Genomic DNA, 46,360 nt, shown 5'->3' with positions numbered 1-46,360 from the left:
CCTTGGCCACATCGATGCCGACACGAAGCGCGATTTGTGTCATCTTCTGATCCCTTCCTTGCTGGTGCGGGGTCGAACCCTGGCAACCGTTCGGGCTATGGAAGATGCGGTCGGAGCTCCTTGCTCACCTGCGGACTCAAACCAAGGGGCACGCGGGCTTCCGCCGCAGCGAGTGACCCGGTCGTGACCCGGGTCACTCGCCAACCCGATCCTGCATGATTCGAAAGACACAAGGGGCAGCGCCAACGCTTGGAGAGAGTGACGCTTGCCCAGCCGTCAAGCTTTGCGCATCATCGCGAACAACGCCGCCGGAAACTGGCAACGGAGAACACATGCGCGACGAGCGGCCAAAATCCATCCTTCGCGAATTCCTCGATGGCGAGGCGGCGGGCGGCATCATCCTGATGGTGGCGGCGGCGCTTGCGCTGATCGTTGCCAATTCGCCGCTGTCCGAGACCTATTTCGCTGCCCTGCATGCCTATCTCGGCCCGCTCAGCGTCTCGCACTGGATCAATGACGGCCTGATGGCGGTGTTCTTCCTGCTGGTCGGCCTCGAGATCAAACGCGAGATGCTCGACGGCCAGCTCTCGACCTGGCCGCGCCGCGCGCTGCCCGGCATTGCCGCGGCCGGCGGCATGCTGGTGCCGGCGCTGGTCTATGTGGCCATCAACCGCAACAATTCGGCCGCCCTGTCCGGCTGGGCGATCCCGACTGCCACCGACATCGCCTTTGCGCTTGGCGTGCTGTCGCTGCTCGGCAGCCGCGTGCCGGCATCGCTGAAGATATTCCTCACCGCGCTTGCCATCATCGACGATCTCGGCGCCGTCATCATCATCGCCATCTTCTACACCAACGGCCTGTCGCTCGCCTATCTCGGCGCTGCCTTCGCGGTGATCGCCGTGCTCGTCGTGCTCAACCGCATGCGTGTTCTCACCCTGGTGCCCTATATCGTTCTCGGCATCATCCTGTGGGTGTTGGTGCTGAAATCGGGGGTGCACGCTACGCTCGCCGGCGTGGCGCTGGCGCTGACCATCCCGCTGAGAGTCTCCCCGGGCAGCGGCCACGATCTCGACCATTCGCCGCTGCATCGGCTCGAACATGGTCTGCACAGACTGGTGCCCTTCTTCGTCATCCCGATCTTCGGCTTTGCCAATGCCGGTGTTTCGCTCGCGGGCTTAAGCGCTGCCGCCCTGGTCGAGCCGCTGACGCTGGGCGTCGCCGCCGGCCTCGTCGCCGGCAAGCTGGTCGGCGTATTCGGCTCCTCGGCCATTGCAATCCGGCTCGGCTTTGCCGACCTGCCGGTCAATGCCGGCTGGCTGCACATGATCGGCATTTCACTGCTCTGCGGCATCGGCTTCACCATGAGCCTGTTCATCGGCCTGCTCGCCTTCGCCAACGATGTGGCACTGCAGGACGCGGTCAAGGTCGGCATCCTCGCCGGCTCCTTCGTCGCCGCCCTTCTCGGCGCCGCCGTGCTGCTGATGGCGCCGGCCGCGGGCGCGGCTACTGACGAGGATTAGGCCAGACAAGCGGCAGGCCGAAGGCCGTAAACAAGTCCTGGCCGAGCGGACCGACATAGACCGTCAGCAAGGCGATCTTGTCGTCGGCAGGCTCGATGATATGCAGGGACTGGGCTCGCCACAAATGATCCCGGTGGCGGCGCGCGTAGACCGCGGACGCGGGCTGGCCATTGGCGCCGGTGGCGACCGCATGATAGCCGGCGAAATTGCCCCAGACGGTCTCGAAGAAACCACGGATCGCCTCGCGTCCCTGGTACCAGTCCCGCCAAGGCGGCATGTGATAGGTGGCATCCTCGCGCAGCAGTTCGACCAAGCCGTCGAGACTGGCGTCCTGCCAGGCCCGCATGTAGCGTTCGAGCAGTTGGCTCTCTTGTGCGTTGGGCTGCGATTTTTCCATGGGACGTCCCCGCGGATATTGCGCCGCCAGCGTTGCGCGGGCTCGCTGCAAGGCGCTGTTGATCGAAGCGGTCGAGCCGCCCAGCAATTGCGCCGTCTCGAGCGCTGACCACCCCAGCACGTCGCACAGCAAAAGGGCGGCACGCTGCCTGGGCGGCAAAAGCTGGATCGCGGCGACGAAGGCCAGTCGCACGGCCTCGCGCGCTTCATAGCGCGCTTCCGGACCGGGCTCGCCGTCAGCGACGTCTGGGAGCTCGGTGTCCGGGTAGGGCTCCAGCCAGGTGAGTTCGGCTGCCTGCCCGCCAGTGGCGCGTCCATCGGAGGGCGGCCGTTCGGGCTGCTGGAGAAGGCGATGCGCCGTCGACCTCGCCTTGAGCGCGTTGAGGCAGCTGTTGGTGGCGATCGTGTAGAGCCAGCCGCGCAGCGAGCCGCGCGCGTCGAATTGCGACCGCCCGCGCCAGGCCCGCAGCAAGGTGTCCTGGACAAGGTCGTCCGCCTCGTGCAGCGAGCCCATCATCCGGTAGCAATGCAGCTTGAGTTCACGGCGGTGGGCAGCCGTGAGGCGCTCGAAGGCCGGCCGATCGAGGATCGGCCGGCCCAGTGGCTCAACAGGGCCAGGAGCATCTGTCATAGGCAGCCCGCGGTGCTGAAATCGCCTTGCATCCTGAGCGCCTCAAGCCGCCGCCGCAAGTCCGCTGCCGCTGACCGTGAAGGAGCTGCCGTCCGATTCCCCGGTGGCGAGGGCGACCACCGCGCGGCCCACATCGGCGGGCGTCTGCAGGTCGGTCATGCTCGCGAGGATTTCTGCAGGCTGGATGCCCAGATAGGCGGCAAAGCCGTCGAGCCCGGCGTCGCCCACGCCGGTTCCTGGCATGATGCGAGCCGGTGCAAGCGCCATGAACCGCAGGCCGAGGCCAAGCCGATCCGATTCCTTCTGGCAATGACCGGCCAGGAACATCTGCATGCGTTTTGCGCCGGCATAGCCGCCGGCGAATGGTGGTCCGCCGCTCAAGGCCGCACCACTGGAGATCAGCACAATTCGGGTCCCCGGTTTGAGCGGATCGTTGAGCGCGGCCCTGCAGAACAGGAACGCTGCCTTGACGTCCGTTTCCCAGTTTGCGGAGAAGACCTCCCAGCTCTGTTCCGGCAAGGGTGCGGAAGGGGCAAGGGCGCCGGCGCAGATCACCAGCACGTCCGGCGCAAGCGCCTCGAAAACCGCTTCGGGTGCGGTCTCCACCGTCGCGTCGACCGCTAGAGTCTTCACGCCTGGCTTCTCCCAGGAGAGTTCTTTCAGGGCCGCTGCGCCACGGGCAACGGCAAGAACTGTCGCGCCCTCGCCGAGTGCTGCCTCCACGATTGAGCGGCCGACACCCCGGCTGCCTCCGACGACGACGACATTTTGACCTTGTAACGATCGCATGGATCACCTCGCTTTCCGGTCACTGGACCATCCAGCGCCTATTGATCAGGACAGCGCAGGCGACCGGAAATCATCGGTGCGGGATAAAAAATCTTCGCACTTATCGGCAGCGCCAGCGCAAACCTCGATCGGGCGAGATCGACGGGCGGCGCGCATCGGCGCGACGCACATTTGCAGCGGACCCTACTCGCTTTCGCCCTCCAGCGCCGGCACCGAGACGCCGGCGAGCTCAGCCGCCAGCAGCCGTGACGCACCGGCCCGCGCGATCCGCAGCATCAGTGCCTTGCGCGTTGCCGCGGCCATGCGGTGCTCCGGCGCATCGCGCATGATCTCGGCGCCGTAGCCGTCGGAGAGGATAAACCCGCATTCCTCGGGAAAAATCTCCGCGGGCACGCCGGGATGAGTGGCGAAGAAGAAGCGGTCGGAGTGCAGCCGGTAATCTGGCCATTTGCGATCAACCCTGAAATCCTCGATCGAGGATTTGATCTCGATGATCCAGATGTCGCCCTGGCGGGTCAGCGCCACGAGATCGGCGCGGCGGCCGGTGGCCAGCGACAATTCGGGCAGCACATGCATGCCCATTTGCATCAGCAGCCGCTGCACGCCACGTCGCACCAGCATGGCGCGTTCCGACTGGCGGCCGTCGATCAGAGGGTTGATGGGAAGCGGGGAAATGATCGGCATGGCCGGCACCATGCCAGAGTTTGTTCACGGTTTGAACCCCCTCTGTAGGGGCGATTGTATCTTTGACAAACCATACTGGTAAAAACCCTACGCGTGCATTGATCAGCCTAGGGGTGTACCCTTCGGGACTGCGCTGCCAGCCGCTTACTGGCATTCTCCCGAGGAGGCATTCCCATGACCGCGTACAAAGTCGGTTATCTCATTGGCAGCCTCGCCAAGGGCTCAATCAACCGGAAGTTGGCCAATGCGCTCGTGAGCTTGGCGCCAGCGGAACTTTCGATGACCGAAATCCCGTTCAAGGACTTGCCGCTCTACAGCTACGACTACGACGCGGATTTTCCTCCGCCGGCAAGGGCATTCAAGGAAGCGCTCGCCGGGATCGACGCCGTGTTGTTCGTCACGCCGGAGTACAACCGCTCAATCCCAGGCGGGCTCAAAAATGCGATCGACTGGGCGAGCCGACCCTACGGCCATAACTCGTTCACCCGAAAACCGTCGGCGGTCATCGGCACCTCGCCGGGGTCGATCGGCACCGCGCTGGCGCAGCAAAGCCTTCGCGGCGTTCTTGGCTTCTGCAACTCCCCTCAGATGAACTCGATCGAGGCTTACATCCAGTTCAAACCCGGCCTGATCACCGACGAAGGTGCGGTCACCGACTCCCGAACTGAGGAGTTCCTGCGCGACTACATGATGCAGTTCCACAACTTCATTACTCGGGTCTATACCGCCCTGTCCACGTGAGTTCACAGGACAATCGCGCTGCCAGCCGCCGATACCAAGCGTTAGTCGTCAACCACAGCTAGCTGTGGTGCTACCCAGCCGTAGGCGGCTGCACCGGCCCGGCTCCGGTTCGACCTTCCGTGATCGCACCATATTCGGCTGAGTTCAGTCTGGTATTGATCCGGGAGCGGCCCCATGTCGTGCCGATCAACTTCCGTTTTTCACCAGAAGACGGCAGGGGCTAAAGTCTTGCGCTTTACACGCAAAGGTCTGACGTTACCGCTTTGGTTCCGCGAATGTCCATTGGACGTTCCGCATTTTAGTCAATTATCATATATGGTTAGCGCGCGCTAAAAGGCTTCATGCGGCAGTTCGCCCACGACTCTGCTCTGGCGAAGGCTTGGGTTTGCCAGCCTACTCCACCTGCCCGCCTTAGGGTAATGGCCGGTGCGGGTACCTCGGGGGTGCGGAGGCCGCACCGGCCACCGCGGGTTGGGGTTGGGCCACCCCCCGCATGATTAAACTATAGGCATATTAGCAATTACGCAATTAAGCCAATCGGCGGTGCCAAGCCGCGTCGACGCGGTCTATGCCGACGCCGAAGCGCCTTTGTCGTTAAGCAACACCGCCCCCGCCATATCGTCCAAAATCGGGCAATCCGGCCTGTCGTCGCCGTGGCAGGCGTGGATCAGCTTTTGCAGGGTTGAGCGCATCGACTGCAGCTCGCGCACCTTCTCCTCGATGGCGCTGACATGGGCGGCGGCGATTTCGCGCACGTCGTGGCTGGCGCGGCTGCGATCCTGGTACAGCGCCATCAACTGGCGGCAATCATCGATTGAAAAGCCGAGATTGCGGGCGCGGCGCAAAAAGGCCAGCCGGTGGATGTCGTCGCCTGAATAATCGCGGTAGCCATTGCCGGCACGCACCGGCGCGATCAGGCCGATTTCCTCATAGTAGCGGATGGTCTTGGCCGGCAGGCCGGAACGCTGGGCGGCATCACCGACATTCATAGTGGTTCCTCGATTCTCAGGTGTCTGGCGGGACCACCCATTGAATTTCCTTCACAATCCTGTGAAGCCTGTTGCCAAAATGTCATAGTTGTGAGCTTACCGGAGCGTAGGCCCTTGCATATGGGCATCGCGCGCTTGGCAAGCAAAGCAAATGCCAGCAAGAATGATCCTGACAAAAGCGGCCGACTCGTGCCGCTACCTCAGGGTCGGGCATCGGACATTTTCATGCGCATGAAGTCACTTGCAATTGTCGCTGCTCTTGCGCTGTCGACCGCGATCTCGGGTTGCAGCACCATCGGCGCGCAACTGTTCACCAACAACTACGGCTCGGTTACCGACGCCGGCTATCAATTGCCGCGCATCCCGATCGAAAAGGTGCCGCTGAAGTACCACCGGCAGGAGGTCAACTACGACACCTCGGAAAAGCCGGGCACCATCATCGTCGATACGCAGAACAAGTTCCTCTTCTTCGTCGAAGGCGACGGCCGGGCGATACGCTATGGCATCGGCGTCGGCCGCGAAGGCTTTGAGTGGCACGGCACCGCCCATATCGCGCTGAAGCGCGAATGGCCGACCTGGACGCCGCCCAAGCAGATGATCCAGCGCCAGCCGGAACTGGCCAAGTTTGCCGACGGCATGGAGCCAGGCCTGAAGAACCCGCTCGGCGCGCGCGCCATGTACCTGTTCAACAAGGGCGGCGACATGGGCTACCGCCTGCATGGCAGCCCGGAATGGAACTCGATCGGCAAGGCAATGTCGTCAGGCTGCATCAGGCTGATGAACCAGGACATTATCGACCTCTATGATCGCGCCTCGGTCGGCGCCAAGGTCATTGTTATGTAAGGACCACGGTCCCTCACGGGATCATGGTGAAACGGGAAGACAAGTTTCGTACGCGGACCGTCTAGGCAACAACGGACGTCCCAAACAGAAAACCGGGCAATTTGGCCCGGTTTTTTGTTTTTTGCCCTTAGGGCGATTTGGCGTTGTTGGAAGCGGGGTCTTCAGGAGACCTGTTCGACGGCCTGCACTTCCGGGACGAAATGGCGAAGCAGGTTCTGGATGCCGTGCTTCAGCGTCGCCGTCGAGGACGGGCAGCCGGCGCAGGCGCCCTTCATATGCAGGAACACGGTGCCGTTCTCGAAGCCACGGAAGGTGATGTCGCCACCGTCCTGGGCGACCGCCGGGCGCACCCTGGTGTCGAGCAGTTCCTTGATGGTGATGACCAGTTCCTCGTCGGCCTTGTCGTAGAACTCGCCGGTCTGGCTCGTTTCGGCTGCAGGACCGGCCTTGACCATGACGGGGGCGCCCGACATGAAATGCTCCATGATGGCGCCGAGGATCGCCGGCTTCAGATGCTGCCAGTCGGGACCGTCCTTGGTCACGGTGATGAAATCATAGCCGAAGAAGACGCCGGTGACGCCGGGGATCTCGAACAGCCGGCCGGCCAGCGGCGAAGCGACAGCGGCACTGTCGGCATCGCGAAAATCGGCGGTGCCCTCGAGAAGCACTTCCTTGCCGGGCAGGAACTTCAGGGTTGCCGGGTTTGGCGTCGATTCGGTCTGGATGAACATGGCCGTCTCCGTGCCCATGCCGGGCAGATAGTTTGGAATAGTTCTAAATAGGCTCTATTGGCTGGACATTCAAGCGAAACGCGTCGCCCAAATGGCTGGCTGGCGGAATGTTTTTGCAGGCCTGCACCCCACGTTGAGATGTGTTGAGATTCAGGTCAGGCCGAGTCGAGAATGGCTGATACCGAGAACCGGAGCGGAGCGTACTTGAGTACGTGAGCACCGGAAGCGCAGGAAGCCGCCATTCACAGGCCGGCCTCACCTGGATACCAATACATCTCAGGCGAGGCTGTCGATCTCCTCGTCGGATAGATTCTGCGGCACCACCGTCACCGGGATCGGGAAAGCGGCACCTTTGCCGGCGACGGCGCCGACCAGCGGCCCCGGACCTTCCTTGCCGGCGCCGGCCGCCAGCACGAGGATGGCGATGTCCTGGTCGTCCTCGATCAGCTTGTGGATTTCTTCGGTCGGCTTGCCCTCGCGCACCACCAGTTCCGGCTCGATGCCGAGCTTCTGGCGTACCTTGTTGGCGTAGCTGTCGAGCGCGGTACGTGCCGTGGCGTTGGCCTCCTCGCGCATGATCTTTTCGACGCCCAGCCAGTGCTGGAAGTCGTCCGGCTCGATCACATAGAGCAGCACCAGCACGCCGTTGGTGCTCTGCGCCCGCTTCGAGGCGTAGGCGACGGCGCGCTCGCATTCCGGCGTGTCGTCGATGATCGCCAGGAACTTGCGGCGATGGCCGGCTTCGCGACTAAGGCGTTTGGAGACCATGTCCTACCTTGTTCGATGGTTTCGGTCCGCAATCTGCCATCCGCACCGGCTGGCCGCAAGCGGCCGGCCGATGTCGGGTGTTGGTGCAGGTCAAGTCGATGCAGATCAGCCCTGCAGCAGCCCGATAATGTCGCGCACGGTCTTCATCGTCGCCTCGGCCAGCAGGCCGGCGCGTTCGCCGCCATCCTTCAGCACCGCGTCGACATAGGCGCGGTCGTCGGAAATGCGGCGCATCTCGCCGGCGATCGGCGCCAGCTTCTCCACCGCCAAGTCGGCCAGCGCCGGCTTGAACACCGAAAACTGCTGGCCGCCGAACGCCTTCAGCACGTCGGCCTTCGATATTTCGGCCAAGCCGGCGTAGATGCCGACCAGGTTCTCCGCTTCGGGCCTTGTGGCAAGACCGTCCAGCTCGCTTGGCAACGCTTCCGGGTCGGTCTTGGCCTTGCGAATCTTCTTCGAGATGGTGTCGGCATCGTCGGTCAAATTGATGCGCGACAGGTCCGACGGGTCCGACTTCGACATTTTCTTCGAGCCGTCGCGCAACGACATGATGCGCGCCGCCGGTCCGCCGATGATCGGCTCGGTCAACGGGAAATAGCCGTTCACCGTCTCCTCGCCGATTTGCATCTCGACGCCGACGCCAAGGCCAGCGATGCGGTCCGAAAAGTCGTTGTTGAATTTCTGGGCGATGTCGCGCGTCAGCTCTAGATGCTGCTTCTGGTCGTCACCGACCGGCACATGGGTGGCGCGGTAGACGAGGATGTCCGCAGCCATCAGCGAGGGATAGGCAAGCAGGCCGAGCGAGGCATTCTCGCGGTCCTTGCCGGCCTTGTCCTTGAACTGCGTCATCTTGTTCATCCAGCCGATGCGCGCCACGCAGTTGAAGATCCAGGCAAGTTCGGCATGCTGCATCACCCGCGACTGGTTGAAGACGATGTGCTTCTTCGGGTCGATGCCAGAGGCGAGGAAGGCAGCGGTGATCGACCGCGTCTGGTCGGCGAGGTCTTCATGGACGAGTTGGGCGGTCAGCGAATGCAGGTCGACGACGCAATAGATGCAGTCGGAGGTGTCCTGCAGGGCGACGAATTTCTTGATGGCGCCGAGATAGTTGCCGAGATGCAGATTGCCGGTCGGCTGGACGCCTGAGAAGACGAGTGGCTTGAAGGCGGTCATTGTTGTTCCCTTGGCTTGTGGAGGGCCGTTTCGCGCGCGGCGAAAGTCTTTCGACGGCGCGCTTATGGACGAGAGCGGCGGCTGGATCAAGACCGCCGTCACCGTGAGGTTGCAGCAACTATTCGTCCGGATCGGATTTTGTAGCGGAGGGCGGTGCCTTCGCCGCGCCACGCGTCGCATTGCGCCGGATCATGCCGAAATCGGCGCCGCCGGTGGCGAAGGCGGTGATGAAATAGAGCGCCGCACCGCCGGCAACCAGCGACAGCAGCGTCGCCGCCTTGATCACCAGCGGCGAGCCTGGGCCGAGCCTGACGGCGAACCAGTGCTCGGCAAAATACAGTGCCGCCCCCATCACCACCGCCGACAGCACCAGCCGCGGAATACGTTTCAGCAGCGGCACGTCGCGGCCCCAATGGCCGCGCCGGATCAGCACGGCAAGCAGCATCATCGCATTGACCCAGCCGGCGACGGCCGACGCCACCGCAATGCCGGGCGCGCCCATCGACGGAAACAGCGTCAGTGCCGTGGTGACGTTCACCGCCACCGAGATGGCGGCGAAGATCATCGGCGTGCGCGTGTCCTCGCGGGCGAAATAGCCGGGGGTGAACGCCTTGATCAGCACGAAGGCCGGCAGGCCGAGGCCAAAGATCGCCAGGATTGCCGCGACCGTCGGCGTCGAGTGGTTGGCGGCAAACGCGCCGCGCTCATAGACCAGCCGCACGATCGGCTCCGACATGACCCAGAGTGCCGCTGCCGCCGGCAAGGTCAGGAACAGCGTGAACTCGACCGAGCGGTTTTGCAGATTGGCTGCCTCGATCAGATTGCCCGACTTCAACGCCCGCGACAGCTCCGGAAGCAGCACGATGGCCACCGCAACGCCGACGACGCCGAGCGGCAATTGGTAGACGCGGTCGGCATAGGCAAGCGAGGAGACTGCACTGTCCTGTGCCGAGGCGATCGCCGTGCCGATCAACTGGTTGATCTGGGTGATGCCGCCGGTGATCGCCGCCGGCAGCGCCAGGATCAGCAGCCGCTTGACATTGGGCGTCAGCTTCGGCCGGCGGAAACCGAGCACGATGCCGGCATTGCGCACCGCCGCCCAAACGATGGCGAGTTGCACGATGCCCGCCGCCAGCACGCCCCAGGACAGGCTGAAACCGACGTCATGCGCATCCATGCCGTGGTACCATGCATAGCCGAGCACGCTGATCAGGATGATGTTGAGGAAAGCCGGCGCGACGGCAGCCGCGAAATAGCGGCGTAGCGAATTCAGCATGCCGGCCATCATGGCCGCGAGCGACATGCAGATCAGGTAGGGAAACATGATCGTCGCAAGCAGGACAGTCGTCTCGAATTTTCCCGGCGTGTCGGCAAAGCCGGGCGCCACCAGGTAGCGCACGATCAGCGGCATCGCCAGTTCCATGGCGATGGTCAGCGCCAAAAGCGCGGTAAACAGTACCCCGAACACCTCTTCCGAGAAACGCTTGGCGCCCTCGGTGCCGTGGGTTTCGATCTCCTTGGCAAACAGCGGCACGAAGGCGGCGTTGAAGGCGCCTTCAGCGAACAGCCGGCGAAAGGTGTTGGGAAACTGGAAGGCGGCGTTGAAGGCGTCGGCGATCGGCCCGGTGCCGAGAGCGGCTGCCATCAGCATCTCGCGGCCAAAACCGAGCGCACGGCTCATCAGCGTGCCGGAAGCGACCGTCGCGAATTTTCTGACAAGGCTCATGCGTGTGAAGACTGCCTGTGGGATTGGGACAAAGTGATGGTGACGATCACTCGGCGGCCGCCTTGGCCTTGCCGCCGCGCTCGGGCGCGATGCCTTCAAGCGCCGCGATCAGCCGGTTGTGGATGGCCGTGATGCGCGCCGGGCTGTCGATCTTCTGGCCGGTCAGGTCGGTGACATAGAAGGTGTCGATGACCTTTTCGCCAAAAGTGGTGATGTGGGCCGAGGCGATGTCGAGCGACAGGTCGGACAGCGCGCCGGTGATCTCGGAGAGCAGGCCGGGCCGGTCCAGTCCCTCGACCTCGATCACCGAGAACCGGTTCGACAGCGCGTTGCGGATTTCGGCGCGCGGCGGGATTTTGAACACCTTGGCGCCGCGCCGCGGCTTGGTGCGCTTCTCGATCATTTCCGGCAGCCAGCTCTTGCCCGACAGCACATCCTCGATGAGCTTGCCGACGCGCTCGGCGCGGCGGCGCTCGTCCTCGTCGCGGTCGAACTCCCGCGAGATCAGGATGGTGTCCAGCGCCCGGCCGTCGGAGGTGGTGAAGATCTGCGCGTCGACGATGTTGCCGCCGGCTCCCGCACAGGCGCCGGCGATCACCGAGAGCAGACGCGGGTGATCCTGCGCCAGCACGGTGATCTCGGTCACCCCTTCGAACTGGTGGGTCTTGACCATGGTGGCGAGCTTCTTGCCGGCTTGATCCGCCTCGCGGATGAATTCGGCATGGCGTAGCTGGTCGGGGAGATCGACCGTCAGCAGGTAATTCTCGTAATGCTGGCCGACATAACGCTTGCGAGCCTTTTCCGGCCAATCGGCCAGCGCCTGGGCCAGCCGCTCGCGGGCAGCGGCGGTGCGCGTCGCGCGCGACACTTCCGAAAAGCCGCCGGTCAGAAGCAGTTCGGTTTCGTAGTAGAGTGTGCGCAGCAGCTGGCCCTTCCAGCCGTTCCAGACGCCCGGCCCGACGCCTCTGATGTCGCAGACGGTGAGGATGAGCAGCAGCTTCAGCCGTTCGACCGACTGCACGATGGCGGCAAAATCCTCGATCGTCTTGCGGTCGTTGAGATCGCGGGTCTGCGCCGTCATCGACATCACGAGGTGGTTCTCGACCAGCCAGGCGACGGTTTCGGTGTCGGCCGGCGACAGCCCCATATGCGGGCAGATGCGCCGCGCGATCCGGGCGCCGGCTTCGGAGTGGTCCTCCAGCCGGCCCTTGGCGATGTCGTGCAGCAGCACCGCGACATAGAGCGCCTCGCGACTCTTCTTCAGCCCCGGCATCAGCGTGTGGGAAAGCGGATGGACTTTTTCGCCGTCGCCGCGCTCGATCTCGGCCAGCACGCCGATGCAGCGGATCAGGTGCTCGTCCACCGTATAGTGGTGGTACATCGAGAACTGCATCATTGCGACGATCTTGCCGAAATCCGGGATCAGCCTACCCAGCAATCCGGCCTCGTTCATGCGCCGCAGGTTAAGTTCGGCGTTGCGGTCCGAGGTCAAGATGTCGAGGAACAGCCGGTTGGCTTCCTCGTCGCGCCGCAGCGACTTGTTGACCAGGCCGAGCGAACGGGTCAGCAGTTTCAGCGCGTCGGGATGGAATTCCAGCCCGTGCTTGTCGGCAAACCAGAACAGCCTGAGCAGATTGACCGGATCGCGCTCGAACACCGTGTCGTCGGCAATGTTGATGCGGTGATTGTCGACAATGAAATCGGAGGTGCCGGCCAGCTTGCGCTTGCGCCTGGAGAAAGTCAGGAAGATGCGGTTGAAGCCCGGCACATGCTTGGCCTGCTCCTCCTCGAGCGCGGCGCAGAAGATGCGGGTCAGGTCGCCGACATCCTTGGCGACGAGGAAGTAGTGCTTCATGAAGCGCTCGACCGCCGAAAGACCCGGATGGGTGGTGTAGCCCAGCCGTTCGGCGATCTCGCGCTGGATGTCGAAATGCAGCCGCTCCTCGGCCTTGCCGGTGAGGAAATGCATGTGGCAGCGCACCGCCCACAGGAAATCCTCGGCCTTCTGGAACTCGCGGTATTCGCCTTCGGTGAAGACGCCCTTTTCGACCAGTTCCTCGCCGGTGCGCACCCGGTAGAAGTATTTGCCGATCCAGAACAGCGTCTGCAGGTCGCGCAGGCCGCCCTTGCCGTCCTTGACGTTGGGTTCGACGAGATAGCGGCTTTCGCCGGCCTTGGCGTGGCGCTCGTCGCGTTCGGCAAGCTTGGCCTGGACATATTCAGGTCCGGTGGTGCGCACCACCTCGTGGTCGAAGCGCAGCAGAAGCTCGTCATAGAGCTTTTGCTCGCCCCACAGGAAGCGCGCTTCCAGGATCGAGGTGCGGATGGTGATGTCGGTGCGCGACAGCCTGACGCATTCGTCGATGTTGCGGGTGGCGTGGCCGACTTTCAGGCCGAGATCCCACAGCATGTAGAGCATGTACTCGACGGTCTGCTCGCCCCACGGCGTCTGCTTGTAGGGCAGCAGGAACAACAGGTCGATGTCGGATCCCGGCGCCAGCGTGCCGCGGCCATAGCCGCCGACGGCGACGACGGCCATGCGTTCGGCCGTCGAGGGGTTTTTCACCCGATAGACATGGGTCGCGGCAAAATCGTAGAGCGCGCGGATGATCTCGTCCATGACATGCGACAGCCGGGCGGCGCAGGCATTGCCGCTGCCGTCATCCCGCAGCATCGCCTCGGCCGTTCTGCGGCCCTCTGCGAGCCGGCCCTTGAGAAGCTGGAGCACGCCGCTGCGCACCACCTGCCCGGAACCGTCGCCTGCGCTAGCCACCGTCAGTGCGGTCATCTCGCGGCGCAAGGCTTCGCCGTCGATCAGTTCATCGAGCTTCAGAGAGATTTTTGCCATATGCGCGGGTCGGCCTTGCCTTTTCGGCGGCGTCTATAGCGCGTTTTCGCGGTGCTGGGTATGGGGCGGACGGACGCGAGTCGACAACCGTCCGACAACCGCCACACAGCGAGAAAAGCCGAATTAGGCCCTTGACCTTCCAGTTACTGGAAGCACTACCTCTCAAACAGCATCGAGACACAAAGGCATTTTTCAATGGCGCATTCCGACCATGATCATAGCGCGCACGCCGCCGCCGGCTGCTGCTCGGCAAAGCCGGCTTCGCCTGTCGCGGATACTGTGGCTCGCGATCCGGTCTGCGGCATGAGCGTCGACCCCGCCACGGCGAAGCATTTCTTGCGGCATGAGGGACAGGATTTCTATTTCTGCTCGGCCGGCTGCAAGGCGAAGTTCGAGGCGGAGCCGGCAAAATATCTTGGCGACCGGCCAGAACCGAAGGCGATGCCGAAAGGCACGCAATACACCTGCCCGATGCATCCCGAAATCATCCGCGACAAGCCCGGATCCTGCCCGATCTGCGGCATGGCGCTGGAGCCGATGGGGGTGCCGACCGGTGACGAGGGTCCGAACCCGGAACTTGTCGACTTCACCCGACGCTTCTGGGTCAGCGCCATCCTGTCGCTGCCTTTGCTGATCGTCGCCATGGCGCCGATGCTCGGCCTGAGCTTCGCAAGCTCTATCGATGAGCGATCGATGGTCTGGTTGGAACTGGCGCTGGCGAGCCCGGTGGTGCTGTGGGCAGCACTTCCCTTCTTCCATCGCGGCTGGGACTCGGTCGTCAACCGCAGCCCCAACATGTGGACGCTGATCTCGCTCGGCGTTGGCGCGGCCTATCTCTACAGCCTCGTCGCTACCCTGTTTCCGGACATCTTTCCGCACCAGTTCCGCGGCCATGACGGCACTGTCCCGGTCTATTTCGAGGCTGCCGCCGTCATCGTGGCGCTGGTGTTCCTCGGCCAGGTGCTGGAACTGCGGGCGCGCGAGCAAACCGGCTCTGCGATCCGCGCGCTGCTCGATCTCGCCCCGAAGACGGCGCGGCTGATTGGCGCGGACGGCGCCGAAAACGACGTGCCGCTCGACGCGGTCAAGGCGGGCGACCGGCTGCGCATCCGCCCCGGCGACGCCGTTCCGGTCGACGGCATTGTGCTGGAGGGCCGCTCTGCCATCGACGAATCGATGATCACAGGCGAGCCGCTGCCGGTGGAAAAGACGCAAGGCGACGCGCTGACCGGCGGCACGCTCAACAAACACGGTTCGCTGGTCATGCGCGCCGAGAAGGTCGGCGCCGAGACGACGCTGGCCCGCATTGTCGAACTCGTCGCCAAGGCGCAGCGTTCGCGCGCCCCCATCCAGGGGTTGGCCGATCGCGTCTCCTTCTATTTCGTTCCGGCCGTGGTGCTGGTCGCGATATCAGCTTTCACCGCCTGGGCGTTTCTTGGCCCCGAACCCAGCCTGATCTTCGCCATCGTCTCGGCGGTGTCGGTGCTGATCATCGCCTGTCCTTGCGCGCTGGGTCTGGCGACGCCGATGTCGATTATGACCGCCACCGGGCGCGGGGCGCATGCCGGCGTGCTGATAAAGGAAGCCGCCGCGCTCGAACGCTTTGCCGCCGTCGATACGCTGATTGTCGACAAGACCGGCACTTTGACCGAAGGCCGGCCGAAACTGACCGACGTGATCGCTGTCGGGGCAATCGCGGAAGATGAATTGCTGGCACTCGCTGCAGCCCTTGAAAAAGGCTCCGAGCATCCGCTGGCCGAGGCCATTGTCGGGGGCGCCGGCGAACGCGGCCTGAAGATCGCCGACGCCGGCTCTTTCGCGGCGGTCACCGGCAAGGGCGTCTCTGGCACGGTGTCGGGCAAGCTGGTCGCGCTCGGCAACGCGGCGATGATGACCGATCTCGGCATCGATATCGCTTCCGTCTCGGTCAAGGCCGAAGCGCTGCAGGCAGAAGGCAAGACGGCGATGTTCGTTGCCGTGGAGAAAAAGCTGGCAGGCATCGTTGCCGTCGCCGACCCGGTCAAGGCGACAACGGCCGAAGCGATCAAGGCACTGCATGACAGTGGCTTGAGGATCATCATGGCGACCGGCGACAATGAGCGCACGGCGAGGGCCATTGCGAGCAGGCTCGGCATCGATGCGGTGCGCGCCGGCCTGTTGCCGGAACAGAAAGCAGCCCTCGTCGAGGAGCTGCGTGCCAAAGGCGGCGGCGTTGCCATGGCCGGCGACGGCGTCAACGATGCGCCGGCCTTGGCCAGCGCCGATGTCGGCATCGCCATGGGCACCGGCGCCGATGTCGCGGTCGAAAGCGCCGGCATCACGCTGGTCAAGGGCGACCTCAACGGCATCGTGCGGGCCCGCCGGCTTGCCCAAGCGACGATCCGCAACATCCGCCAGAACCTGTTTTTCGCCTTCCTCTACAATGTGCTTGGCGTGCCGGTCGCTGCCGGCGTGCTCTATCCGCTGACCGGCACGCTGTTGTCGCCGATGCTGGCGGCGGCGGCGATGAGCCTGTCTTCCGTATCGGTCATCGCCAACGCATTGCGGCTCAGGACGTTGAAACTCTGAGCAAAGCCCCCAAATACGAAATCCCAATCAACAGGAGACCATGAATGACCTTGGCTAAAAAGATCGTGCTTTTGCTGATGGCGGCGGGAATGCTGCTGGCTGTTTTCCTCGAAAGCGTTCCGGCGCAATCCGAGGAGATGAAACATGACATGGCGGCCATGGGCGCCGAAGGTCCTTCCACCGATGGCTACAAGGCGGCGATGGACAAGATGCACACCGACATGATGATCGAATATTCCGGCAATGCCGATGTCGATTTCGTCCGCGGCATGATCCCGCATCATCAGGGAGCGATCGACATGGCCAAGGTCGAGCTTGCCAACGGCAAGGATCCCGAAATCCGCAAGCTGGCCGAAGGCGTCATCGCCGCGCAGGAAGCCGAGATCAAGCAGATGCAGGCCTGGCTCGCCGCTCACCCGGTGCAGTAAGGCATCTGTCCCGGTGATGGAGAATCCGGTGAAGATGCTTTCCGGATTTCTCCCGCTGGCTATGATGGTCTCGACTGGAGCATGCAATGTCCTCAACGATAAGAACCACCAAATTGCCCTCTGGCGAAGCCGTTCAGGTGCTTGGCCAGGGCACCTGGAAGATGGGCGAGGATGCCCGTCGCCGTGCCGATGAGGTCAACGCCCTGAAGCTCGGGCTGGACCTCGGCATGACGCTGATCGACACCGCCGAAATGTATGCCAGCGGCGGCGCCGAAGAGGTGGTGGCGGAAGCCATTGCCGGGCGTCGCGACGAACTCTTTCTCGTCTCCAAGGTGCTGCCGTCCAATGCCTCGCGCACCGGCGTGCCTGCGGCGTGCGAGAAAAGCCTCAGGCGGCTCTCCACCGACCGCATCGATCTCTATCTCTTGCATTGGCCAGGCAGCGTGCCGCTGGCGGAAACGGTCGAGGCATTCGAAGCGCTGAAAAAAGCTGGCAAGATCCGCCATTGGGGTGTCAGTAATTTCGACACAGACGAGATGGAGGAACTGACCGGATTGCCGGCCGGCGGCAACGTCCAGACCAATCAGGTGCTCTACAATCTGTCGCGGCGCGGCCCCGAATTCGATCTTGCGCCATGGAGCAGGCAGCGCGGCATTCCGCTGATGGCCTATTCGCCGGTCGAGCAGGGCGCCCTGGCGCGCAACGCGAAGCTTGAGGCGATCGCCGCCCGCCACAATGCCACGCCGGCGCAGATCGCGCTTGCCTGGGTGATGGCTCAGCCCGGCGTCATCGCCATTCCGAAGGCGAGCCGCCAGGAGCACGTCCGCCAGAATGTTGCGGCCCTCGACATCAAGCTGACGCCGCAGGACATTGCCGACCTCGACCGCGCCTTTCCGCCGCCGACGCGCAAGCGCGGGCTGGAGATGATCTAGAGGAAGCGGTTTCGGCAAAGGACAGAGAATAAGCATTGGAACGAATTTCAGCCGGGCCTCGTCACACCACCTATAAAATCGGAACGACGACGGTCACGTCGCTGCGCGATGGTTATGTCGACATGCCGATCAGACGGCTGCGCCAGCCCGGAGACCGGCCGTTCGGCGATGATTTGCCATCGCAGGTGCCGCTCGTCGACGGCGCGCTCCGGCTATCGGTCAACGCCTTTGCCATCGATGACGGCGACGACATAACGCTGATCGACACAGGGTCTTCGAACGCCTGGCACCCGACAATGGGGCATCTGCCCGCCGCGCTGGGCGAGGCGAAGATCGCGGTCGACCGGATACGCACTGTTGCCTTCACCCACACCCATCTCGACCATATACACGGGCTTGTCCTTGCCGATGGTGGCGACGGCTTCCCGCAACTCTCACGCCTGCTGGTCCCGCGAGCCGAGCTAGGCATGCTTCGCGAGGTGGCAAGGCTGCAGCGCTTCCACGATCGCGCCCAGCCTCTCGACCCTGGACAGCGCCTCAGTGCTGACATCGATACGATCGCCACGCCCGGCCATGAAGTCGGTCACACCTGCTTTCGCCTCGTAAGCGGGGGCGAAACGCTGTTGATCTGGGGCGATATCGTGCATGTGCCGTCGCTTCAGTTCGCGCACCCGGAGATCGCGTGGGAATTCGACGCCGACCAGGAGCAGGCGCGGGCAAGCCGGCTGCAGATACTGGCGCTTGCGGCCAACAACGACTGCTACGTAGCCGGCGCGCATCTCGATTCGCCGGGCGTCGGCAGGGTTTCCCGCACCAAAACAGCCTTCCGCTTCGAGCCCATGTAAAGAACCTTAGCCGAGCGCCGCCCGCGCCCGTTGCAGCGCGCGCGAAAACACCGCCGTGTCGTCGAAGGCGCGCGCCAGCGTGAGCGCGCCCTGGATGGCGCCAACCGTCTCTTCGGCGAGCTCGGCAGCGTTGGCTGGGCTGCGTCCGGCACGGGTCAGCGCTTCCGCGAGATGCGCCACCCAGCGGCCGAAATAGCTTTTGATCGCCTTGGCGAAGAGATCGCGCGACTCGTCCAGCGCGAAGGCGCCGATCAGGCACACACGGCGACCGGAGCGGAAATAGCTGTCGGTCGCCTCCAGCATGCGCTCGATGCCGTCATGCGGATCAGCTTTGTCCTGCAACGCCACGAAGACATTCTCCTCGAACCAGCCGTCTATATGGGCGATGACGGCCGCCGCCATCTCTTCCTTCCCTCCAGGAAAGAAGTGATAGAGGCTGCCTTTGCCCAGCCCCGTCGCTGTGCCGATCAGCGCCAGGCTAGCCCCTTCATAGCCGTGCTCGCGAAAGACCTCTCCGATGATGGAGAGCAAATCGGCACGATCGGGCGCAATCCTGCGCATAGTGCCTTACAGTCCGAGTTCGGACAGGCCCGGATGGTCGTCGGGCCGGCGGCCGAGCGGCCAGTGATATTTGCGCTCGGCCTCAGTGATAGGCAGGTCGTTGATGCTGGCAACGCGCCGGCGCATCAACCCGGCTGCGTCGAACTCCCAGTTCTCGTTGCCGTAGGAGCGAAACCAGTGGCCGCTGTCGTCACGCCACTCATAGGCGAAGCGCACGGCAATGCGGTTGTCGGTATAGGCCCAGACCTCCTTGATCAGGCGGTAGTCGAGCTCGCGTGCCCATTTGCGCGTCAGGAAAGTGACGATCTCGCCGCGGCCGGCGACGAATTCGGCGCGATTGCGCCACACGCTGTCCTCGGTATAGGCGAGCGAAACCCGCTCGGGGTCGCGGCTGTTCCAGGCGTCCTCGGCCATACGGGCTTTTTGCGCCGCCGTCTCGGCGGTAAACGGCGGCAGTGGCGGACGGCTCATGGTGTTCTCCCATCGACAGAAGTGATGGCGAGCACTGTACTGATCGGTACAATAACGTCAAGGGAGCTCAAATGACGCTACGGCTTTCCCGCCAGCCCCTTCAGCCGATAGAGCACTTCCAGCGCCTCGCGCGGCGTCATCTCGTCGGGGTTGATGTCGCCGAGCGCCGCACCCAGCGCATCGTTCTTGACCGGCTTAGGCGCTTCCCGCTTTGCCGCCACCGAAAACAGCGGCAAATCGTCGACCAACCGGTTCGCCTTGCCGGAGACTTCGCCTGCTTCCAACTGGTGCAGCACCTCTTTGGCGCGGCCCACCACCGCTTCCGGCAGGCCGGCCAGCCGTGCCACCTGCACGCCATAGGAGCGGTCGGCGGCACCCTTGCCGACCTCGTGCAGGAAGACCACGTCGCCTTCCCATTCCTTGACCCGCATGGTGACATTGTGCAGCCGCGCCAACTTGCCGGCCAGCGCCGTCATTTCGTGGAAATGGGTGGCGAAGATCGCCCGGCAGCGGTTCTTCTCGTGCAGATATTCGACCGCCGCCCAGGCGATCGACAGGCCGTCGAAGGTCGCGGTGCCGCGGCCGATCTCGTCGAGGATCACCAGCGCCCGTTCGCCGGCCTGGTTGAGGATCGCCGCCGTCTCGACCATCTCGACCATGAAGGTCGAGCGTCCCCGCGCCAGATCGTCCGAGGCGCCGACGCGCGAAAACAGCCGGTCGACGACGCCGATATGGGCCGATGTCGCCGGCACGAAGGAGCCGGTCTGGGCCAGGATGGCGATCAGCGCGTTCTGCCGCAGGAAGGTCGATTTACCGCCCATATTGGGGCCGGTCAGCAGCCAGATGGCGCCGTTTTTCGCGCCGCCTTCCGGCGACAGGTCGCAATCATTGGCGACGAACGGCCCGTCGCCCGAACGCCGCAGCGCCTGCTCGACCACCGGATGGCGGCCGCCCGAGATGTCGAAGGCAAGGCTGGCATCGACAATCGGCCGGCACCAGGCCTCGCTTTCCGAAAGCAGCGCAAGTGCCGCCGACACGTCGAGCACGGCCAACGCCTCGGCGCCGGCGCGGATGGCATCGGCCTGGCCGACCGCTTCCGCCGTCAGCGTGTCGAACGCGGCAAGCTCGACGTTCAGCGCCCGGTCGGCGGCATTGGCGATCTTCGATTCCAGCGCCGCCAGATCCGTGGTGGTGAAGCGCATGGCGTTGGCCATGGTCTGACGGTGGATGAAGCGCGCCTTGGCACCATCGCTGCCGGTCATGATCGCATGATGGTTGGCGGTGACCTCGATATAATAGCCCAGCACATTGTTGTGCCGGATTTTCAGCGAGCGGATGCCGGTCTCGTCGATCAGCGAGCGCTCCAGCCCGGCGATCACCCTGCGCGATTCATCGCGCAGCGCCCGCATCTCGTCGAGTTCGACATGGTAGCCGGCGCGAACGAAACCGCCATCGCGCTTCAGCAACGGCAATTCGTCGCCGAGCGCCTGTGTCAGATGCGCAGCCAGTGCAGGCGGCAGCGTCTTGATCGCCGCCAGCGCCGCAGCCAATTCGCCGGGCAGGGCGGTCGCTCCGAACAGTTCGCCAATGGCGCCAGCCGCCTCGAAGCCGGCGCGCAGCGCGCCGAGATCGCGCGGGCCGCCGCGGTTGAGCGCCAGCCTCGACAGCGCGCGCGGCATGTCGGCGACGCTCTTCAGGCTCGCCCGCACCGCCTGGCTCAGCCGCGTTTCCGTACGGAAGAACGACACCGAGTCCAGCCGCGCCGTAATCTGTGCGGGGTCGGTCAGCGGCGCCATCAGCCGGTCGGCCAACAGCCTTGCCCCGCCGCCCGTCACCGTGCGGTCGATCGCCTTGAACAGCGAGCCGTCGCGGCTGCCCGACAGCGTGCGTAGCAGCTCCAGATTGGCGCGCGTCGCCGGGTCGATGAACAGCGTCGAACCGGCTTCTTCCCGCTCCGGCCGCGACAATGGCGGCCGCTCGGCCTTCTGCGTCTTCTCGACATAGGCAATAGCGCCGGAGATCGCCGACAGTTCGGCGCGCGAAAACGTGCCAAAACTGTCCGGTGTCGCCACCTCGAAGAAGCGAGCGATGCGGCCGGCGGCGGACGCCGAATCGAACAGCGACGGCGGCTGCGGGTTGGCAACGCGGCCAAGCACGTCGAACACCGGCTTCAGCTCCGGATCATAGAACACCGGTTCGGCGACGATCAGCTCGCGCGGGTCGACGCGGAACACATCGGCCAGCAGCCGGTCGGCCGTGGTTTCGGCAACGCGGAAAACGCCGGTCGAGATCTCGATCCAGGCGAGTGCAAAGGTGTGATCGCTGCTGCCGCCCTTGACCCGGCCCAGCGCCATCAGGAAGCTCGATTCCGACGGCGCCAGCAATTTGTCCTCGGTGATGGTGCCGGGCGTCACCAGCCGCACCACGTCGCGGCGCACCACCGATTTGCCGCCGCGTTTTTTTGCCTCGGCCGGATCCTCGATCTGCTCGCAGACGGCAACGCGAAAACCCTGGCCGATCAGCTTCTGCAGATAGTCGTCTGCGGCATGCACCGGCACGCCGCACATCGGAATGTCGAGGCCCTGGTGCTTGCCGCGCTTGGTCAGGACGATGCCCAGCGCCCGGCTTGCCTTCTCGGCGTCGTCGAAGAACAGCTCGTAGAAATCGCCCATACGGTAGAACAGTAGCGAATCAGGGTTCGCCGCCTTGATCTCGATGAACTGCTCGATCATCGGCGTTGCGCCCGGTGCGGCGACCGGCGTCGGCGTCAGGGGCGCAGCGGTATCGTTGTCGGAAGGGATCATATCCATGGCCGCACGCTAGCAGATGTGGTCGGGCGGTTTAATGCCGGCGGCTGTGGAAAACAGGGGACGACGGCGGCTGCAAGCGCTCGCAACGGATCTCAGCTGCCAAAGCCCACTCAGGTTGCGCCGGGCGGCGGCCAAGCCCTATGATCTCCAGGGGCGAAATCACAGGGGATCGGGTTGGATCAGGACAAGCAGGAGACGTTCGATGAGATGGTTGGTCCCGTCGAGTCGACGACCAGGCGTCTGTTGCTTCTGGCGGCACGACGCGCCGATAGAACCAAGAACAAACTGAGAGTTGCGGCGCGCAAGCGACTTCCGTTCATCCTCCCGGCGCGTGGCCCGCTGTCCGATCTCGATGGCGGCATCGAGATTGCGGCTCATGTGTTCAATCGCGATCCGCTGGTGCTGTATATGCCGGTTGGCGGCTCTTGCCCACTCTATCCGCTGGCGGCGATTGGCCGGCGCCTGGCGTCACGCCAGGTCACGTTCCTGCTGATGCCGAGCTGGACGTTCGAAAGGCCTGATGTCGTCACCCGGATGGGCCGCGACCTCGACTGGTATGCTAGGCACTTTCCTCTGCACGAGGTCATCTTCCTGTGCAACACCGAGGAAGAGCGCCGTCTGATCACTGCGGTCGGCGGCAATGCCATTTTCTCCAATCACAACCTGATGATATCGGAAAATGTCTTTCGACCGCTGCCGGATGTGCCGGTCGAGTTCGACGCCATCTACAATGGCCGCATCTCACCGATAAAGCGTCATCATCTTGCCTTCGAAATCGAGCGGCTGGCGCACGTCACTTACTCGATCGGCGAACTGCCTCCCGCCGCCGCCCGGGCCTTCGTCCGGCGTCTGCAGGCACAGTCGCCGCTTCACCGCATCGTCAATCCGATCGTCGATGGCCTGCCCGGAAGACTGACATCCGCCGAGGTCAACCGCTCCTACAACCAGGCTGCGGTCGGGCTCTGCCTCTCGGCAAGCGAAGGCGCGATGTATTCCTCGATGGAGTATCTGATGGCCGGGCTGCCGATCGTCAGCACGCCGAGCCTCGGCGGCCGCGATGTCTATTTCGATCCGGATTATTGCATCATCGTCGAGCCGGAACCGGCGGCCATCCGCCGCGCCGTCGAGACCTTGCGCGACCGCGCCATTCCCCGCGAGGAAGTTCGCGAAAGGACACTCGAGAAGGTTCGCGCCCAGCGCATCGAGCTGATGGCCTATCTGTCGGCGCTGTTGAAACGCAAGGGCAGCAGCGCCCCGCCGATCGAGACATGGCCGTTTTCAGGCACGCAAGGCCTGATGCGATGGAGACAGGTGCGCGACCAGGCCCGGGAAATTGCCGAGCTCGCCAGCGGGTCGAACTGCGGCTGACCGGATAAATTCCCGGAGATGCACGAGATCGCTTGTCGGTTTACAGCGGCGCCGTGTAGCCTTAGGGAACTTCAAAAAACACGCGCCCGTCTCAAGGGTGCCGGATGGGCGAGGAAATCAAAAGCATCATGGCCAGGAAAACCGAAAACAACGGTCCCTCCGTCAGCGCGCAGGAAGCGCTGGAGTTCCACTCCATGGGCCGCCCCGGCAAGCTGGAGGTCGTCGCCACCAAGCCAATGGCAACGCAGCGCGATTTGAGCCTCGCCTATTCGCCGGGTGTCGCGGTTCCTGTTCTGGCCATCGCCGAGGACCCCAGCCGCGCCTTCGACTACACGACGCGCGGCAACATGGTCGCCGTCATTTCCAACGGCACCGCCATTCTCGGCCTCGGCAATCTCGGCGCGCTGGCCTCCAAGCCGGTGATGGAAGGCAAGGCAGTGCTGTTCAAGCGCTTTGCCGATGTCGATTCCATCGATCTCGAAGTCGACACCGAGGATGCCGACGAGTTTATCAATTGCGTGCGCTTTCTTGGGCCCTCCTTCGGCGGCATCAACCTCGAGGACATCAAGGCGCCGGAGTGCTTCATCATCGAGCAGCGGCTGCGCGAATTGATGGACATCCCGGTTTTCCACGACGACCAGCATGGCACCGCCATCATCTCGGCCGCCGGCCTGATCAACGCGCTGGAAATCACCGGCCGCGACATGAAAACCACCAAAATGGTCTGCAACGGCGCCGGCGCTGCCGGCATCGCCTGCATCGAACTGATGAAGGCGATGGGCTTTACCCCTGACAACATCATCCTGTGCGACACCAAGGGCGTCGTCTACCAGGGTCGCACCGAGGGCATGAACCAGTGGAAGTCGGCGCATGCGGTCAAGACCGAGACGCGCAGCCTCGCCGAGGCGCTAGATGGCGCCGATGTCTTCCTCGGCCTCTCCGCCAAGGGCGCGCTGACCACCGCCATGGTGCAGTCGATGGCCAAGAACCCGATCATCTTCGCCATGGCCAACCCCGATCCGGAAATCACGCCCGAGGAAGTGGCCGAGATCCGCACCGACGCCATCATGGCCACCGGCCGGTCCGACTATCCGAACCAGGTCAACAACGTGCTCGGCTTCCCCTACATCTTCCGCGGCGCGCTGGATGTCAGGGCCACCACCATCAACGACGACATGAAGATCGCCGCTGCCCGCGCGCTCGCCGAACTGGCGCGCAAGGACGTGCCTGACGATGTCGCCGCGGCGTATCAGGGCAACCGGCCGAAATTCGGCCCCAACTACATCATCCCCGTGCCGTTCGACCCGCGGCTGATCTCGGCCATCCCGATCGCGGTGGCAAAGGCTGCGATGGATAGCGGCGTCGCCCGCAAGCCGATCCTCGACCTCGACCGCTACCAGCAGGAACTGTCCGCCCGCCGCGACCCGATCGCCTCGACCTTGCAGCGCATCTACGACCGCGTACGCCGCCAGCCCAAGCGCATCGTCTTCGCCGAGGGCGAGGAAGAGCAGGTCATGCGCGCCGCCGTCTCCTATGTGAACCAGCGGCTCGGCACCGCCATCCTGCTCGGCCGCGACGATGTCATCAAGGAAAACGCCCGGAACGCCGGCATCGAGCTCGACAAGCAAGGCATCGAGATCATCAATGCCCGGCTGTCGCGCCGCAACGGCATCTACACCGACTATCTCTACGAACGCATGCAGCGCAAAGGCTTCCTGTTCCGCGACTGCCAGCGGCTGATCAACAACGACCGCAACCATTTTGCCGCCTGCATGGTGGCGCTGGGCGATGCCGACGGCATCGTCACCGGCGTTACCCGCAACTACTCCACCGCGCTCGACGACATCCGCCGCGTCATCGACGCCAGGCCGGGCCACTGCGTCATCGGTGTCTCGATCGTGCTGGCGCGCGGCCGCACCGTGCTCGTCGCCGACACCGCCGTGCACGATATGCCGAACGCCGAGCAGATCGCCGACATCGCCGAGGAGGCCGCCGGTTTTGCCCGCCGCATGGGCTATGAGCCGCGGCTCGCCATGCTCGCCTATTCCACCTTCGGCCACCCGCAGGGCGAGCGTTCCGAGCGCGTGCAGGAAGCGGTGCGCATCCTCGACAAGCGCCGCGTCGATTTCGAATATGACGGCGAAATGGCCGCCGACGTCGCGCTCAATGCCCGCGCCATGGCGCAATACCCGTTCATCCGCCTCACCGGCCCGGCCAATGTGCTGATCATGCCGGCCTTCCACTCGGCCTCGATCTCGACCAAGATGCTGCAGGAACTCGGCGGCTCCACCGTCATCGGCCCGCTGCTGGTCGGCCTCAACAAGCCGGTGCAGATCGTCTCGCTCAACGCCAAGGATTCCGACATCGTCAACATGGCGGCGATCGCGGCGTATAGCGCGGGGGCTTGACGCCCGCGCAGCGGACGAAAAGCCAACGGTGAGCCCGCGAACGCTTTTCGAGTAAGGCAAGGCCCGAAGCCATAGCGGAGGGCAGCTTGACGAACCGTCCGCATGGGAGCGTGCAGGCGCGGGAATCTCGCGATTCGAGCCGAAATGGCTCCAAATCGACCGATTCCATAAGAGATTGATAATATTCGGCTGCTATAAGGGACGTTCTTGCCCCTATGCCCCCAAGGCATTTGCGGCGCGCTCAGACCGCCAAAACGGGGGTGCGGCCATGAAGCATGACACGGTATCGGTGGTCGGCCAGGGGGTCTATCACGACGAGCGCCTGGATGCGCTGCTCAGCATCACCGGCCGCATGGACGGGTATCTCTACCGTTGCCGCAACGACTCGTCCTACACCATGCTCTATATCAGCGACGGCATTTTCACCGTCAGCGGCTATCGGCCGAGCGACTTCATCCACAACGCGGTGCGCGACTATGTCTCGGCCATCCATCCGGATGATCTCGCCGCCGTCTATGCCGCCGTCGACGCAGCACTTGCGGCGCGCTGCAACTGGAACGTCGACTACCGTATCGTGCCGGAGGTCGGCGAACCGCTGTGGGTCCGCGAGATCGGCGGCGGCGTCTGGGATGATGCCGGCGAGCTCGAATTCCTCGAGGGTTTCGTCGTCGACATCAGCGACCGCAAGGTTGTCGAGGACCTCAATGCCGAACTTCTGCTCGAACTCAAGGCCGCCAATGAAGAGCTCTCCGTGCAGAAGCGCGAGATCGAGCTGGCCAAGCAGCATAGCGACCACTCGGCCAACCACGATGCATTGACCGACCTGCCCAACCGCCGCGCCTTTCACAACGAGCTCAAATCGGTGATCGAGCGCTGCGACAACACCGGCCAGGCGGCCGGCCTGTTGTTCATCGACCTCGACAGGTTCAAGAAGGTCAACGATACGCTCGGCCACGAGGCCGGCGACGCGCTGCTGCAGGAGGTGTCCGGCCAGCTTCGCACGATCCTGCGCAGCGCCGATTTCGTGGCGCGGCTTGGCGGCGACGAGTTCGCCTTCCTGTTTTCGGGCGCGGCCGACCAGGCTCGGGAAAAGGCCATGCGTGTCGCCGAACGCATCCTGGAGAAGCTGCGCATCAAGGTGCCGACGCCCTCTGGCGCCATCCATGTCGGCTGCACCGTCGGCGTCGCCATCTATCCGTCGGAAGCGCCCGATCCGGAGGCGCTGATAACGCTCGCCGACCGGCTGATGTATATCGGCAAAAAGAGCGGCCGCAATCGGCTGGTCACCGCCGAGGCGTTGGAACTCGCGCCGACGTCCGACGACCTTCGCCGCACTGCCTGAGCGGAGCGCCGGACAGGCTGGTCCTGCGCGAACCCCGCAGGGAGGCCATCCTCCGCCTCAAATGAAAAAAGCCCGCAGCGATGCGCTGCGGGCTTTTCCTTGGAGATCGTAAGGTCGATCAGAACGAACGCTGGAAGCGGAGGATGCCGCCGACGCTGTTCTTCTTGTCCGCTTTGGTCCAGTTGGTGACGGTGTCGTCGCCGACGTGCAGGTAGTCGACTTCCGCCGTGACCTTGAAGCCCTTGACGATTTCATAGGCGATGTTCGCGGCGACGCCGAGGTTCTTGCCTTCGTCATACGAGATCTGGGTGTTGAACGAAGTCTTCTCGTTGATGGTGTAGGTGCCACCGCCCCAGATTGCCCAGTTGCCGCTCCACTGCTTGTAGAAACCGCGACCGTGGGCGTCGATAGCATTGCCCGCGTCGTCCAGGAGGTTGTCGTCGGTGCCGTAACCGCCAATGATGAACAGCGAAAGGTTGTCCATCGGCTTCACGTCCAAGCGAACCTTGCCGGCCACTTCTTCATAGTTGCTGTCATAGGAGATCACGCCAGTGATCGCGCCCCAGCCCTGCGTGTACTTCACGCCGCCGACGACATGCGGAACGTAGCTGTCGATCGTGTTGGCGCCCGCGCCTTCTTCGAGCGAGACCACGGCCGAGAAGCCATTGCCGGCGTCGAAGTAGTACTGAATGACATTGGTGTCGAACGAACCATAGGGAACCAGCGTATCCTGGATGACGGAGCCAGCGTAGCCGATGAACGTATTGAAGGCCGATTCGTCCTTACCGACGCGCAGACCACCGAGCTGAATCCAGGCGAAGTTCAGCGAGGGTGTCTTGTTGACGGCGGGGTTCGTGAAGGTCTCATCGGCCGGTGTTTGTGGGTTGTCCAGGACGGCGGCGGCGTTGCTGTTGCCGAAGTTGAAGCGGGTCTCGGTGTAGGTCTTCAAGGTGCCGAGCTCGGTTTCCTGGCCGGTCCACGTCTTCAGCGTGAAGCGGGCATTCTTCTTCCAGGTATCCTGCACGTCGCCGTCCTGATGGTCGATGGACGACGCACCGTCGAACGAGCCGATGTCGCCGGCACCGATGTCGTAGCGGACGTAGCCGCCGATGCGCAGGCAGGTTTCGGTGCCTGGAATGTAGAAATAGCCGGCACCGTAGACGTCGCAGATCTTGACGTATTCGGCCGGTTCCGGCTCGGCGACAACGACGGCGTCGGCGGCGCGCGCACCGGAAACTGCGATCAGGGCCGCAGCGGAGCCGAGAAGAAGGCTCTTGATGTTCATTTTCTGAATCTCCAGTCAGTCAAGGTTCAAAACAGGTCGGGCATCCTGCTCATTCGCAGCGTTTCTGCCCCATCCCCACCATCGAAAAAGACACGCACCGCGCCGCTTCTTCACCTTCGACATGACCTAAGCGGCGGTGGCGTACAACATAGATCGTGGCGGAAAAGTGGTTTTTGGATTCTTCCAAAAGTATTGTTGCGTAAATGCCACGAAAATTGAAATAAATCGGTACATATGGCACATCTTGCACAAATTTATGTGCCAAACCTGCGGTCAGATAGGCTTGAGCAATATTACAAAATTATGAAACGTTATCTGGCTAATTTGTTCACGGAGTTTGAGATTAAGGCATTGATTTCATGCCAGAAATCAGGCTGGAGAGAATCTCCGCACCGCCTTCACAACATCCTGCACCATGTCCTGCTTGAGCATTTCAATGGGGACGCGGCCATCGAGCTCGCGTGAAGGACGGTTCAGCCATGACCACGCAACCCTTGGATTGGTGATCAGCGAAAGCACCTCGCCTATGCCGGGAGCCGGCCTGCCGTCGACGAACTGGGCGAGTGGGAAAACGTGTTTGCGGCCGCCCTTGCGCAAGGCAATGACCTCGTTGCGCTTTTGCCAGCGATGCAATGTCGAGCGCGGAATGCGAAAATTCTCTTCCAGATAGGTCGATCCGGCGACTTCGCCCGCCCAATCCTCGATCAGCACCGATTGAAGATCGTCGGTTCGCGCGCGCGGCGAAGCGGGTTTCCGGCTGTCGATTGCCGATGCCGAGGCTGCGCTTTGACCCACGGCCGGGTCGCGGGGTGCCGCCGCCATTGTATGGACGAACTCCGAAGCCAGAGCGCCCCATTCGCCCTTGTAGGAGCCGATTGCGATCCGCTGTGCTTGCGGCAGGAAAGGCAGGCTGGCGGCGACGCTGCCGGCAAGGGCGCTGGTTGAAACCAGGGTCTGTGTGTCAAGAACGACGCCGTGCCGGATCAGCGCCTGTTGCACCGCTTCCGCCACCAGGCCTGCCAAGGCATCCTGCGAGATCCCATCCGTCGGGTTTTGAAATCTGGTCATGTATCTGCCTTGCGGGCCACGCGCTCTCCCTCCCAGCTGCAGCCGATTGAAATGGCTACTGCAGGAAGCGCAAATGGCGACAACGACAAACACAGCGACCCGGCAGGTTGCTGTCTTGCACCGAACACCCCAACTGACTCTCGACGTCCCGAAATGTCAGTCGCAGGACGTCTCAGTTTGCATGTAGGTGCGATGTGTGACAGGCGGACGACAGGTGAGCGATCGGTTTCGCCGAAGGCGAAATTCATCGTGCCAGTGGCACGATGAAAGCACGCGAACGCTTGCCGGAGGCAACGGGCCCCGGCAAGGCAGGTCCGGAAGCGTCCCGCTGCCTACAGCAGCCCCGCCAGTTGGGCCGCGCTGCGCAGGTTCTGCCGCGGTCGCGGCCCGAGCTGCTGGATCACCAGCCCGGCAGCCAGCGAACCGAGATCGCCGCAATCCTTCAGGCTGCGCCCGGCCGTATAGCCATAGAGGAAGCCGGCGGCATAGAGGTCGCCGGCGCCAGTGGTGTCGACCAGTTCGCGGATCGTCGTCGCCTGGATGGTGACGGTCTCGTCGCCGCGCACGATCACCGAACCTTTTTCGGAGCGGGTGACGGCGGCGATCTTGCAGTCCTTGCGGATTGCCTCCAGCGCCTCGTCGAAGGACTTGGTCTGGTAGAGCGACTTGATCTCGTGGCTGTTGGCAAAGACGATGTCGACGGTACCGGAGCGCATCAGCTCGAGGAATTCGTCGCGGTAGCGGTCGACGCAGAACGAATCCGACAGCGTCATGGACACTTCACGTCCGGCGGCATGCGCCAGCTTGGCCGTCTGCCGGATCGCTTCCTTGGCACGCGGCGGATCCCACAGATAACCCTCGAAATAGGTGACTTTGGCGCTAGATGCCTTGTCGGCCTCGACGTCTTCGGGGCCGAGTTCAACGCAGGCGCCAAGATAGGTGTTCATCGAACGCTCGCCGTCTGGGGTGACGAAGATCATCGAACGTGCCGTCGGCGGCTGGCCCTGGAGCGGCTTGGTGTCAAAGGCGACGCCTTGCGCATGGATGTCGTGGGCATAGATCTCGCCGAGTGGGTCGTTCGACACCTTGCCGAAGAAGGCGGCGCGCCCGCCAAAGCTGGCGACGCCGGCCGCCGTGTTGCCGGCGCTGCCGCCGGAGGCCTCGATCGCCGGGCCCATGCGGCTGTACAGCAGCTCGGCGCGCCTGGTGTCGATCAGGTTCATCGCGCCCTTGATGATGCCGTTGGTCTCGAGGAAGGCGTCGTCGCATTGGGCGATGATATCGACAATGGCATTGCCGATGCAAAGCACGTCATAATCCGGCATCAATGTCTCCGCCAATAACCCTGCCGGCTTTCTGCCACGCCGACCCGGCGCGGGTCTAGCGATTTGGCGCGGCTTTGCCTAGCCGACAAATACAGGGATCGGCCACGCTTCGAGGCGCAGCGACAATTCGACCGTGGCAGAAGCATTTCACCCCGGCGTTGCCTAAAAGCATGGTCGATCACTTCCGAAGGCGCGAACCAGCCATGTCTGCAAAAACCGATATGAAGACGGAGCTGACGCTGCTCCTCGTGCTGGCGGTGCTGTGGGGCGCGTCCTATTCCTTCATCAAGATCGGCGTCGAGACGATCCCGCCGGTAACGCTGATCGCAGCCAGGACGCTGATTGCGGGTGGCATTCTTCTCGCCATCATCCGCTGGCGCGGCCTGGCCCTGCCGGGCGATGCGGCCAGCTGGCGCCGCTTTGCGTTCCAGGCTTGCCTCAACAGCGTCGTGCCGTTCACGCTGATCGCCGCGGCCGAGCGCTCGGTGGACGCCAGTCTGGCGACGATCCTGAATGCCACTTCGCCGATCTTCACCTTTCTGCTGACCGCCCTCATCACCCGCCACGAGCCGGTGACCATGCGCAAGCTGTTCGGCGTTGGCGCCGGCATAGCCGGCATATGCCTGATCATCGGCGCTCAGGCGCTTGGCGGCCTTGGCCATCAATTGTGGGCGCAGCTTGCCATCGTCGCGGCGACCATCTGCTATGCTGGTGCTGCCATTTTCGGCCGCAGCTTCAAGGGGCTCGATCCGATGCTGCCGGCCGCCGGCTCGATGCTTTGCGGCGCCATCATGCTGGTCCCGTTGAGCCTCGTCTTCGACCGGCCATGGACGCTGGCGCCGTCGATGGCTTCTATGCTCGCCTTGCTCGGACTGTCGGTCTTTTCGACCGCGCTGGCCTTCTGCATCTACTTCCGCCTCATCCATACGCTGGGTTCCGTCGGCACGACGTCGCAGGCCTATCTCAGGGTGCCGATCGGCGTCGGCATCGGCGCTCTTTTCCTCGGCGAAAGCCTTGGCCCGACGGCATGGTGGGGAATGGCCTTCGTTGTCGCCGGTGTGGCAGCAATGACCATTCCCGCCAGCAAGCCGGTGCTGGCGCGGTAGGTCGCGCTTGTGACTTGTCGTGTCTCTGCCTATCTCGGAGACATTGCGTTCGACAAGGGGTTGGAAACGCCGTGATTTTCGATGCCGCCCGCGCCGCCGCCAGCCGGCTGTTCTCACCCGAACTGCGCTCGGTGTTCCTGAAGACGCTGGGGCTGACCCTGCTGGCGCTGGCGGCACTCTGGTTCAGCCTGACCAGCCTGGTGGAATGGCTGGCCTTGCCATGGCTCGAGACGCTGATACCCGGCCTGCCGTCCTGGGCCGGGTGGCTGGGCGGCATCATTGCGGCCATCGCCCTTGCCTTCGGGATGGCGCTGCTGATCGCGCCGGTGACGGCGATCGTCGCCGGCCTGTTCCTTGACGATGTCGCCGAAGTGGTCGAGCGCACCGACTATCCCAGCGATCCGCCCGGCCGCGCCTTGCCGGCGCTGCGCTCGCTGGTGCTGTCGATACGGTTCTTCGGCGTCGTCATAGCAGGCAACATCGTTGCTTTGCTGCTTCTGCTGGTGCCGGGCATCAACATCGCCGCCTTCTTCATCGTCAACGGCTATCTGCTCGGGCGCGAGTTCTTCGAATTCGCCGCCATGCGCTTTCGTCCGGAGGTCGACGCTCGCGCCTTGCGAAAGAAATACGCCGGCACGGTGTTCCTCGCCGGCCTGGTCATCGCTGCCTTCCTCGCCGTGCCGCTGCTCAACCTTTTGACGCCATTGTTTGCCGCCGCCATGATGGTGCATCTGCACAAGGCCGTCTCGGCGCGGGAAACAGCCCGCTCGTCGCGGCGCTAACGTTTCTTCAACGCAACAGCAAGTCGCGCCCTAATTCGTCGTCGGGCTCGATGATGAATTCCGTCCGTCCGCAACAATAGGCACCGCCGCCGACGCGTCATGCGTTGGGGCCTGCTTTAACCCGAGGATTTCGAGAACAGCGCCTGCAATTTGCCGAACGGCATGGCGGCGCGGGTGAAGCCGAACGTGCCGTCCTGCTGGATCTCGCGTGCCGCCGTCTCCAGCATGCCGAAAGCGAAATTGGCAAGCCATGGCCCGAGCGAGATGCGCTTGACACCTGCCGTGGCAAGATCGGCAATGGTGAAGCCGGGCTTGGCCATGACATTGACCGGCTTGCTCACCGCCGAACAGATGGTCCGCACTGTCTCGACGTCGCCGAGCCCCGGTGCATAGAGCACGTCGGCACCGGCCTTCTCAAAAGCCTGCAGCCGCTTGATCGTGTCGTCGATGTCGGGCTTGCCCCACAGGAAATTCTCGGCCCGCGCGGTGAAGACGAAATCGCGCTTCAAGGCCCGTGCCGCCTCGACAGCCGCGGCGACGCGCTCGACGGCATGCGAAAAATCATAGATCGGCTTGTCGGGATCGCCGGTGTGGTCCTCGATCGAGCAGCCGGCAAGGCCTGCCGCCTCAGCGGCAAAAATGGTCTCGGCGGCGCTGGTCGGGCTGTCGCCCTTGCCTTTCTCGAGATCGGCCGAAACCGGCAGGCTGGTCGCTGCCGTCACGTCGCGGCAATGGTGGATCATCGCCTCGAATGTCACCGCGCCGTCGGGCAGGCCGCGCGAAAAGGCAAAGCCGGCGCTGGTCGTCGCCAGCGCCTGGAAGCCGAACGAGGCCAACAGCTTGGTCGTGCCGACATCCCACGGATTGGGCATGACGAAGGTCGAGGCGTGCAGGTCGCGAAAGATCTTGCCCTTGTCCATGAACGCTTCCCTTCATCTGTGGAATTGTGAAGCCGATTCTAGCGTGCCGAATTGCCCCGGGCAAACGAATGCGGTTGGCTCAGAAGCGTTTGGCGTTCTCTCCTGCCAATTTGTCCAGCGCGTCGGAATCCTTGACGTAGCGCGATGCTGCCTTGTCCCAATGATAGGTGACGGAAATGGCGGTCGAGACGGCTGCGGGCGGCGCCTCGTCACAGCTTTCTTCGCTCGGCAAGGTGGCGTCGGTCACCGTTACCTGGATGGCATTGCGGGGCTGGCCATCGGCGATCGTCTGGAAAGTCGGTTCCTGCTGGCGGCGGTAGGCGCACAGATTCTCATCGAACGTATAGATCATGTCGATCAGTTCGAACTTGTCGTTGCGGATCATGATCAGCGGCGTGATGACGTAGCCCTGGCTCGAATTGAAATGCGTGCTGGTGGTGATGAGCACGTCATCGCCGGCGTCGACGGACAGCTTGCCGGGTTCACGAAACGAGGTGCTGCGGTCGACGGCGACATTGACGGCATCGAGCAGCGCCGGCTTGCCGGTGATGTCATACAGCGCCAGCACCGCATAGCCTTCGGCGCTGTCGGAAGAGTCGCCGAGGTCGAACAGCATGGCCAGCCTGTCCTTGCCGCCAGCCTTGATGGCGAGCGCGCCGGCACCGGAAAAACCCGCCGTGTCGGGCGGCGAGCCGCCGGAATCAGGGCCCTCGATATGGCGCATCTCTATCGGCAATCCACCTCTGTAGAAGCCGTTGCTGTCCCCGGTCAGGTCGGGAATGATCATCCGGGCGAGGTCGAGATAGGTGGTTTTGCCATGACCGGGGATGGCGCTGCCGAGCTCCGGATAGTCATCAGCTTGCGCGCCGGCGACGTTCCACAGGCACGGCAGCAGCACGAGGGCGAGGAGAAAGCGAAGCAGGGTGGGTTTCATGCGCGCGGCCTCGGGTTGGCGGGCGGCACGCTAGCACGGACAATCGAGGCGTACAGCCGTGTCTGACGATCAGATCAGTGGATGGGCACCAGCCCGGCCAGTTCGCGCATGTCGTCGAACAGGATGCCGCCGGCCTCAGCCAGCCCGTCGCGGTCGGACAGCGGATCGCCATGATAGGAAAACACCCGCATGCCCGCGGCGATGCCGGCTTGCGTCCCGGCGACGCTGTCTTCGATGACGATGCAATCGGCGGGCGCGAAACCCATCGTTTTCGCCGCATGCAGGAACAGGTCGGGAAACGGCTTGCCGCGGCCGACCATGGTCGAGCTGAACAGCGCATGTTCGAACAGCGCCAGCAGCCCGGTCTGGCCGAGCGTGATGTGCATCTTCGACACCCGTGCCGACGTGGCGACGCAATAGGCGATGCCGGCAGCCCGCACGGCTTCGACAAACTCCCTGACATAGGGGACGGCTTCCACGCCATGCGCGAACAGATCCGGCAGGCCGGCATTCCAGCGATCGACGAAATCGGCGCCGAGGCTGACGCCGGTCGATTCGACCTCTTTTTGCACCGACACCATGCTGCGGCCGGAAAAATTCTTGCGGCAATATTCAAAGCTTGTGGGATAGCCGGCAGCGGTCAGCCATTCGGCGAGGCGTCGATTGGCGAGATTCTCGGTATCGACCAGGATCCCGTCGCAATCGAAGATAACCAGTTTGGGTAGGGACATCAGGCCGTGCCGGTCGATCCGAAGCCGCCGGAGCCGCGCGCCGTGCCGCCGGCCAGCGTGCGCTCCTCGACAGCCGCTTGCACCACCGACGCAAAGACGATCTGGGCGATGCGCATGCCGCGCGTCACGGCAAAATCCTCGTCGCCGAGATTGATCAGCAGCACCTTGACCTCACCGCGATAGTCGCTGTCGATGGTGCCGGGCGTGTTGAGAACAGTCAGCCCGTGCTTGAAGGCGAGGCCCGAACGCGGCCGGACCTGACCTTCCATGCCTTCGGGAATTTCCAGGATCAGCCCGGTCGGCACCAGCGCGCGTTTCCCAGGCAGGATCAGCAACGGCCGGTCGTCGGGCACCGCGGCGCGCAGATCCATGCCGGCGGCGCCGGTGCTCTCATAGGCTGGAAGCGGTAAACCCTCTCCATGCGGCAACCTGACGAAGCCGACGGCGGGACCGATGACGGAGGAGTTTTGGAGAGCTGCGCGCATAAAATCGATCCTATCGGCGCGAATGCCGATTCGGTCAATTCGTCCGCAACGCTATCAACGGCTTTCTTTGTGGCGTCACGACGACCTGAGGTGTGTTCAGATTCAGGTCAGGCCGAGTCGAAAACGGTGGGTTTCGAGAACCGGAGCGGAGCGGACATTCGGTCCGTGAGCACCGGAAACGCAGAAGCCCGCCGTTTGCAGGCCGGCATCACCTGAATATGAACACACCTCAACGCAGTTCGACGGGAACAACCGTCGTCTCCTTGATCTCTTCCATGACGAAGGACGCTGAGACATCCGACAATGCCACCTTGGCGATCAGCCGCTGGTAGAGCCGGTCATAGGCCTTCACGTCGGCGACGCGGGCCCGCAGCACATAGTCGAGATCGCCGGACATGCGGTAGACGCCGGTGATCTCGGAAAAGCCGGTCACCGCCGCCCGGAACTTCTGCAGCCAGTCCGGATCATGGTTGGAGGTGCGGATCAGGATGAACACCGAGAGACCAAGCCCGAGCTTGTCGGCATCGACCAGCGCCACCCGGCCGGTGATGACGCCGTCTTCCTCCAGCCGCTTTACCCGCCGCCAGCAGGCATTGCGCGATAGCGATACTTTTTCGGACAGCTGGTCGACCGACAGCGTGCCGTCGCGTTGCAGCTCGGCCAGCAATCTGCGGTCGATTTCATCGATTTCTGGCGTCATCTTGGGATGAATGTCCCAAGTTGCTGCCTATGGCAAGGACGAATTGAGACAAATGAACCTTTGCCCCGTGGCAGGATACCCAGCATCGGGGCTTATCCCGGTAGGAGGGATCACCATGACGACGCTGTTTTCGAAGCTGTTCACCTCACACCCGGCCAAGGTCGGCGAAACCTATTTCAGCCACATGGCCTTTGCCGCCTGGTTCTCCTCGCGCCTCTTGATGGCTGCCGGAGCAGCACTCGTTCACGCTTTCTTGCCATTTCTCTTCGAGACTACGGCAAGCCGAATCGTTCGCGAACTCTATGAGCGGACCCACAACAGAGGCTCACACGCGGTCAAGGAGCCCCAGGCTCTCTTGGATCGCGCCTAAGGAACGGTCAAAGCGATGTGCCGTTGGGCGGCCTATCTTGGTGAAGCAGTCTTCCTCGAAGACATCGTCACCGCGCCCTGTCACTCGCTGATCGCCCAGAGCCATTGCGCCCAAGAAGCGAAGTCGCCGACCAATGGCGACGGTTTCGGCCTCGCTTGGTATGGCGACCGGCCCGAGCCCGGCCTGTACAGGGACATCCTACCGGCCTGGTCGGACCCCAATCTGAAGAGCCTGTGCCGGCAGATCAAATCCGGCCTGTTTCTCGCCCATGTCCGCGCCTCGACCGGCGGCGCCACCAGCCGCATGAACTGCCACCCGTTCATTTCGGACCGCTGGTCGTTCATGCACAATGGCCAGATCGGCGGCTTCGAAAAAATCCGCCGCACGCTGGAAAACTCGCTCTCCGACGCCGTCTTCGACCAGCGCGAAGGCACCACCGATTCCGAACTCTTCTTTCTCCTGATGATCGACGAAGGCCTGTCGGACGATCCGCAGGGCGCGGTGTCGCGCGCCACCAGCCGCGTCGTCGATGCCTCGCGCCGCGCCGGTCTTGAGCCGGCTTTGAAACTCACCGCGGCTTTCTCGGATGGCGTGTCGCTCTATGCCGTCCGCTATGCCAGCGACAACCACGCACCGACGCTCTACACCTCCACCTTCGGTAAGGGCACCGGCCGCTGCATCGTTTCGGAGCCCTTCGACCGCGACGGCGGCGACTGGCAGGCAATCCCGCCATCGAGTTTCGTCACCATGACGATATCAGGCATGACGATCCGCCCGTTTGTGCCGGCGGTGGCAAGGCTGGCACTGGTCGTCTAGCTATCGGTTAAGCCCGCATTCCTTCGCGCCCCCCTCTGTCCTGCCGGACATCTCCCCCACGAGGGGGGAGATTGGCTGCTTCGCCGACCGCGCTTTCCTTTGAAACGTTGGAGATTGGCGAAAGCCGCAATGACATCCAATCTCCCCACTTGTGGGGGAGATGTCCGGCAGGACAGAGGAGGGCGCCGTAGCGCGCCTACCTCACCGGGTATGCCCGGCGCAATTCTGATCAAGCGCTGCCAAGTTTCAAATGCTGAACTGGCTTAAAGCCGCGACACGCCGCAAAGCCGGAGCATTCATCATGGACATCGCCTTTTCCTCGACCATCGATTTGGCCGCCGCGATCGCCAAGCGGAAAATCTCCGCCGTGGAAGCGCTCGACGCGCATCTGGCGCAGATCGACAGGCACAACGAGGCGGTCAATGCCGTCGTCATGCTCGACCAGGAAGGCGCCTACGATCGCGCGAAGAAAACCGACGCCGCGCAGGCGCGCGGCGAGACCCTCGGGCCGCTGCACGGCGTACCGTTCACGCTGAAGGACTCACACGAAACGGCAGGCATGAAGACCACGGTCGGTTTTCCACCCTTTGCCGGCTATGCCGCCAGGCAGGACAGCCCGGTGGTTGCCAGGTTGAAGGCGGCCGGCGGGGTGCTGATGGCCAAGACCAATGTGCCGACGATGCTCTCCGACTGGCAGTCGAACAATCCGCTGTTCGGCCGCACCAGCAACCCGTGGGATCTCGCGCGCACGGCCGGCGGCTCCAGCGGCGGCGCGGCGGCAGCACTTTCCTCGGGCATGACGCCATTCGAGGTCGGCACCGACATGCAGGCTTCGATCCGTTTGCCTGCTGCCTTCTGCGGCGTCTACGGCCTCAAGCCCACCGAGCACCGCATCTCGCTGGCCGGCGCCTTCCCCGACCCGGGCGGTGCTGCGCGCAGCGTGCGGCTGATGTCCTGCTTGGGTCCGCTGGCGCGCACCGTCGACGATCTGGCGTTGATCTATAAAATCATCGCCGGGCCGGATGGAAGCGACACCGATCTCGCGGCTGTGCCGGTCGAGGACATCCCGGCGGTTGACCACAACAAGCTACGCATCGCCTTCGCGCCAACCTTTCCAGGGTTTCCGGTGGCCGGCGAGATCAGCACCGCTGTCGAAGCTCTGGCCAAGCAACTTGTGTCCGCGGGCGCGACCGTCGAGGAAGCAAAACTGCCCAAGCTCGACCTGTACGACGATCTGGCCGAGGGCGGCGCGCTGATCGGCATGATGCTGGAGGCGATGCAGCCGCAGCCGCCCGAGCAACCGACGCCGATCTCGCGATGGTTCGAAGCGCTCGCCAGACGCGACCGCTCGATCCTTGCCTGGGACCGGTTTTTCGACGGTTGCGACGCCTTGCTGTGCCCCGTCGCCATGACCACGGCCTTTGCGCATTGCGAGCCGGGAACGCCGATCGCGGTCGATGGCAAGGAGCAGAGCTACTGGATGTTGCCGGCCTATGGCGCGGTGTTCAACTACAGCGGCCACCCAGCCCTGACGATGCCCTGCGGGCAGGATCGCGACGGGCTGCCCATTGGCCTGCAACTGGTCGGCAGACGCTGGTCGGAATCGCGGCTGCTCGGCATTGCCCGGGCAATGGCGCCACTAACCGGCGGCTTTCGCCGTCCGCCCGGCTACTGAGCGAAACGCGACAAGCCGTAAGGGGCAAGCAGCGGGTCGCGCTCGCCGTCGAGGATTTCGCGGGTGGCAAACAGGCCGACGGCGGGCGCCAGTGTGATGCCCGAATGCATGACCGCGACATAGACGCCGGCGACACCTTCGGCGCGGCCGATGATCGGAAAACCGTCGACCGGATTGGGGCGATAGCCGACCGTGTGGAAATCCAGTTCCAGTCCGTCGGCGCCGCGCAAGGCTGCCTTGGTTGCCGCAAACAAGTCGCGGGCCGTGGCGTCAGGGTTTTCGCCCGGATCGCCGCCGGCGAAATCCGAGCCGGCGATGATGCGGCCTTCGGCGGTCTGGCGCATATGCAGCTTCTCGGCGTGCACCAGACCGTTGAGCAGCTTTTTGTAAGGCCGCGAGTGGACAATCAGGCCAGCCGGCGTCTCGATCGGCAGCGTGATGCCGATGGTTGCCGCGATGGCCGGTGCGCTGGCGCCGGCTGCGATCACCACCTCGTCGGCGGCCATGGTCTCTCCCGAAATGACCACGCCTGTGACTTTGCCGTTGAAGAGAGCCAGCCTGTCGATGGTTCCGCTGACCACCCGTGCGCCGCGCCTTTCTGCATCAGCCAGCAGCGCCTTGGCCGCCGCAACCGGCTCGGCCACGCCTTCCTCGGCGACGTAGACAGCGAATTCTGGAGGTTCGACCAGGTTGGGCTCGATCTGCGCCGCCCGGTCGCGGCCAACGCGTTCGATGCCGTAACCCCATGAAGAGTGTTCGGCCGCATAGGCTTCGAGCCTGTCGGTCGGCAGATCAAAGCATAGGCCGCCGCACCAGGCGAGCGGCAGGCCGGGCAGCTCGTTCGCCAGCCGTTTCCACTCGGCCATGGCGCGGGTGCGCAGCCGGAAATAGATCTCCGGGTTGCCCCAGCTGGCATTGATCCAGGCAAAGGAGTTCGGTGTGGCGACGCCACCTGCGCCGCTCTCCGAGATCACCGTCACTCGCGCTCCGGCCATGGTCAGGTGCCAGGCGATGGAAGCGCCGATGACGCCGGCGCCGATGACGATGACTTGCTTGCTCATGCTGGACCTCTGCCGGATTGGCCCTTCTGATGCCATTGCGACGGCCTTATCTCAAGACTCGGCAAGGACCCTGCGGGCAAAACTGTTCGACAGGCCGGAAAAGCGCTGCTAGAAGCCCGCCACCACATGGGATTCCACAAATTGGCTGAAGACATCACGCAGGCGGTGGCGCGCCGCCGCACCTTCGCGATCATCGCGCACCCCGACGCCGGCAAGACGACGCTCACCGAAAAGCTGCTGCTGTTCGGCGGCGCCATTCAGCTTGCCGGCGAGGTCAAGGCCAAGAAGGACCGCATCCAGACCCGATCCGACTGGATGAAGATCGAGCGCGAGCGCGGCATTTCGGTCGTCACCTCGGTGATGACGTTCGAGTATGAGGACAACGTCTTCAACCTGCTCGACACGCCCGGCCACGAGGATTTCGCCGACGACACCTACCGCACGCTGTCGGCGGTGGATTCCGCCGTCATGGTCATCGATGCCGCCAAGGGCATCGAGCCGCGCACGCTGAAGCTGTTCGAGGTCTGCCGCCTGCGCGACATCCCGATCATCACCTTCATCAACAAGATGGACCGCGAAAGCCGCGACCCGTTCGAAATCCTCGACGAGATCGAGCAGAAGCTGGCGCTGGACACCGCCCCCATCACCTGGCCGATCGGCCGCGGCAAGACCTTTGCCGGCACCTATCATCTGGCGCAGAACGCTGTACGTCGCGGCGACGCGGAAAAGGACCGCACGCCGGTCAACGGCCCGGACTCCAACCGCGTTGCCGGTCTGCTGCCGGAAAACGAGCGCGAAGCCTTCATCGAGGAGCTGGAGCTGGCGCGGGAGGCTTGCCGACCGCTCGACATCGAAGCCTTCCGCGAGGGCCATCTGACGCCGGTCTATTTCGGCTCGGCGCTGCGCAATTTTGGCGTCCGCGACCTGATCGAGGCGCTCGGCAACTATGGGCCGCCGCCGCGCGCGCAGGAGGCCGACACCCGCAAGGTCGAGGCGACCGAGGACAAGATGACCTCGTTCGTTTTCAAGATCCAGGCCAACATGGATCCCAACCATCGCGACCGCATTGCTTTCGTCCGCGTCTGCTCCGGCAAGCTGGAGCGCGGCATGAAGGCCAAGCTGGTGCGCACCGGCAAGCCCATGTCGCTGTCGGCGCCGCAATTCTTCTTTGCCCGTACCCGCGTCACCGCCGACGAGGCCTTTGCTGGCGATGTCGTCGGCATCCCCAACCACGGCACGTTGCGCATCGGCGACACGCTGACCGAGGGCGAGGAAATCCTGTTCCGCGGCGTGCCGAACTTCGCCCCGGAAATCCTGCGCCGCGTCCGCCTCGGCGATGCAATGAAGGCCAAGAAGCTGAAGGAAGCGCTGCACCAGATGGCCGAGGAGGGCGTCGTGCAGCTGTTCTCGCCCGAGGACGGCTCACCGGCCATCGTCGGCGTCGTCGGCGCGCTGCAGCTCGACGTTTTGAAGGAGCGGCTCAACTTCGAATACACGCTGCCGGTCGAATTCGAAATGTCGCGCTTTTCCGTCTGCCGCTGGATCTCGGCCGACGACAAGGCCGAGGTGCATCGCTTCATTGAAGCGCATCGCGGCGACATCGCCCGCGACCTCGACAACGACCCGGTGTTCCTCGCCCAGCACGCCTTCTCGCTCAACTACGAAGCCGAGCGCTGGAAGGCGATCCGGTTTGCGGCGATCAAGGACTATCAGGTCCGCGACAAGGCGGCTTGAGGCCGGCTCTTCCCTTCTCCCCGTTCACGGGGAGAAGGTGCCCGAAGGGCGGATGAGGGGCGGCGCCAACCTCAATGGCCGGCCCTTCGCAGGCTCCCAGCCCTTCGGGCGTTCAGCCCCTTCAAAAGGTCCACTGGACCTTTTGATCCGCCCGAAGGCGGACCGGGTCTTCACCGTTCGAAGCTCGAAAAGCCAAGCAATTGGCTTTTCGTCCGCTGCGCGGATCGCTTCTCACCCCTTCGCCGCCGCTTCGATCTTGGCGATGTCGATCTTGCCCATCTGCATCATCGCATTCATCGCCCGGCCGGCCCTGGCCTGGTCGGGATCCTGCAGCAGGCGCGGCAGCTGTTCCGGCACGACCTGCCAGGAAACGCCGAACTTGTCCTTCAGCCAGCTGCAACGCCCGGGTTCGCCGCCTTCGGTCAGCCTGTCCCAGAAATGGTCGACCTCTTCCTGGTTCTTGCAGTCGATCGACAGCGAGATCGCCTCGGTGAATTTGTATTGCGGTCCGCCGTTGAGCGCCAGGAACGGGACGCCGTCGAGCTCGAACGAGGCCACCAGCACCTTGCCTTCGAGAGCGTGGCCCTTGGGCCAGCGCGTCGTGCTCAGCACCTTCGAATTCTTGAAGATGGAGATGTAGTGGTTCATGGCCTCTTCGGCCTTGTCGTCAAACCACAGGAAGGTGGTGATCTTTTGCATAAGTCTGTCCTCGTTTTCTCTGGGGGATGATGGGAGGGTCAGGCCGCGCCCTTCGCGGCGTCCTGGAACGAAAGAAGATAGGCGTCGAGCTGGGCGTAGCTTTCGGCCATGCCGCTGGTCATGCCGGTGCCCAGCGCCCCGTCGCGTGCCGCCTGTGAGGCGTAAAGCACCGTCTGCGTCAAAAGGGTCTTTCCGGTGTGATCGGCGAAGGTCACCGTTCCGACGGTCTCGCCGCCGGTCCAGTCCTCGTCGAACAGCTCGGTGGCAACGATTCGGCTCGGGCGCACGATCTCGCGATAGGCGCCGCTCATGCCCATGCTGCGACCGTCGCGGTGCTGCCAGACGTAGCGCGTGGCGCCGCCCACTCTGAGGTCGATTTCGCATACTGCCAAACGCCAGCCGTCGGGGCCGTGCAGCCAGCCTTTCAGCAGCTCCGGCACGGTCCAGCAGTCGAAGACCATCGGCCGCGGCGCGTCGAAGATGCGGGTGATCTGGACTTCACGGTCGCTCGGCGTGGTCACGGTCAATGTCGCTACGGTCGAGCCGGGCAAGGTGGTGGTGCTCACGATGGTCCTCCTGCGCTTGTCTGTTTGCCCAAGGACGTCCGGCCAACTGGCGATCCGACACGCCCCCAGATTTTCTTTCGGCTATTGGTCTGCCTCGCCGGGAGCCTTCTCGGCTTGCATGGCGCCCAGCAGCGCGTCGAGGCGCTGGAAATTGCCTTCCCAGATTTTTCGGTAGCGCTCCAGCCAGTCATTGGCTTCGGCAAGCGGCTTCGCCTCCAGCCGGCACGGCCGGCGCTGCGCGTCGCGGCCGCGTGAAATCAGCCCGGCGGCTTCCAGCACTTTCAGGTGCTTGGAGATCGACGGCTGGCTCATTGCGAACGGCTCGGCCAGCTCCATCACCGAGGCCTCCCCTTGGATGAGGCGGGCAAGGATGGCGCGCCGCGTCGGATCGGCAAGCGCGGCAAAGGTGGCGTCGAGCTGGTTCATTCTACATCCATAGCCAATAAGGTATATACCCATTCGGCTATATACGGCTGAGCCACCCTCGTCAACCTGCTTGCGCCTTGCCTTCTGGCGCATCGCAAAATTGTGGCCATACCAGATTGTGGCGTCTATAACGCCTGCGGTCCGAATTCAGCGCCGCCGCGTCGCTCATCGAGCGCAGCCAGCCACCAAGGAAAAAATATGCCTGCCTATCGTTCCCGCACCACCACCCATGGCCGCAACATGGCCGGCGCCCGCGGCCTCTGGCGCGCCACCGGCATGAAGGATTCGGACTTCGGCAAGCCGATCATTGCTGTCGTCAACTCCTTCACCCAGTTCGTGCCGGGTCACGTCCATCTCAAGGACCTTGGCCAGCTGGTTGCGCGCGAGATCGCGAAGGCCGGTGGCGTCGCCAAGGAATTCAACACCATCGCCGTCGATGACGGCATCGCCATGGGCCATGACGGCATGCTCTATTCGCTGCCGTCGCGCGAGCTGATCGCCGACTCGGTCGAGTACATGGTCAACGCCCACTGCGCCGACGCCATGGTCTGCATCTCCAATTGCGACAAGATCACGCCCGGCATGCTGATGGCCAGCCTGCGCCTCAACATCCCGACCGTCTTCGTCTCCGGCGGGCCGATGGAAGCCGGCAAGGTGGTGCTCGCCGGCAAGACCCAGGCGCTCGATCTGGTCGACGCCATGGTCGCTGCCGCCGACGACAAGATTTCGGACGAGGACGTCAAGGTTATCGAGCGCTCGGCCTGCCCGACCTGCGGCTCCTGCTCGGGCATGTTCACCGCCAATTCGATGAATTGTTTGACCGAGGCTCTCGGCCTGTCGCTGCCGGGCAACGGCTCGACGCTGGCCACCCACGCCGACCGCAAGCGCCTGTTCGTCGAGGCCGGTCATCTGATCGTCGATCTCGCCCAGCGCTACTACGAACAGGACGACGAGACCGCGCTGCCGCGCAACATCGCCTCGAAAGGCGCTTTCGAGAACGCCATGACGCTCGACATCGCCATGGGCGGCTCGACCAACACGGTGCTGCACATCCTGGCTGCGGCGCATGAGGGCGAGATCGATTTCGACCAGGACGATATCGACGCGCTGTCGCGCAGGGTGCCGGTGCTGTGCAAGGTCGCGCCGGCCAAATCCGACGTGCACATGGAGGACGTCCACCGCGCCGGCGGCATCATGGCCATCCTCGGCCAGCTCGACAATGCCGGCCTGATCAACCGCGATTTGCCGACCGTGCATACGTCAACGCTGGGCGAGGCGCTCGACCATTGGGACATCTCCCGCACCTCAAGCCAGAGTGTGCGCGATTTCTTCCTGGCCGCACCGGGCGGCGTGCCGACGCAGGTCGCCTTCAGCCAGGACCGCCGCTGGGACGAGCTCGATCTCGACCGCGAGAAGGGCGTCATCCGCTCGGCGGAGCATCCCTTCTCCAAGGACGGTGGCCTCGCCGTGCTGAAAGGCAATCTGGCGCTCGACGGCTGCATCGTGAAGACCGCCGGCGTCGATGAATCGATCCTGAAATTCACCGGCCCGGCCCGCGTGTTCGAAAGCCAGGACGCCAGCGTCAAGGCGATCCTGTCGAACGAGATCAAGGCCGGCGATGTTGTCGTCATCCGCTATGAGGGACCGCGCGGCGGCCCCGGCATGCAGGAAATGCTCTATCCCACCAGCTATCTGAAGTCGAAAGGCCTCGGCAAAGCCTGTGCGCTGGTTACTGACGGCCGCTTCTCCGGCGGCACGTCGGGCCTGTCGATCGGCCATGCCTCGCCGGAAGCGGCGGAAGGCGGTCTGATTGGGCTGGTGCAGGAGGGCGACGCGATCGAGATCGATATCCCCAACCGCAGCATCCGCCTTGCCGTCGACGATGCCGAACTGGCTGCGCGCCGCGCGGCGATGGAGGCCAAGGGCACCGCCGCCTGGAAGCCCGAGGAAAAGCGCAAGCGCAAGGTGACGACCGCCTTGCGCGCCTATGCCGCGATGGCGACGAGCGCGGCAAAGGGTGCGGTCAGGTTCGTGCCGGAGTAAGTTAGGCTGCGACCCCTACCTCCCCCTTGTGGGGAGGTCGGACCGAAGGTCCGGGTGGGGGT

General features: G+C 63.8%; 41 protein-coding genes. 17 read left to right on the top strand and 24 right to left on the bottom strand.

The features are described 5' to 3' along the window. The first annotated feature begins 332 nt into the window (after positions 1 to 332). The gene (gene nhaA, locus AC1DXU_RS30240; RefSeq protein ID WP_477374869.1) at positions 333 to 1,520 is read left to right on the top strand and encodes a Na+/H+ antiporter NhaA; all 1,188 of its coding nucleotides are present in this window, start codon (positions 333 to 335) and stop codon (positions 1,518 to 1,520) included. Here the strand turns inward: nhaA and AC1DXU_RS30235 are convergent. From AC1DXU_RS30235 to AC1DXU_RS30225, 3 genes are all read right to left on the bottom strand, one after another. Beyond that, on the bottom strand, positions 1,504 to 2,547 hold the full coding sequence (locus AC1DXU_RS30235) for an RNA polymerase subunit sigma-70 (protein ID WP_477374868.1): 1,044 nt from the start codon (positions 2,545 to 2,547) through the stop codon (positions 1,504 to 1,506). The genes nhaA and AC1DXU_RS30235 overlap by 17 nt on opposite strands. Before the next feature lie 42 nt (positions 2,548 to 2,589). Further along, positions 2,590 to 3,336 (bottom strand): SDR family NAD(P)-dependent oxidoreductase, encoded by a 747-nt coding sequence (locus tag AC1DXU_RS30230; RefSeq protein WP_477374866.1) that lies wholly within the window; start codon positions 3,334 to 3,336, stop codon positions 2,590 to 2,592. A gap of 183 nt (positions 3,337 to 3,519) precedes the next feature. Next, positions 3,520 to 4,020: an MmcB family DNA repair protein gene (locus tag AC1DXU_RS30225; RefSeq protein ID WP_477374864.1), complete on the bottom strand. Its 501-nt coding sequence runs from the start codon at positions 4,018 to 4,020 to the stop codon at positions 3,520 to 3,522. Positions 4,021 to 4,194: 174 nt separating this feature from the next. On the opposite strand from AC1DXU_RS30225, the gene AC1DXU_RS30220 reads away from it, so the two are divergent. Further along, positions 4,195 to 4,761 (top strand): NADPH-dependent FMN reductase, encoded by a 567-nt coding sequence (locus AC1DXU_RS30220; protein ID WP_477374862.1) that lies wholly within the window; start codon positions 4,195 to 4,197, stop codon positions 4,759 to 4,761. 566 nt (positions 4,762 to 5,327) lie between these two features. On the opposite strand, the gene cueR is transcribed toward AC1DXU_RS30220, so the two are convergent. After that, entirely contained in the window at positions 5,328 to 5,750 is a 423-nt protein-coding gene (gene cueR, locus AC1DXU_RS30215) for a Cu(I)-responsive transcriptional regulator (protein ID WP_477374860.1), read from the bottom strand. Positions 5,751 to 5,975: 225 nt separating this feature from the next. Here cueR and AC1DXU_RS30210 point away from each other — a divergent pair, with 225 nt between their 5' ends. Further along, positions 5,976 to 6,593, top strand: a complete 618-nt coding sequence (locus tag AC1DXU_RS30210; protein ID WP_477374858.1) for a L,D-transpeptidase — start codon at positions 5,976 to 5,978, stop codon at positions 6,591 to 6,593. Positions 6,594 to 6,754: 161 nt separating this feature from the next. Here the strand turns inward: AC1DXU_RS30210 and AC1DXU_RS30205 are convergent, their stop codons facing one another. The 5 genes from AC1DXU_RS30205 to AC1DXU_RS30185 form a co-directional block, all read right to left on the bottom strand. Next, the gene (locus AC1DXU_RS30205) at positions 6,755 to 7,324 is read right to left on the bottom strand and encodes a NifU family protein (protein ID WP_477374856.1); all 570 of its coding nucleotides are present in this window, start codon (positions 7,322 to 7,324) and stop codon (positions 6,755 to 6,757) included. 276 nt (positions 7,325 to 7,600) lie between these two features. Next, positions 7,601 to 8,092, bottom strand: coding sequence for a universal stress protein (locus tag AC1DXU_RS30200; RefSeq protein ID WP_477374854.1), 492 nt, complete (start codon positions 8,090 to 8,092; stop codon positions 7,601 to 7,603). A gap of 105 nt (positions 8,093 to 8,197) precedes the next feature. Next, positions 8,198 to 9,265 (bottom strand): tryptophan--tRNA ligase, encoded by a 1,068-nt coding sequence (gene trpS, locus AC1DXU_RS30195; RefSeq protein WP_477374852.1) that lies wholly within the window; start codon positions 9,263 to 9,265, stop codon positions 8,198 to 8,200. Between the two features lie 118 nt (positions 9,266 to 9,383). After that, positions 9,384 to 10,991, bottom strand: a complete 1,608-nt coding sequence (gene murJ / locus AC1DXU_RS30190) for a murein biosynthesis integral membrane protein MurJ (RefSeq protein ID WP_477374850.1) — start codon at positions 10,989 to 10,991, stop codon at positions 9,384 to 9,386. A 46-nt stretch (positions 10,992 to 11,037) separates the two neighbouring features. Then, on the bottom strand, positions 11,038 to 13,839 hold the full coding sequence (locus AC1DXU_RS30185) for a [protein-PII] uridylyltransferase (protein ID WP_477374848.1): 2,802 nt from the start codon (positions 13,837 to 13,839) through the stop codon (positions 11,038 to 11,040). 195 nt (positions 13,840 to 14,034) lie between these two features. On the opposite strand from AC1DXU_RS30185, the gene AC1DXU_RS30180 reads away from it, so the two are divergent. From AC1DXU_RS30180 to AC1DXU_RS30165, 4 genes are all read left to right on the top strand, one after another. Further along, the gene (locus AC1DXU_RS30180; protein WP_477374846.1) at positions 14,035 to 16,407 is read left to right on the top strand and encodes a heavy metal translocating P-type ATPase; all 2,373 of its coding nucleotides are present in this window, start codon (positions 14,035 to 14,037) and stop codon (positions 16,405 to 16,407) included. A 44-nt stretch (positions 16,408 to 16,451) separates the two neighbouring features. Then, entirely contained in the window at positions 16,452 to 16,835 is a 384-nt protein-coding gene (gene copM, locus AC1DXU_RS30175; RefSeq protein ID WP_477374844.1) for a CopM family metallochaperone, read from the top strand. Positions 16,836 to 16,921: 86 nt separating this feature from the next. Further along, positions 16,922 to 17,767, top strand: coding sequence for an aldo/keto reductase (locus AC1DXU_RS30170; protein WP_477374842.1), 846 nt, complete (start codon positions 16,922 to 16,924; stop codon positions 17,765 to 17,767). A 35-nt stretch (positions 17,768 to 17,802) separates the two neighbouring features. After that, entirely contained in the window at positions 17,803 to 18,612 is an 810-nt protein-coding gene (locus AC1DXU_RS30165) for an MBL fold metallo-hydrolase (RefSeq protein WP_477374840.1), read from the top strand. A 6-nt stretch (positions 18,613 to 18,618) separates the two neighbouring features. Here the strand turns inward: AC1DXU_RS30165 and AC1DXU_RS30160 are convergent, their stop codons facing one another. From AC1DXU_RS30160 to mutS, 3 genes are all read right to left on the bottom strand, one after another. Continuing rightward, positions 18,619 to 19,173 (bottom strand): TetR/AcrR family transcriptional regulator, encoded by a 555-nt coding sequence (locus tag AC1DXU_RS30160; protein WP_477374838.1) that lies wholly within the window; start codon positions 19,171 to 19,173, stop codon positions 18,619 to 18,621. Between the two features lie 6 nt (positions 19,174 to 19,179). Continuing rightward, positions 19,180 to 19,644, bottom strand: coding sequence for a nuclear transport factor 2 family protein (locus tag AC1DXU_RS30155; RefSeq protein ID WP_477374836.1), 465 nt, complete (start codon positions 19,642 to 19,644; stop codon positions 19,180 to 19,182). Positions 19,645 to 19,721: 77 nt separating this feature from the next. Continuing rightward, a complete protein-coding gene (gene mutS / locus AC1DXU_RS30150) occupies positions 19,722 to 22,454 on the bottom strand; it encodes a DNA mismatch repair protein MutS (RefSeq protein WP_477374834.1) in 2,733 nt (910 codons plus the stop codon). A gap of 174 nt (positions 22,455 to 22,628) precedes the next feature. Here mutS and AC1DXU_RS30145 point away from each other — a divergent pair, with 174 nt between their 5' ends. From AC1DXU_RS30145 to AC1DXU_RS30135, 3 genes are all read left to right on the top strand, one after another. Beyond that, on the top strand, positions 22,629 to 23,822 hold the full coding sequence (locus AC1DXU_RS30145; RefSeq protein ID WP_477374832.1) for a glycosyltransferase family protein: 1,194 nt from the start codon (positions 22,629 to 22,631) through the stop codon (positions 23,820 to 23,822). 128 nt (positions 23,823 to 23,950) lie between these two features. Beyond that, on the top strand, positions 23,951 to 26,230 hold the full coding sequence (locus AC1DXU_RS30140; RefSeq protein WP_477311424.1) for an NADP-dependent malic enzyme: 2,280 nt from the start codon (positions 23,951 to 23,953) through the stop codon (positions 26,228 to 26,230). Positions 26,231 to 26,498: 268 nt separating this feature from the next. Further along, positions 26,499 to 27,572 carry a PAS domain-containing protein gene (locus AC1DXU_RS30135; RefSeq protein WP_477374830.1) on the top strand — a complete coding sequence of 358 codons (1,074 nt, stop codon included), beginning with the start codon at positions 26,499 to 26,501 and terminating at the stop codon, positions 27,570 to 27,572. 118 nt (positions 27,573 to 27,690) lie between these two features. Here the strand turns inward: AC1DXU_RS30135 and AC1DXU_RS30130 are convergent, their stop codons facing one another. From AC1DXU_RS30130 to AC1DXU_RS30120, 3 genes are all read right to left on the bottom strand, one after another. Further along, entirely contained in the window at positions 27,691 to 28,857 is a 1,167-nt protein-coding gene (locus AC1DXU_RS30130; RefSeq protein ID WP_477374828.1) for a porin, read from the bottom strand. A 369-nt stretch (positions 28,858 to 29,226) separates the two neighbouring features. Further along, positions 29,227 to 29,925 (bottom strand): antitoxin Xre/MbcA/ParS-like domain-containing protein, encoded by a 699-nt coding sequence (locus AC1DXU_RS30125; RefSeq protein ID WP_477374826.1) that lies wholly within the window; start codon positions 29,923 to 29,925, stop codon positions 29,227 to 29,229. A gap of 332 nt (positions 29,926 to 30,257) precedes the next feature. Beyond that, the gene (locus tag AC1DXU_RS30120) at positions 30,258 to 31,250 is read right to left on the bottom strand and encodes an adenosine kinase (protein WP_477374824.1); all 993 of its coding nucleotides are present in this window, start codon (positions 31,248 to 31,250) and stop codon (positions 30,258 to 30,260) included. A gap of 203 nt (positions 31,251 to 31,453) precedes the next feature. Here AC1DXU_RS30120 and AC1DXU_RS30115 point away from each other — a divergent pair, with 203 nt between their 5' ends. Both AC1DXU_RS30115 and AC1DXU_RS30110 read left to right on the top strand, forming a co-directional pair. Beyond that, positions 31,454 to 32,356: a DMT family transporter gene (locus tag AC1DXU_RS30115; protein WP_477374822.1), complete on the top strand. Its 903-nt coding sequence runs from the start codon at positions 31,454 to 31,456 to the stop codon at positions 32,354 to 32,356. A gap of 71 nt (positions 32,357 to 32,427) precedes the next feature. Further along, positions 32,428 to 33,138 carry a sulfate transporter family protein gene (locus AC1DXU_RS30110; RefSeq protein ID WP_477374820.1) on the top strand — a complete coding sequence of 237 codons (711 nt, stop codon included), beginning with the start codon at positions 32,428 to 32,430 and terminating at the stop codon, positions 33,136 to 33,138. A gap of 116 nt (positions 33,139 to 33,254) precedes the next feature. Here AC1DXU_RS30110 and AC1DXU_RS30105 read toward each other — a convergent pair whose 3' ends face one another. The 5 genes from AC1DXU_RS30105 to AC1DXU_RS30085 all read right to left on the bottom strand — a co-directional run bounded on the left by AC1DXU_RS30105 (position 33,255) and on the right by AC1DXU_RS30085 (position 36,908). After that, entirely contained in the window at positions 33,255 to 34,058 is an 804-nt protein-coding gene (locus AC1DXU_RS30105; protein WP_477374818.1) for an isocitrate lyase/PEP mutase family protein, read from the bottom strand. A 79-nt stretch (positions 34,059 to 34,137) separates the two neighbouring features. After that, a complete protein-coding gene (locus tag AC1DXU_RS30100; protein WP_477374816.1) occupies positions 34,138 to 34,992 on the bottom strand; it encodes a hypothetical protein in 855 nt (284 codons plus the stop codon). Between the two features lie 74 nt (positions 34,993 to 35,066). Then, on the bottom strand, positions 35,067 to 35,723 hold the full coding sequence (locus tag AC1DXU_RS30095; RefSeq protein ID WP_477374814.1) for an HAD family hydrolase: 657 nt from the start codon (positions 35,721 to 35,723) through the stop codon (positions 35,067 to 35,069). Beyond that, positions 35,723 to 36,208 carry a dUTP diphosphatase gene (gene dut, locus AC1DXU_RS30090; RefSeq protein WP_477311443.1) on the bottom strand — a complete coding sequence of 162 codons (486 nt, stop codon included), beginning with the start codon at positions 36,206 to 36,208 and terminating at the stop codon, positions 35,723 to 35,725. Before dut ends, AC1DXU_RS30095 begins: the two co-directional genes overlap by 1 nt. Positions 36,209 to 36,437: 229 nt before the next feature. Continuing rightward, positions 36,438 to 36,908, bottom strand: a complete 471-nt coding sequence (locus tag AC1DXU_RS30085; RefSeq protein WP_477374812.1) for an Lrp/AsnC family transcriptional regulator — start codon at positions 36,906 to 36,908, stop codon at positions 36,438 to 36,440. Positions 36,909 to 37,023: 115 nt separating this feature from the next. Here AC1DXU_RS30085 and AC1DXU_RS30080 point away from each other — a divergent pair, with 115 nt between their 5' ends. From AC1DXU_RS30080 to AC1DXU_RS30070, 3 genes are all read left to right on the top strand, one after another. Further along, the gene (locus AC1DXU_RS30080) at positions 37,024 to 37,278 is read left to right on the top strand and encodes a DUF6356 family protein (RefSeq protein WP_112560713.1); all 255 of its coding nucleotides are present in this window, start codon (positions 37,024 to 37,026) and stop codon (positions 37,276 to 37,278) included. Positions 37,279 to 37,293: 15 nt separating this feature from the next. Beyond that, complete coding sequence (locus tag AC1DXU_RS30075; RefSeq protein WP_477374810.1) at positions 37,294 to 38,094, top strand: class II glutamine amidotransferase; 801 nt, start codon at positions 37,294 to 37,296, stop codon at positions 38,092 to 38,094. 301 nt (positions 38,095 to 38,395) lie between these two features. Next, the gene (locus AC1DXU_RS30070; protein ID WP_477374808.1) at positions 38,396 to 39,769 is read left to right on the top strand and encodes an amidase; all 1,374 of its coding nucleotides are present in this window, start codon (positions 38,396 to 38,398) and stop codon (positions 39,767 to 39,769) included. On the opposite strand, the gene AC1DXU_RS30065 is transcribed toward AC1DXU_RS30070, so the two are convergent. Next, positions 39,763 to 40,830, bottom strand: a complete 1,068-nt coding sequence (locus tag AC1DXU_RS30065; protein ID WP_477374807.1) for an NAD(P)/FAD-dependent oxidoreductase — start codon at positions 40,828 to 40,830, stop codon at positions 39,763 to 39,765. The genes AC1DXU_RS30070 and AC1DXU_RS30065 overlap by 7 nt on opposite strands. 141 nt (positions 40,831 to 40,971) lie before the next feature. On the opposite strand from AC1DXU_RS30065, the gene AC1DXU_RS30060 reads away from it, so the two are divergent. Then, positions 40,972 to 42,564, top strand: a complete 1,593-nt coding sequence (locus AC1DXU_RS30060; protein WP_477374805.1) for a peptide chain release factor 3 — start codon at positions 40,972 to 40,974, stop codon at positions 42,562 to 42,564. A gap of 231 nt (positions 42,565 to 42,795) precedes the next feature. Here AC1DXU_RS30060 and AC1DXU_RS30055 read toward each other — a convergent pair whose 3' ends face one another. The 3 genes from AC1DXU_RS30055 to AC1DXU_RS30045 form a co-directional block, all read right to left on the bottom strand. Continuing rightward, a complete protein-coding gene (locus AC1DXU_RS30055) occupies positions 42,796 to 43,263 on the bottom strand; it encodes a VOC family protein (RefSeq protein WP_477374803.1) in 468 nt (155 codons plus the stop codon). 38 nt (positions 43,264 to 43,301) lie between these two features. After that, a complete protein-coding gene (locus AC1DXU_RS30050; protein WP_477374801.1) occupies positions 43,302 to 43,829 on the bottom strand; it encodes an SRPBCC family protein in 528 nt (175 codons plus the stop codon). A gap of 81 nt (positions 43,830 to 43,910) precedes the next feature. Continuing rightward, positions 43,911 to 44,255, bottom strand: coding sequence for an ArsR/SmtB family transcription factor (locus AC1DXU_RS30045; RefSeq protein WP_477311452.1), 345 nt, complete (start codon positions 44,253 to 44,255; stop codon positions 43,911 to 43,913). 198 nt (positions 44,256 to 44,453) lie between these two features. On the opposite strand from AC1DXU_RS30045, the gene ilvD reads away from it, so the two are divergent. Next, positions 44,454 to 46,298, top strand: coding sequence for a dihydroxy-acid dehydratase (gene ilvD / locus AC1DXU_RS30040; protein WP_477374799.1), 1,845 nt, complete (start codon positions 44,454 to 44,456; stop codon positions 46,296 to 46,298). Positions 46,299 to 46,360 lie beyond the last annotated feature (62 nt).

The organism is Mesorhizobium sp. P3_A10, assembly GCF_056403175.1.
The sequence above is the reverse complement of the archived record's forward strand: the minus strand, read 5'-3'. Positions and strand labels throughout refer to the sequence as shown.

Coding starts and splice junctions, on each gene's coding strand:
- nhaA (WP_477374869.1), top strand. CDS start 333: ATGCGCGACGAGCGGCCAAAATCCATCCTTCGCGAATTCCTCGATGGC.
- AC1DXU_RS30235 (WP_477374868.1), bottom strand. CDS start 2,547: ATGACAGATGCTCCTGGCCCTGTTGAGCCACTGGGCCGGCCGATCCTC.
- AC1DXU_RS30230 (WP_477374866.1), bottom strand. CDS start 3,336: ATGCGATCGTTACAAGGTCAAAATGTCGTCGTCGTCGGAGGCAGCCGG.
- AC1DXU_RS30225 (WP_477374864.1), bottom strand. CDS start 4,020: ATGCCGATCATTTCCCCGCTTCCCATCAACCCTCTGATCGACGGCCGC.
- AC1DXU_RS30220 (WP_477374862.1), top strand. CDS start 4,195: ATGACCGCGTACAAAGTCGGTTATCTCATTGGCAGCCTCGCCAAGGGC.
- cueR (WP_477374860.1), bottom strand. CDS start 5,750: ATGAATGTCGGTGATGCCGCCCAGCGTTCCGGCCTGCCGGCCAAGACC.
- AC1DXU_RS30210 (WP_477374858.1), top strand. CDS start 5,976: ATGCGCATGAAGTCACTTGCAATTGTCGCTGCTCTTGCGCTGTCGACC.
- AC1DXU_RS30205 (WP_477374856.1), bottom strand. CDS start 7,324: ATGTTCATCCAGACCGAATCGACGCCAAACCCGGCAACCCTGAAGTTC.
- AC1DXU_RS30200 (WP_477374854.1), bottom strand. CDS start 8,092: ATGGTCTCCAAACGCCTTAGTCGCGAAGCCGGCCATCGCCGCAAGTTC.
- trpS (WP_477374852.1), bottom strand. CDS start 9,265: ATGACCGCCTTCAAGCCACTCGTCTTCTCAGGCGTCCAGCCGACCGGC.
- murJ (WP_477374850.1), bottom strand. CDS start 10,991: ATGAGCCTTGTCAGAAAATTCGCGACGGTCGCTTCCGGCACGCTGATG.
- AC1DXU_RS30185 (WP_477374848.1), bottom strand. CDS start 13,839: ATGGCAAAAATCTCTCTGAAGCTCGATGAACTGATCGACGGCGAAGCC.
- AC1DXU_RS30180 (WP_477374846.1), top strand. CDS start 14,035: ATGGCGCATTCCGACCATGATCATAGCGCGCACGCCGCCGCCGGCTGC.
- copM (WP_477374844.1), top strand. CDS start 16,452: ATGACCTTGGCTAAAAAGATCGTGCTTTTGCTGATGGCGGCGGGAATG.
- AC1DXU_RS30170 (WP_477374842.1), top strand. CDS start 16,922: ATGTCCTCAACGATAAGAACCACCAAATTGCCCTCTGGCGAAGCCGTT.
- AC1DXU_RS30160 (WP_477374838.1), bottom strand. CDS start 19,173: ATGCGCAGGATTGCGCCCGATCGTGCCGATTTGCTCTCCATCATCGGA.
- AC1DXU_RS30155 (WP_477374836.1), bottom strand. CDS start 19,644: ATGAGCCGTCCGCCACTGCCGCCGTTTACCGCCGAGACGGCGGCGCAA.
- mutS (WP_477374834.1), bottom strand. CDS start 22,454: ATGGATATGATCCCTTCCGACAACGATACCGCTGCGCCCCTGACGCCG.
- AC1DXU_RS30140 (WP_477311424.1), top strand. CDS start 23,951: ATGGCCAGGAAAACCGAAAACAACGGTCCCTCCGTCAGCGCGCAGGAA.
- AC1DXU_RS30135 (WP_477374830.1), top strand. CDS start 26,499: ATGAAGCATGACACGGTATCGGTGGTCGGCCAGGGGGTCTATCACGAC.
- AC1DXU_RS30130 (WP_477374828.1), bottom strand. CDS start 28,857: ATGAACATCAAGAGCCTTCTTCTCGGCTCCGCTGCGGCCCTGATCGCA.
- AC1DXU_RS30125 (WP_477374826.1), bottom strand. CDS start 29,925: ATGACCAGATTTCAAAACCCGACGGATGGGATCTCGCAGGATGCCTTG.
- AC1DXU_RS30120 (WP_477374824.1), bottom strand. CDS start 31,250: ATGCCGGATTATGACGTGCTTTGCATCGGCAATGCCATTGTCGATATC.
- AC1DXU_RS30115 (WP_477374822.1), top strand. CDS start 31,454: ATGTCTGCAAAAACCGATATGAAGACGGAGCTGACGCTGCTCCTCGTG.
- AC1DXU_RS30105 (WP_477374818.1), bottom strand. CDS start 34,058: ATGGACAAGGGCAAGATCTTTCGCGACCTGCACGCCTCGACCTTCGTC.
- AC1DXU_RS30100 (WP_477374816.1), bottom strand. CDS start 34,992: ATGAAACCCACCCTGCTTCGCTTTCTCCTCGCCCTCGTGCTGCTGCCG.
- AC1DXU_RS30095 (WP_477374814.1), bottom strand. CDS start 35,723: ATGTCCCTACCCAAACTGGTTATCTTCGATTGCGACGGGATCCTGGTC.
- dut (WP_477311443.1), bottom strand. CDS start 36,208: ATGCGCGCAGCTCTCCAAAACTCCTCCGTCATCGGTCCCGCCGTCGGC.
- AC1DXU_RS30085 (WP_477374812.1), bottom strand. CDS start 36,908: ATGACGCCAGAAATCGATGAAATCGACCGCAGATTGCTGGCCGAGCTG.
- AC1DXU_RS30080 (WP_112560713.1), top strand. CDS start 37,024: ATGACGACGCTGTTTTCGAAGCTGTTCACCTCACACCCGGCCAAGGTC.
- AC1DXU_RS30075 (WP_477374810.1), top strand. CDS start 37,294: ATGTGCCGTTGGGCGGCCTATCTTGGTGAAGCAGTCTTCCTCGAAGAC.
- AC1DXU_RS30070 (WP_477374808.1), top strand. CDS start 38,396: ATGGACATCGCCTTTTCCTCGACCATCGATTTGGCCGCCGCGATCGCC.
- AC1DXU_RS30065 (WP_477374807.1), bottom strand. CDS start 40,830: ATGAGCAAGCAAGTCATCGTCATCGGCGCCGGCGTCATCGGCGCTTCC.
- AC1DXU_RS30055 (WP_477374803.1), bottom strand. CDS start 43,263: ATGCAAAAGATCACCACCTTCCTGTGGTTTGACGACAAGGCCGAAGAG.
- AC1DXU_RS30045 (WP_477311452.1), bottom strand. CDS start 44,255: ATGAACCAGCTCGACGCCACCTTTGCCGCGCTTGCCGATCCGACGCGG.
- ilvD (WP_477374799.1), top strand. CDS start 44,454: ATGCCTGCCTATCGTTCCCGCACCACCACCCATGGCCGCAACATGGCC.